The following is a 53880-nucleotide window of genomic DNA, read 5'->3' as shown; positions in this document are numbered from 1 at the left end:
GGGTTTTTTCATGCCCAAACCAAGGGAGCCTGAGATGTTCCATTTTGCAAAACCCCCCCGGGCTGTGCACACCACCTGGCTGCATTGTTCCGCCTCCGACAATCCGAAGCATGACGATGTTTCGGTAATCGATGCCTGGCACAAGGCGCGGGGCTGGTCCGGCGTCGGCTATCATTTCTTCATCAAGAAGGATGGCACGGTGCAGACAGGACGGCCGATTGAGAAAATCGGTGCGCATGTCGCTGGCCACAACACCGGATCCATCGGGATCTGCCTGCATGGCCTGAAAGAGGACCGTTTTACCGAAGCGCAGTTCGATAGCCTTCGCACGCTCTGCGGCCAGATCAACGCGGCCTACGGGCTTCAGATGCGGTTCCGTGGCCATTGTGAGGTGGCTGCCAAAGCGTGCCCGGTCTTTGACTATCGCAAGGTTCTGGGGCTCGATGACAAAGGCTACATCATCGAGCCCGTGGCCACCCGTGAGCCGGTACCGCTGACCGCCATTCCCGACACTGTCAACCATGACACGGCGAACTATCCGGAACTCGACGTCGGAGACCGGGGCGAGGCTGTCGCGCGTCTGCAAGAACTCTTGAATCGTGCCGGAGCCTTCATGGGGATCGATCTCAAGGTTGACGGCATTTTCGGCGGGCAGACGGCGGAAGCCGTGAAAGAGCTGAAGCAGGAATACGACCTCTATCCGTCGCCGGTCGTGGTTGCCCACGTCTGGCGCACGCTGATCGCTGCCGAGGCGGCGCGGGCCGCATAGGCCTTCCAGTTCCGGCCGGCGGCCCGGACGTTTCGAAAGCCGCATCTTCCTTCCCGAAAATTGGAGAAACTGACATGTTCCGCAATGCAATCGCGGCGCTGATGGCGCTCGTTCTTTTTCCGGTCAACGCCATGGCGGCCGATACCACGGTTGATCTTTCCGCAGCTCTTGAGCCAGTCACTCAGATCGTGGTTGCGGTTATTGGTGCAGCCGCGCTCTGGCTTGGCCGAAAGGCCATCGATGCGTTCCAGGAGCGCACGGGCCTTGAGCTTGACGATCAGTTAAAGGACCGCGTTGATGACGCGCTTTTCAACGCCGTTCAGTTCGGCAAATCGAAAGTGCTGACAGCGGCGCAGGGGCATCGGTTCGAAGTCAATGTCCGCAGTGCGGTGCTGAAGCATGCATTTGAGTATGTACAGGCTTCGATCCCCGAAGCCCTGGACTATTTCGACATCAGTGAAGATCGGTTGACCGATCTTCTCGAGGCCCGGCTTGGTGTCGATCTCGATCTTGACGGCGATATTGGCGGTACGCCCGCATGAGTGCGCTGATGGCGGCCCTGAAGGCCGTTCTCGTGGATTGGCTCGTCGGCACTGCCGGCGAGCTGGTTCGCCAATGGCGTCACGAACACCAGGTCAAGCAGAACGTCATTCTGAAAGCTCAACTGAATTCCCGAAAGGCCATCGATCGTGCGCAGAAGACTTCTTCCCAGCGTTCTCTTGACGCTATTCGCGACCGGCTGCATGAGCGCGCCGGATCTCGGTAAACCGGCACCTGAAGTTGGAGACATCTGCGCCGCCCTGGGGCGCATCAAATGGACGGAGGAAGACGCTGACCATGTTTCCGGCACGCTGGCGGTGTCGCTCGATGAAGTGCTGGAAATGGAACGGGAGCACGGGTGCGGATGAAACAGGTGCAGGATTGGTTCTGGCAACTTCCGTTCACGAAAATCGCGGTCATTGGTGCTTTCGCGATTATTGGCGCAGCGCTTCCAAAGGATCTCGCCATTCGGGACAGGTGGATGACATTTTTCATCGGCTTCATTTCGGCGCTGGTTTTCGGGGAGCCAGTTCGCGAAATCCTGTCCCTACCGGAGTCTGCCGCCTATGGCATGGCGGGCGTACTCGCGATGACCGGTCGGAACATAGCAGTCTTCATTATTCGCGCCAGCCGGGACCCAAAGGCATTTGCCAAGGATATAATGGAGGTTTGGAGAGGGACGCGGAGCCGTTAGTGCATTTGAAGGCAAGTGCATGTAGAGTGCCCCACGGAATGGTAGGTGGTATTCCGTGGGGCTTCTGCAAATAAGGGCGGGAACCTTGTATTTGCAACCCGGCGATAAATGCACGGTTGCATTTGGATGTAAAGACTACTTTAAATATTTTTTTGTGCGGTGAAAGGTGGGTATATGGATGGGTCGGACTTTGGGCAAAAGCTAATCATATATTTCGCGCTTGGCGTGTTGGTGGTGGGCGGTTTGATGTTGATATGGTCTGAGCTCCTGGCTCAGGTAAAATGGCAGGGGTAATGGGGCCCGGATCGCGGTAACAGATGCCTCGAAAGAGGTCCCGGCCGCGCTCGCAATTGCTCCGCTCTATATGATCATCTTTTTAGCGGATTGTACCGTGGCGCAGTTGATGCGGGCTTGTCGTGAAAATGGGTCCGGTCACCGGTCAGTTTCTCGACCATGTCGTCGATCGCCTCGCTCAAGTGCATCGCCGTCCGATATTGCGGCGATCCGATCTTTGCCGATCGCATGACCTGGACAGCTCCAGCTCTGCCAAAGCTGAGCTTTTCCAGCACTTCTTGAGTGTTGATGAAACCGCGTCCGCTGCGACGTGACATATCCAAACCTGAAAGTTGTTCTCTATTTGTTCCAATATCGACCGGCTGGTTGTTTTGGCAAGAGCGAGCACCTGCAATCAATGCAGTGCTGCCGAGCAAATTTCGGACCAAAACCCAGCGAAGCAGGCGTTATGACTTATCGGATGGAGGGAACGTTCCGACCCATAGGCGACATCGGTGCTCTGTGCAGCGAAGGTCCGTTTGGAGCCCAGAGAGACGGATGCTGCACGCAACGTAGATGTCTGATTGTGAAAATACTTGTTGCACGGCCGGGCCAGGAATTCCCTGTCACGCGGCTGTAGCAAAACAACGATAGGGGCGGCTGCATGATGTGAAAGGAGGTCGGCTTTGACAACTTGGTTTTCGGATAAGGTCGAAAAACGCGGAAGTGAAATTGAGGGACGCGGCTTATTCTGCGTCGCACCTATACAGGTGGGCGAAACCGTAGTCGTAAAAGGCGGTCACGTCTTTGACCGGAAGAAGAGGGACGAGCTCGCCAAGACGCTTGGTCCTGCTGAAATCCAGATCGACGATCATTTGTTCATCGGGCCTGTGACGCAGGAGGAGCGGGAAGCGTCGATGATGTGTCTCAATCACTCATGCGACCCCAACGTGCAGATCGTCGGGCAAATTACCTTTCGTGCTTTGCGCGATATTGATCCCGGCGAAGAGCTAACCTTTGACTACGCGACTGGCGATGACGATGACTGGGAAATGGAATGCGCCTGCGGCACACCGCGCTGCCGGGGCCAGGTAACCGGAAGGGATTGGAAGATTCCTGAACTCCAGCGACGTTATTCTGGGAAATTTTCCGACTATCTCCAGAGACGGCTGACGAAGCAAAGCGCCTGAAAGCTGACCGTCGGGATAATGAATCGAATGGCAGCTTCGTCCGCATAGCGGTCATTCATTCAGTGCGTAGAAAATTCACACGTCCCACCCTTCGTTCGATTGCCGTACGCTGCGGCTAGGTGTGGACTAGATCTCAAGCGGCCTTATGACGGTGCGCGTGCCGATCCTGGACCTTGGCTGGCGCCAGGTCGAGGCAAGCGGCCCGCAGCTCCTTTGGTATCGAGTGCGGCGAATGAGTGAAACGAACCCAAATTAACCCCGCGCAAACGCTCTGCTAGACACCTGAACTGAGTTTCCCGAAGGGTCTTTGGCATTGGCAAAGACGTAGCCATCGGCCTGATGAATTTTTCCGAACTTCAGCCCGGCCACGCTCGCTGCTTCACAAAAGGCCGTGACGTCGTCGACATCAAACACGAGCTTCACAAGTGCCTGTCCTTCCTTTTGCTTGGCTGACGCTGGATGCAAAAGGATCGAGGCGCCAATAGCTTGAGGCTTCAGTTCGAGAATACGGTCGCCTTCGTCACATGAAACTGAAAAACCAAAATGCCTTGAGTAAAACTCCGACATTTGCTCGATCTTTTTGGTGTAGATCACTATTCGCCCGAGTGGTGAGGTCATCTCTATGGCCTTTGGATAAATTCGTCTGCGAAGGCATAACAGAGAAAACCAATCTACGTCAGGTTTGCCCTACATGATCGGCGCGGTCGCGGTCGCCCAACCGGATTCATGCGCCTGAAGCGAATGACGAATCGGAATACCGAGAACAGGCCATGAACGGATTTCGGTACTATTTCGGGACTGGTTTGTCAGTTCTTGTTCACAAAGGCGCAATTTTCATGGTTTGTTCTAGCTTGACTGGCCTCTGTCAGAGCTATAAACCCAAGCAAATCAACGGATCGGGGTATAGCGCAGCCTGGTAGCGCATCTGGTTTGGGACCAGAGGGTCGCAAGTTCGAATCTTGCTGCCCCGACCACTTACTCTTCCTGAAAATCAATTTTCTTGAACGCATGCGAATGGGTATTCGAAAGCGAGCAGTTTCGCGATTTCGGCCCTGCCATGCCTAAAGGCCGGGATAACTAAGGCCGAACTGCGCTCGTGTCTTGTGCAACTTCTCGCAGCATAACAGACTGTTTGAATAGGTGTTTCCACGCCTTGGGAACTGACTCAGTCTGCGGTGTCGCGCAGGCTGCGCCGGATGGGGTTTATGATACCGGATCCTGACGACCAGGCGACGCTGGATGTATCGGCGGCGATCGCTCTGCTGCAGTCCAGAATTGAAAAAGCCGGGCTTTCCCTTAAAGAAAGCGCGGATTTTTCGCTTTTCGAAAAAACCGTCCGCGGCACCGAAGACAAATACCTGATGGAAGACTTCTCGCCACGGTTTTTCGACCTGCACGGGGCGACTGCATTCTGGGTCGCTGCCGTCAACAGTAATGGCAACGTTGTTTCCGTGCAGGCCGCAAAGGTGGAGGATCTTAAAGACCGAAACCTTGCCGAACACTGGCAGCAGCAGCAGCGCCGGATCTTTGTCGATCCCGATCCTCAGGTGCGGTTCGGTACCGACCATGCACATGACGCTTATTTCATGCGTGGACGGATCGTCTATCACGGTAATCTCTGGCTGAGGCGGGACATCCGGGGGCAGGGCCTTGCCGAACCTTTGACCCAGTTGGGCTTTCTTTTGTCTCTGCTGAAATGGTCGCCGGACTACCTGTATGGACTGATGGCTGCCAAAAGCGCCGAGAAAGGCTTCGGTATCCGGGTGGGTTATCGCAGGTTCGTGCCGCGCGGCACCCATTGGGAAATTGCGCCCGGCCATATCAGGCCGGATGACTGGCTGGTCTATGCGACCCGAAGCGATCTTCACGGTCTGGTGAAACTGATCCTCAGAACGTGCGCTGAAGATCCTGAATAACCCCAAGATAGGCACAGAATCGAAGATCTGACTTCAGCGATGGCCGCACGGCGACGATAAGCCTTTCGAATGCGACCTCGAACAGTTCGCCGTTCACCTGAATTTTCGTGTGGGCATAGCCGTAGTAGGGAGTTCCTTCAAGCGCCTTGCGATATCCATCCGCCGAAGCATGTTCCAGGTCCGGATCTGGGGTGCGCAACCCAAACGTGGGGGTTGCCGGGTTTGCCCAGTCTTCACCGAACAGGTGCCTTTGACCACTTTCCTTGCCCACATAGAAGATTGGAGGCGGCGCGTTGCCGGGCATCTTGTCGGAGCAGAGGCTCAGCCGCGGCAGAAACGGTTTCATGCTTTGCTGGATCTGATCTGCATCAGTGGACATGATACTGTCGTAGAAAGCAGACACAGCAGGATCGGCAAGACCTTTTTCAATGGCCTTGATACCAAGTTCTGAAAAATGAGTATCGGGGCGCGTCAGCACGTTCCTCGCTCGGGTTCTGCTTTGCTGAAGCCGGGATGACTTCCCGCCGCTCAGCGCATTGTTTTATCCGCTTGCCAGCGGTTGAATTCAATCAACCTACCTGTCAAAGGCCTTGAGCAGTAGCGACATGACGTTAAGAAATTCATCGCGCTTTTCCGGCGACAGATCTTCAGCATCTGAAACAGAATAATCCAGCGTCAGGATCATGTCCCACATTTCAGTGAGATTGGCTGCGTCAATCGCTTCTTTCAGATTGGCTGGTGCAGCCGGAACCGGCTGCACATGTTCTGGAACATAGCTATCCAGTCTTTTAAGAAATTCGTAATGCATGTCAAAGCCTTATCGTATTCTTCCGGGGTTCGGACGGTTCAAGCCGTCCAGCCCTTGGATACTTTTGTTACGGAACGTGCGCTGCTTCCGGAAAGTCGGCGACATCAAGACAAGTTCACGTAAGGGTAGTTAATAGCACGAATTGCGCCTCCCTGTCATGTTACGTGATTGTCATTAACTGCTTCTCCGCCGACACCGTTAACGCATGGTTGTAAGGTGAATTGAGACGCTTCCCGCGTGAAGATTACGGGGCACGGCCAATATCGGTGTTGACACCGGCGGCAAAGGCGGGAAAAAGCTGCTGTGAGGAAATGCATCTCACACTTTCAGACTTGAGGGCACTGTCACATGGTTGCGCGCATCTACCGTCCGGCGAAAACCGCCATGCAGTCAGGCAAGGCGAAGACCCAGAGATGGGTTCTGGATTACGAGCCGGAAGTCGCCAAATCCGTCGAACCGCTGATGGGCTACACGTCTTCGTCCGACATGAAGCAGCAAATCCGGCTCTTCTTCGAAACCTCGGAAGAAGCTGTTGCGTATGCGAAGCGTCACGGCATCCCACACAGGGTCGAAAAGGCACGGGAGCGCAAGGTGCGCGGTTCCGCCTATGCGGATAATTTCAAGTTCAACCGGTCAGCACCCTGGACCCACTGAATTTGGTCTTTCCGTTCTCGGAAATCTTTCCTGAGAGGTCGGATTGCCTGTTGAAAGTGGCAAATTCGGATCGACACGGCCCGGAGTTTTGTCGCATTAGGTCGGCTGAGGTAATTGCGGGATCGATTTTGCCTCTGGAATGAACGGTAGATACAGTTTTGCCTGTTGTCATGCGGCGCAGGTTGCTAAGGCAGGCGGTCCGATCTGGAACGATTGCCGATCCTGAAAATGGCTCCGTAGCTCAGCTGGATAGAGCACTCGCCTTCTAAGCGAATGGTCGCAGGTTCGAATCCTGCCGGAGTCGCCATCTTCCTGAAAAACTCGAAAAACCGACAAGACACTTGCAGGGTCTGCGCGCGCTTCGTTGAACGAGGGCGTTCAGGAATGCGGCATCGGCCTTTCGTGGAAGCTCTACAACGTCCCGACAAAAATAAAAAAACCGCCAGCCCCTGCAATATAGGGGCGTGGCGGCATGTCAGAACACGAGTCGCTTGAAGATCAGAGGGTCTCGGACTTGGTCGTTTCCGCCTTCTGTCCAACCATGAGCGGCGTGATCTTTGTTTTGAGGATCATGTCCACATCTTCAGACCCATCTTCGAGGGACTGAAGAGCCATATCCAGGAAATAAGAACAGAACGTCCGGCCGTCCTTGTCCGATTCTTTCTTCGTATAACGGATCATGCGCTTGATGGCCTCGATTGCAGGTTCCTGCTCGAGCCCAGCACGGTCCGGTTTGTTAACGGTCTTAGACATTTTACTACCCACCAGTATTAGATTTGCCGATTGCAGCAACGCTGCTGTGACCATCCGATAAAAGCATGCTGTTGCAGCGTGAAATGAGCGTGATAAGGTGCTGTTGTGTTTCAGGTTGCATGATATTCGCGGTTGCGTAACGGCAACTGATAAAGTTTGCATTTCAATTACGGGGAATTAATGGCAAACGCGTCCTGCTTTGCGTGCCTTGGGCGGCCTTTGCTCCTTGATAGTGACCAGGAGCCTGTTGCGGTTAAGACCCGCAAGGCTCTGGCGATTATGGGGTATCTGAGCCGCATGAGCGGCATGGCGTCACCACGGGAAACCTTGGCGGACCTGCTTTGGAGCGGCACTGACCGCCACAAGGCAATGCAATCCCTGCGTCAGGCGTTGCGTCAGTTAAAGACGGCCGAGGAGACAGCCGGCGTTGATGTTGTGAGGTCTGCGGCTGGCCACATTCAGCTCGAGCCTTCGGCGTTCGCGTCCGACCTCATGCGCATGAACGTGCTTCTTGAGCACGGAACAGCAGCCGACTTTCGCGAGGCGGAGACGCTGTGGCGCGGAGAGTTCCTGACCGGTTACGACGATATTGATTCTGAATTTTCAGAGTGGCTGACGGTCGAGCGCGAGCGGGTACGTTCCGAACTCATCAGTGCTGCGTTCAAGCATCTGAACAGGATCACCACTGAGGATGGCGGCGTACAGACAGAAGCCGGGGCGCGTTTTGTTCTGAAGCTCGACCCCGCGTTTGAAGCGGCCCATCGCGTGCTTATCCGTCTCTATATGAAGCTTGGTCAGCTTGAGCGCGCGGAACAGCAGTTTCGGACCTGTGAACGTGAGATGCGGCTTCATCTGGATGCAGAGCCCGATGAAGAAACGCGGAAACTGCTGACTGATCCCGATGTCGGGGCTCCAGCGCCACGGTCTTCGCCAAATGAGGGAAACGGCAACACCAACAGAGGTTTCCTGCCGAACTACGATGACCAGGTGCCTTTGCCTGAGATCTCCATTGTCTCTTCCTCTTTGTTGAGGAAGGGCTTGAGTGACGCGGTTCATCTGAGAGAGGAAATCGTCTCCGGTCTTTCGTCGTTCCGGTCTTTCGAACTGTTTGAATCGGAATATTTCGGCGACGAAAACATGCCGCGACCAACTTTGATGGAAGGTCATGAACTCGGCAGCTACATGTTGCGGTTCCGCCATGACGAACGTTCAGGCAAAGTCGTTGTTCAATTTGAAGACAGGGGCAACGGTCAGATTGTCTTTAACGAGATCATCGATCTGAAGTTTTGGGATGGGCTGGTGCCTGCGGCAAGCCAGATCGTAAGCCGGATCCACAATCACGCGACCAGCCGGTTGCGAAATCCCGCCAAGACTTCTGTTTTTGCCCGCTGGTGTCAGGCAGAAGCCCTGCTTTGGGATTTCACACCGCAATCCGATGAAAAGGCGATGCGATTGCTGGATGATCTGGAACGCACAAACAGATCATTTTCCATGACCTATGCGGGCAAGGCTTCCATAATCATGAAGCAGGAGCTGCATTTCCCGCTCTTGGACAAGCCGTTTGCAGGCGAAGAAAACAATCTTCTGAACCTGGCGGAAAAATCGATCAGGCTTGATCCGTGGCAGGCGGTCAATCAGCGTGTCTATGGTTGGGCGCTCATCTTGTCCAATATGCCCGAAGAAGCTCGGCGAGCATTCCACAATGCAGGCCGGTTGAGCTCTGCAGATCCGGCCAATCTGATGTCGGTGGCAGAAGGTTTGGCTTTTTCCGGTGATATCAACGAAGCGCGCGTCACAGCAGAAAGAGCATTCTCGCTTTTCGCTTTCGTCCCGCGCGTGTTTTACGAATACCTAGCCAACATCTTTTTCGCATCAGAAGACTACGACAGCGCGATCAAACAGATCGAGCGGGGAGCCGGTGTCGGTATCAGCGGGTTGACGACGCGCGTGGCAGCACTGATTTGCTCCGGCAGAGAGGAAGAGGCCATTCAAACGCTTCAACGATTTGGAGAAAACCGGGCTGCCTTATTAAGAAATTCGCCTGAGCTTGCTCAAGATCCACAGAGCTGGAGAAAGAAGATCAATTTTTTTCAAAACGAAAAAATCCGGAACGATTTCGATAAAGGCGCTGCTTTGGTGCAGCGGTTCCTTTTTGACGGCTCGGGCTCAGTTTAGCGCGAACGTTGTCGATAGGCCCTTCAGATACTCCTTATCGGAGCTTTCCAGTTTTTTGTTGTTGAGGCGAAAAGGCAACGCCACTGCATTTGGGTTGCTTTTCTGATCGACGATCTTGAAGCGCATCAGCGCAACGGTTTCTTTAGGCAGTCCGAGTTCGGACATCACGCCGGCAGGGTCTCTTTCGAGTTCGCTTCGAAACTGTTCGTCGGTTGCAGCTCTGGCGATCAATTTGCCGAGCTCTTTGACGTTGCGCTGATAGTAGGGAAATCTGGCCATCGTAGCGTCCACTCGAAAGAAGGCGGTCTTCCTGCGCGAAACAGGAAGACCGGACAAATGTTGTGACGGTCCTGCGGGTTACTCCGGCACGTCTTCGTAGAAGCAATTGCCAAGAGCAGCTTTGCCGAGTTCTTCGAAATAGCTTTCATCACCAGCAGAAAGACGAGCGGCATCGATTTGTGCCGGAATGACCAGGTGAACCAGATCAGCAGTATCTGCAAAGATTTGGGCATCTGACTTGATGCCGACTTCGGCCAGAACTTCGATCGGGTTGGTAACCAGGCGCTCACGGGCTTCAGAATTCTGAATGATTGCACCAAGTTTCGCGCCAATTTCCAGTTCATTCCGGGAAGTTGTATCAGCGTGCATTATGAGCCTCCGGTAGGTTAAGTTGCAATGAAACTTGCCTGGTGGTGGGATGGTCACCGGGCAGCTTTGAAATTAGGTCAAACTTTAGTAAATGATTATGTATTAGGTGTATTTACTACTGATTGACTGCTTTCTAGAAGAATGTAGAACGAGGGGATCAACTCACTCAATGGCGGTTATGTTAATATACTCAAGCTGCAATTGCAGGGTGAGGCATAGTAAAAGTGGCTGGCAAGACATCGTTCGTTGGAGGCCGGTCCAGCCGATGCCGCACGTGTCGTCGCGATGATAATTGAGAGCGAATTTTCCAATGCTGTTCTTGCTGACCTGTCGCAGCTTGGTCTCGTTTCGCGAAAGGGTGAAACCGGGAAGATTGAGACCTCGGTGCTTGAACCTGACCTGCTACTGTTTTCCAGGCTGCTTTCGGAATACGCGCCGAGGCTTGTTCCCGTGTCGCGCCCGGGATGTCCTGTGTATTTTTGTACCGGTCTCCTGAAATCGCAGGATGCGGCGAATTTGAAGGTCGGGCGCGAACATCCCGCAATTCCTGCAGGCGGGCAGGGCGGCACCTTGGCGGGTGCAGCTTTGGGTTGTCTTGGCGAGCTTTCGGAAAGATTAAGTCTTTACAGTTTTGGAGGGGCAGACAGTCGGGTGGTTGAGGTCGATCAAAAACAACCACAGGTAGATTTCGCTCCTCTGCTCGGCTTGAGTGAAAATCAGGCGAACATTGCCTCTCGGGATCTGGGAATTCGGGTTCAAGGCACAAATAAACGGACCTCTGACTGGAGCAGCCTGTCTGACAGGCGAATTCAGCTTCGAAACCTGCAAACAGGTGAGACGGCGCAGTGCCTGAGTTTGGGAGTTTTGTTCCAGGAAATCGACGGACCTACAGGCAGGCGGTTGCCCTTTGCATCGAGTGTCGGTTGTGCCGTCTGGCATGACCGCGAGGGAGCACGAAGGCGTGCGCTTCTTGAACTTGTAGAGCGTGATGCAGTGGCGCAAGCGTGGTACAACCGCCTGGGGATAACTTTTCTACCGAAAGGTCTTTTGCACGAAATCCTCCCGCCTGAACTGACGCACTATCTGAATGATCAGCCGCGGGCGTGGGGCCTGTATCACGTCGATACAGACCTGGCAGTTCAGGTGGTCATGGCTGTCTCTCATGACGGACATGGCGGAGGCTGTGCATTTGGATCCTCTGCCGGCTGGGACATCGCGCAGGCATCTGTCAGCGCACTTCAGGAGATGCTGCAATCTGAAAACGCACTGACTTTGATGAACAAGGCCTATCCTGTCACGGGCACAGCAGAAGAAGCTCCCAAGCAGCCACCGAGGCAACTGGCATATGCCAGGGAGCGCGTGATTTTTGACGACCTTCCCCTGAAAAAGGCAACTGCCTTAAGCGAAAGTGCTGCGCTGAGAGCATTCTCATTCGAGGCATTGCTGCAAAGCTGCTTCGATCATGGGATCGATCTTTGGGAGTTTGATGCAACACGGCAAGATCTTGGCATTCCCTGTATGAAATTGATGTCTGCCGCGCTTTGCACCTGGGAACCGCGGTTCGGCAAGAGAAGGTTGTTTCACGGGGTCGTCGAACGTGGATTGCGCCAAACGCCTGCGACGGAGCCAGAATTTGCCGCAAGGCCGTTTCCGTTCTGAACGTTTGACAGGGTGCACAGCCGGCACTAATAAAATATGAGCTCTGAATTCATATTTGTTGACGCGGGGCGCCCGGATGGCAACTGGTTCATCCGAACTCTGGAAGAAACCTTTTCGGCGGAGCCTCGCTCCGCCCTTTTTCCGGAAATTGTTTATTGGACTGTCGGCCGTCCATCCGCATAGGGCCGGGACAGAGTCATCACCCAGAAATATCGCCACTTTCCATTGTTGCGATTGGTTCTGGCGATGCCCACGCGCGTCACGTAGGGGTTGAGAAGGTTCTTGTTGTGGCCTTCGGATCCCTGCCAGCCCCGAAACGCTGCTGAAAGATCCGCATAACCGGCCCCAAGGTTCTCCGCACCCGCGTAATTGGCGTATCCTGCCTTGTCGAGCCTTTGAGAAAGCCCGAATGCACTGTGTGCCCAGGTGTCCATGCTGTCGCGTTCGGCAATATGCCTGGCCATTTTTTGGGAAACCGCATCCAGTTCCGGGTCGTGGCGTAGCGCGGGCAAGCCTTTTTGCTGGCGATAGCTGTTTATCATCGACAGCATTTGGGCCTTGTCGACCGGTTGATCCGTCAGCACTGTCTTGTCTTCCAGGTCGCTTTTCCCGGGCAGCGCGCCACAAGCACTGAGGGCTGCTGAGAAAGCGACCAACAGCAAGGTTGAAAAAATGCGATTGCGCAGGGGTGCTCCTGACATCAGGCTTCATCTCCCGGCCAGACGACGCCTTCATCGGCGTAGAAATGAAAAGGACCTGAATACGCTTCGACATAGGCCATGTGAGATACAACACCGGTCTTCGGTGAATGATAATGCAGAAAGTATGCCGCCGGCTCGAAGTTGAACATGGCCGGACCGTCCTCCGTCAGGTCTAGGACAACCTGGTGCCCGGTGCTGGGGGCCAGTGTCATGACCTTACCGGCAAAGCTTGCGATGATGGGGCGATGAAGATGGCCGCACAGGAGACGGGCAACGTGCCTGTGTGGGGAAACGACTTCCGCAAGAGCATCGGCATCCACAAGGCCGATATCATCCATATGACGGATGCCGGAGAGTGCAGGGGGATGATGGAGAGCGATCAGCGTCGTTTTGCTGCTTTCCTTCAATTGACCGTCAAGCCAGTCAAGTTGCGCTTGCCCGAGCCGACCGCGCGGATCGCCGGGAATGTGCGTATCAAGGGCTATCAGGCGGATATCGCCTATCTCTGCCGTGTAGCAGATCTTGTCGTCAAGGCTGCCGGCGAGACCTGGAAAGCCTGCGAGTTCACGGCGCATGACTTGTGTGCCGTCGTGATTCCCCGGCACAAGAAAAACCGGCATGTCGACCCGTGACAGGATTGAGCGCGCCAGCGCGTATTCCCGAGGGTCGTTTCCGTCGGTAACGTCGCCGGTAATGACAAGAGCGTCGGGTTTCGGTGTGAGGCTCTGCAACGACCGGATCGCGCGCTCTGCAAGCATATTGGTGTCGGAGACGCGATAACAGGCAAGCCCCCTTGGACGCAGATGCAGGTCCGTCATATGAGCAATCAATGTCATGGAAAACCTTGTGACTCGTCAGGTGGATGTTCTCCCCGGACGATAACCGGGCGGTCGAAGAGGGCAAGCACTAGTTTCCCTTTTTGAAAAGCTCATGTAGGAGAAGCGTTCAGAAACGGGCGGACTGGGGCGGACTGCCCAAATGCAGGACACCGGACGCAGGAACTGGACAAGAAAGTTGATGTCGGACACGCGCGACGATCACAAGCCTGAGGCAGCAAGCGGGGCTGCCGCAAATACCGATCGCAAGGCTATGGCTGATGGCCCACCGGCTGCACCGCTGCGAAAGCCGGTCTGGCTGCACATTTTCGGGCATGACATCACGGCTCCGTTCCTTTTGCTGCTCCTGTCGCTTGTTTTGTTCGCTCCGGGGCAATGGACAGTACCTCCGCTTGACAGGGATGAACCTCGCTTCACCCAGGCGACCAAGCAGATGCTGGAAACGAACGATTACATCGATATACGTTTTCAGGATCAGGCCAGGCACAAGAAGCCGGTCGGCATCTATTGGCTTCAGGCAGCGGCGGTTAAGCTGACCGGGCAGGGACCGGAAGCACCGCTTTGGGCCTATCGACTGCCCTCGATCATAGCCGCCACGATAAGTGTCCTGGCGACCTTCTGGCTTGCCCGGGCATTCATGGGACCCGCCGGCGCACTGCTTGCTGCCGGTTTCGTGGCGCTGGCAATTATCGTCGGGGTCGAGGCGCGACTTGCGAAGACGGATGCGGCGCTGTTTGCAACCATCATTATCGCCCAAGGCGCGCTTGCGCGGATCTGGCTGAAAGACCCGGACAAAAGGTTATGGGGACTTGGGTTCCTGTTCTGGACCGCCCTCGCAGGCAGTGTGCTCATCAAAGGTCCTGTCGGGCCCATGGTGATCGGCCTTACGGTGGTCGGTCTCATGGTGCTGAAGCGGAAGGCTGCCTGGTTCAGGGGAACAGCTCCTCTCTTCGGAGTGTTATGGTTTATTCTGCTTGTTTCCCCCTGGTTCGTGGCGATCTGGCTTGCGACCGACGGCACGTTCTTCACCGAAGCGATAGGCAAGGATCTTCTCGGAAAGGTCGGGCAGGGGCAGGAGGGCCATGGTGCGCCACCGCTGACCCATCTCGGCGCGATGTTCGGCATCTTCTGGCCGTTGCCTGCGTTCTTCCTGCTTGCCCTGCCACTGATCTGGCAAGAGCGGAAAAGCCCGCTGGTGACGTTTGCCGTGGCCTGGTTCGTTCCAAGCTGGATTGTCTTCGAACTGGTCGCAACGAAGTTGCCGCACTATACGATGCCGCTGTTGCCCGCCCTGGCGTTGCCGGTTGCCGCTGCCTTGATGGAAGGCGCTGGTGCCAACGCTAAAACCTGGCTGCGTTGGTTGGCTGCTGCGCTGTTGGTAATTCCAGCCCTGGGGCTGGCGGCTGCCACCTTTGCCGGTCCGATCGCGCTAGGGGTCTGGCCATCGCCTCCCGGAGCGGTTCTTCTCACTCTGGGCGCTGTTTTTGCCATTGCTGCAGCATCCCGCCTCCTGCGCGGCCCGGCTCTCTACGCTTATCCTGCCATCTGTTTGACGGCTGTCTGTGTCAGCATCGGTTTCTGGGGCTTCGTCGGGCCGGCTCTCACGCCCATTTGGGTCAGTCCGCGGCTTGTCGCAGCCATGGACGAAATCCCCGGCTGCGCGGACAAATCAAACCGTCTGGTCGTGACCACCGGCTTTCACGAACCCAGTTTCATTTTCCTGGAAGGGACGACGACAAAGATCGTTTCTGCGCAGGACGCCGCTGCCTTTCTGTCAGGTGATGAAGCCGGTAATTCCGACACCTGCCGCATTGCAGCTGTCGAAAGCCGGGAAGAACCGGCGTTTTTGGCTGCAGCAAAAGAGATTGGTCTTGTGCCGGAGGCTGTAAAAAGGGTAGACGGCCTCAATATCAACGGCGGGGACGATGTCGATATCGGGCTTTATCTGAAGTCTGTGCCGACGGCGGTTTCAGAAGACGGCAATGAGCAACAGCAGTAAATTTGTCTGGCATGTTCTGGCGCGCATGCGTGGGAATACCCGGCGGGCTGCAATACTGTTTTCCGGTCGCAGGGAACGTGTGCACCACAACAGGGATCCTTTGCCTCCCGGGCAAAGGCCACAGGATATTCTTGCAGTCCTCTTGCTGACGGTCGGTATTGCAGTCGTTGCCTTCGACGTGCCGACCTATCCTTGGCTGCGCTCCTTGCCGGGCGAGTACAGAGCCGCCTTCCGGACCTTCACCGATATCGGAAAGGCCGACTGGATCCTGGTGTCCACCGGTTTCGCCTGTCTGTTTCTACTGGCGCTGGATGCGGGGCGTTACGCGTTTCGCTTGCGCATGGCGATCGGAGCCGTGTTCACCTACGCAGCCTTCATTTTCTATTCCGTCGCCGCGACGGGCCTCTTGGCCATCGTTTTCAAGTGGTCGCTTGGTCGTGCGCGCCCAAAGCTATATGAGGAAGTTGGCCCAGTCCGGTTCGACTTTCTGGCCTTCGACGGAACGTTCACCAGCTTTCCATCCGGCCATTCCACTACCGTTGCGGCGCTCGCGACTGCGCTGGCGTTCATTTTTCCGGCCTATCGCTGGTTGATCATCGTGGCGGGCTTCTGGCTTGCCTTCAGCCGCGTGATGGTTGGTGCGCATTATCCAAGTGACGTCATCGCCGGCACGCTTTTGGGAATGACCTTCACCTTTTTTACGGTTCGTGCCATGGCCCGGCGCCGGATCGGCTTTCACCTGTCTTCCGCAGGAAAGATCGAGCCCAACATGAATGCCCTGTCTGCGAAGGCCTGTGTGCGGGCTGTGTGGCAGGTGTTGCGCGGCCAGCGCGGTGCTGGCCGTGTGGAGGTCAACGCCCACGCTGCAGACACGACAGAACGGACAAGTGCATGACACAAAGCTATCTGGAGTCATTGGCGGCCAGCAAAGGCACGCTCGCTGTCACGGTCGTGGTTCCAGCCAAGGACGAAGCGGAGAATCTGCCAATCTTGCTGGATGAAATCGAGGCCGCCCTCAAGACCAGGCGTTTCGAGGTTATCGTGATCGATGACGGGTCCTCCGACGGCACGGATATCGTGTTGCAGGACTACGCGGCTACCCATGACTGGCTGCGACCCATCAGACACGAAAAATCCTGCGGCCAGAGCTGCGCGGTGCGCACCGGCCTTTTGAACGCGCGGGGAGATGTCGTTGCGACCATTGACGGCGATGGTGAAAACAATCCTGCCTATATCCCGGCACTCCTGGACGCTCTTGAGGCTGCAGGACCTGCGGTCGCCCTGGCTGCCGGACAGAGACTTGGCCGCAAGGCAAGCCTTGCCAAGCGGTACGCGTCTAAATTCGCCAACAAGCTGCGTGGTGCGATCCTGCGGGATAACACCCGCGACAGCGGCTGCGGCCTAAAAGCCTTGCGGCGGGAGGTGTTTCTGCAACTTCCGTATTTCGATAGCTGGCATCGCTTCCTGCCCGCTTTGGTGATCCGCGAAGGCTATGGTGTTACACACATCGACGTTCAAGACCGGCAACGGCGTCACGGAACGTCGAAATACGGGATTTTCGACAGAGCCCTTGTTGGCGTGCTCGATCTCTTCGGAGTTTGGTGGCTGCGCCGACGCCGCAAAAAAGTTCCCGATGTCCGGCCGTTGACCTGATTATTGCCCCAATCCGGGTGGAGAAGCCCGCCGACCTGCCTAACCACTGACTGGACGTGAGACATGAGCGCTCTTTACGATTGGATCCACACGGTTTTCATCGCGCAATTCGATTTCTGGATCATCCTCGGTTTCTTTGCCCAGGGCATGTTCATGATGCGCTTCCTAATTCAATGGATCGCATCCGAGCGGGTCGGCCGCTCGATAGTACCCGTTGCCTTCTGGTTCTTCTCCATTGCCGGCGGATCGCTGCTGTTTATCTACTCCGTTCAACGTCAGGACCCTGTGTTCATTGCGGGGCAGGGACTGGGGTTACTGATCTATTTCCGGAACCTGTGGCTGATCTTCAAGGAGAAGCGGGACGACCCGACGATCTGAGCCGTTCCGCAATTCATATCGTATTTGTTCAGCCGAATGCTTTCGTCAGGGCCTGATCGAGGTCGTCAATCAGGTCTTGCGGGTCTTCCAGGCCGATATGCAGGCGAACGGATCGCAGATCCGGATCCACCGGCGTGGCCGTCCGGGAGCCCTTCAAGCGAACCGGAATTGCAAGACTTTCGAAGCCGCCCCACGAATAACCGAGCCCGAAGAGCGTCAATGCATCCAGAAAGGCATAAGCCTGTTCCTGGGTCGTCCCGTCGCTGAAGTCGAAGGCGCATAGTCCCGAACCTCCGGAAAAATCGCGTTTCCAAAGTTCGTGTCCGGGATCGGTCTCAAGTCCAGGGTACCGGATGCGGCCGATATGCGGCTGGTCCTTCAGCCATCCAAGCACGGCCTGTGTATTGCGCTGGTGCCTTTCAAGGCGCACGGAAAGCGTTCTGAGGCCGCGCAGGCCAAGGTAAATGTCATCCGGTGCAACATGACAACCCATCGCGCCGCAGAGCGTATCCAGCTTTTCCCAGGCGCGTTCGCTGGCAGCAATCGTACCCAGCATGGCGTCGGAATGACCGACAATATATTTGGTGCCGGCCTGGATAGACAGGTCCACGCCGAAGGACAGTGGCTGGCAGTAAAGCGGGCTGGCCCACGTGTTGTCCATCAGGACGGTGGCACCAATGGTGCGCGCTTCAGCGGCAATCGCCGGGATATCCTGCATCTCGAAGGTAAGCGAGCCGGGGGCTTCCGTGAAAACGGCGGTCGTGTTGTCCTGAAACAGGCTTTTTATTCCGCCGCTGACCTTAGGTTCGTAGTAGGTCACTGCAACGCCGAGACCAGGCAGAACGGTGTCGGCGAAATGGCGGGTTGGTCCGTAAGCGGTATCGGCGATCAGGATGTGGTCCCCGGTTTTCACGCAGGACAGAATGGCCAGCGCAATGGCGTTCAGCCCGGAATTTGCGATTTTGACCCCGGCAGCTCCCTCGATCTCCTTCATCGCCCCCTCGAGGGAATCGGTCGTCGGGTTGCCTCTGCGGGCATAGGAGTAAGTCTGACCTCCCGTGACCATGGTTTTGGTATCGGGATAGAGAACAGTCGAAGCGTGCACGACAGGCGGATTGACGAAACCGTGAAATGCAAGCGGGTCGCGCCCAGCATGTGCAAGCTTGGTATCTTGCTTCAGCGGCTGCTTTGAACTGGTGGAAGACATGAATGCTCTTGGGTATGTGCGTGGTAGGACAGCGCGGCCATGAGTGACCGTTCGCCGAGGGCACACTTTAGTCATTCGCGTCATGGTCGCAACCGGCATTTCGAACGTGGTTGCCGGCTTCCATAATCGAAGAAATTTCTATCGACATTATCCCGCTGAAGGTCTCATCCAAATGGATTGAACCCTTTTTAGGCATTCAATGATTTCGAATTAGACATGTTCGCTGTTTGTGCATCCGCGCCGATGGCAAATGGCGGACTGCTGGAGAAATTTGACGAGATATCTGAAGCAAGTACTTGACCCGAACAGCTAAATGCCATCGTATGGAAGTGTTGGGTGGAACGAAAGATGTCTGGAGGAAGCAGCCGTTAAGGCTGGTATCCGTCCGAATTCAAGAGACGGAGAAGATGTCTTTCAAACAAACCCGACATAATAAAACTATGGGTAACAAATAAAGGCTGCATATCCATGTCCAACAAATTCCTTCCGCTCGTAATCGGCGCTGCTATGGGAGTCGCCGCGACGACGGCTGCTGGTGCAACGACGCTGGAAGACGTCAAGGCAAAAGGCTTCATCCAATGTGGTGTGAGCCAGGGCCTGCCGGGCTTCTCTAACCCGGATGCTCAGGGGAACTGGACCGGTATCGACGTTGACTACTGCCGCGCTATGGCTGCAGCGGTGTTCGGCGATGCTTCCGCTGTTAAATACACTCCGCTGTCTGCGAAAGAGCGCTTCACCGCGCTTCAGTCCGGCGAAGTTGACGTTCTGTCCCGTAACACCACCTGGACCATGTCCCGCGACACTCAGCTGGGCCTGAATTTTGCCGGTGTGAACTACTATGACGGTCAGGGCTTCATGGTTCGCAAGGACCTGGGCGTGACCTCCGCACTGGAATTGTCCGGGGCTTCGGTCTGCACCAACACCGGTACCACCACTGAGCTGAACGTTGCCGACTACTTCCGCGCAAACAACATGCCGTACGAAATCGTCGCCTTTGAAAAGGCAGACGAAGTTGTGGCTGCATATGACGCCGGTCGCTGCGACGTTTACACCACTGACGCCTCCGGCCTGTACGCACAGCGTCTGAAGCTGACCAACCCGGGCGACCACATGGTGCTTCCGGAAATCATCTCCAAGGAGCCGCTTGGCCCGGTTGTCCGTCAGGGCGACGATGAATGGTTCAACATTGCCAAGTGGACGCTGAACGCGATGCTCAACGCTGAAGAGCTCGGCGTGACCTCTGAAAACGTTGACGAGATGAAGTCTTCCGACAACCCGTCCATCAAGCGCCTTCTGGGCGTTGAAGGCGCATTTGGTGAAGCAATCGGCCTGCCGAACGACTGGGCCTACGCCATCATCAAGAATGTCGGTAACTACGAAGAGTCCTTCAACGCTAACGTTGGTCCGGACACTCCGCTCGGCATCTCCCGCGGCGTAAACGCTCTGTGGAACGACGGCGGCTTCATGTACGCTCCGCCGGTCCGCTAATCCTCTACCTTTTTGAGGATTGAAGGGGTTCCGGCGGCGTATTCTGCCGGAACCCTCAATAAATTCCACGCAATAAAAACCGGACTACATACCCGGCAACCGCGTGGGGGAACAGACCGCTTCCGTCGATAGGGGAGTGCCGCCAATGTGCGGCCAGGAAGCAGGTCGGACGCGATTGAGGAGAGGCTTCGGGCCGGGCTCTTTCGTGAAAACTTGGGCGAGGTTTTATGTCAGTAATGGAGCAGGACTCGGCGGGGGCGCCGGCGCGTGCTTCGCTGTTGAACGATCCCAAAGCGCGCGGCATTTTTTACCAGCTTGTTCTGGTCGTCGCGCTGGTGACTTTGGGATATGTCATCGTTACGAACACGATTGCCAACCTGGAAAGGCAGAATATCGCCTCCGGTTGGGGCTTTCTTGGAAATACAGCCGGATTTGGAACCAACCAGTCGCTGGTTGAGTACTCGGAGACATCGAGTTACGGACGGGCGCTATTCGTTGGCTTCCTGAACACGCTTCTTGTGGCGGGCGTCGGCATCTTATTCGCCACGGTGATCGGTTTCATCATCGGTATCGCCCGCTTGTCGAACAACTGGGTCATCAACCGTCTGGCGTATTGTTACGTCGAACTGGTGCGCAACATCCCTCTGCTGCTGCAGATCTTCTTCTGGTACTTCGCGGTGCTGCGGTCGATCCCGAGCAAGCGTGAAAAATGGTCGCTTTTCGACACGTTTCATCTGAACATCGGCGGGCTTAGACTTCCCAAACCTATCATGGGAACCGGGTCTGAATGGGTTGGTTACGCGTTGCTAATCGGGATCGCCGCTGCGTTCCTCGTGGCACGTTGGGCACGCAAGCGCCAGGAAGCCACCGGTCAGCCGTTTCCGTCTTTCCTGACCGGTCTCGGACTGATTTTCATGCTGCCCATTCTGACCTACTTTGTCATGGGCATGCCGATCAGCCTGGAACATCCGAATTTCGTAGAAACCGGACCGATCCTGCGTCAGGGCTTCGAGTTGAATGTCGGCTTGAACGTCATTCCCGAGTTTCTGGCTCTCACTGCGGCCTTGTCGATCTACACTGCGTCGTTCATTGCAGAGATTGTGCGTGCAGGGATCCAAGCAGTCAGTCACGGGCAGACGGAAGCCGCGCATGCTCTTGGCTTGCGCAATGGACCGACCTTGAGACTGGTTGTCATTCCGCAGGCTATGCGGGTGATCATTCCGCCACTGACGAGCCAGTATCTCAACCTGACCAAAAACTCGTCTCTGGCTGTCGCCATCGCCTATCCGGACCTTGTCTCGATGGGGGGAACGGTGCTCAACCAGACTGGCCAGGCGATTGAAATCATCGGCATCTGGATGGTTGTCTATCTGTCGCTCAGCCTCATCACATCGGCCTTCATGAACTGGTACAACCAGCGCATGGCGCTCGTGGAACGGTAAGGAGCGCGCACAATGGCTAATACTGATCTGTTTCATATCAGAACCGAGGAAGCGCCGCGTTTGCCGGCGCCGATCTCGACCACCGGTATCATCGGCTGGATGCGCCAGAACCTGTTTTCTTCAATAGGAAACACGGTTCTGACGGTAATCGGCATCCTGATTGCCTATTCGCTCATCGCACCCTTGATCCAGTTTGCGTTCATCGATGCTGTCTGGACCGGTGAGAACCGCGAAGCCTGCCTTCCTCAGGACGGCGGCCATAGCGGTGCCTGCTGGGCTTACGTGGAAGCCTACTTCCCGCAGTTCATTTATGGCCGGTATCCCACCGAGGAAATCTGGCGTGTGAACATCGTTTATTTCCTGTTCGCGGCGTTGCTTATACCGTTGGCGATCCCCAACGCGCCGTTCAAGAAAATGAACGCGATCCTTTTCCTGGTCGTCTTCCCGATCGTTGCTTATTACCTGCTAACCGGTCTGGTCTTCGGAGATGTGGTTATCCTCCCGATTGTGGAAACAGCCGTCTGGGGGGGCTTGCTCGTCACGCTTGTCATTGCGGTAACCGGCATCGTTGCCTCGCTGCCACTTGGCATCGCCCTGGCCCTTGGGCGGCGATCGAAAATGCCGATTATCAAGCTGGTCTCGATCATCTTTATCGAGTTCTGGCGTGGAGTTCCGCTGATCACCGTTCTGTTCATGTCTTCGGTGGTGCTGCCATTGTTCCTGCCGGATGGTGTGACATTCGACAAACTGCTGCGCGTGCTGATTGGCGTGACCCTTTTCTCCGCGGCCTACATGGCCGAGGTAGTTCGCGGGGGCTTGCAGGCAATTCCGAAAGGGCAATACGAAGGCGCTATGGCGCTCGGGCTCAGGTTCTGGCCGATGATGTATCTCATCGTTCTGCCGCAGGCTCTGAAGCTCGTGATCCCCGGCATCGTCAACACCTTCATCGGCCTGTTCAAGGATACGACCCTGGTTCTGATCGTTGGCATGTTCGACCTTCTTGGCCAGATCCAGTCGTCCTTCACGGACCCGACCTGGTCCACCCCCAGCACCGGTCACACGGGCTACCTGTTCGCTGCAGTGGTGTTTTGGACCTTCTGCTTCGGCATGTCGCGCTACTCCATATTCATGGAGAACAAGCTGCATACAGGGCACAAACGTTAGCAAACCGCATCCGGGGCGCGCGATAAACCGCGGCGCCCCGGCCAGAGGACCTTCTTGGAGTTTAAAAATATGTCTGAACACGCTGTACGCGACGAGGAACTCGCAGCCGATCGCACCAGAATGACCATTTCCGACACGGATGTGGCTGTCGAAATCAAGAACATGAACAAGTGGTACGGGGATTTCCACGTGCTGCGCGACATCAACCTGAAGGTCATGCGCGGCGAACGTATCGTTATCTGCGGACCGTCAGGGTCCGGCAAATCCACCATGATCCGTTGCATCAACCGCCTGGAAGAACATCAGGCCGGGCAGATCCTTGTCGACGGCATCGAACTGACGGACGATCTCAAGAAGATCGACGAAATTCGCCGGGAAGTCGGCATGTGCTTCCAGCACTTCAATCTGTTCCCGCATCTGACGATTCTGGAAAACTGCACGCTGGCGCCAATCTGGGTTCGGAAGATGCCCAAGAGGGAAGCCGAAGAAATCGCGATGCACTATCTGGAGCGCGTCAAGATCCCCGAGCAGGCCAACAAGTATCCTGGGCAGTTGTCTGGCGGCCAGCAGCAGCGCGTCGCCATTGCACGCTCCCTCTGCATGAGCCCGAAGATCATGCTGTTCGATGAGCCGACGTCGGCACTCGATCCGGAAATGATCAAGGAAGTTCTGGACGTCATGGTCGGCCTTGCCGAAGAAGGCATGACAATGTTGTGCGTGACCCACGAAATGGGTTTTGCGCGCAAGGTTGCCAACCGCGTCATCTTCATGGATGCAGGACAGATCGTGGAACAGAACGAACCGGAAGAGTTCTTCACCAATCCGCAGCATGAGCGCACAAAGCTCTTCCTGAGTCAGATCCTGCACCACTGATCTGCAATCGGCAAAAGATGCTGAAACTGCTGCGCAGAACCCTGACTGGAATATGTCTTGCCGTTTGCGCCATCATCCTGGCTTTGGGCCTCGGAACACTTGTTCCGAGGCCTTTATTCGATATTGAGCCAGGTGAAGATGCCTCATTCGTGCCGTCAGATGGTCGGCGCATTCTTGTCCTGAGCAACCCCATTCATACCGATATCGCTCTTCCTGCCGATCCTGATGTTCTGGAGGCGTTCGGCTTCATTTCCGATGCGGGTCTGGACCTCGATTATCCGGGTGTCTTTTGGGTCGCATTCGGTTGGGGAGGGCGGTCGTTCTATATCGAAACGCCTACCTGGGGAGATCTGAAGCCAGGGCCGGTGATCGACGCATTGACCTGGGATGCCTCAGTCATGCACGTCCGTCGCACCGGGGATATTCCCCTTGATCTGGACAGCGTCAGGGAACTTTACCTCAGCGAGCGACAATTCAACGAACTGGTCGCCGATATCAAGGCCAGTTTCCAGGCGAATGACACCGGGGCGCCGCGGGCCATTCCTGACGGTGCTTACGACGCCCACGATATCTTCTTTCCCGCGGTGGGTGGTTTTAATGCGTTGATGGGCTGCAACACCTGGACGGCCAACATGTTGAGGCGAGCAGGGTTGAAGACAGGCCTCTGGACTCCGCTTCCCGTAATGCTCGACTTGTCGCTGGATTTACACAACGGATTCTGACGCTGGTTTCGGTGCAAGCCGGTCCACAGCAAGTTCCGCCAAGGCCTGAAGTGTCGATGGCGGTTCGCCCGCACGGGCGCGCACTGAAAGACCATGCAGGATCAGGGACAAATGCTGGGCGGCAAAGCGCACACCTGCCTCCGGAACGGTTCCCCTTGTCTCTTCGCGTATCAGATCGGCAAACCCCTGATCCATCCGCTGAACCACCTTTTCCAGCATGGTCTTGAAATCGGGATCGTCAGCCACTTCTGTCGTCAGCGTGGAAATCGCCAGGCATCCATAGGCAGCGTTGCAGAGTGAAGACTTGCCGCAATAAAGGTCGACCGCCGCCGCCATGACGGCTTTCAGTCTGGGTTGAAGTCCGCTCGCTGACTGTCCCGCCTCCTGCAAATGTGCGTGCATCTGGTTAGCGAAGCGCGAAATCACCTTGAGATACATGTCCTTCTTGCTGCCAAAAGCAGCGTAAAGGCTCGGCCTGTTGAGGCCGGTAGCCTCGGCGATCTGATCCAGACTGGTCGCGGCATAACCGTGCTGCCAGAACACCAGCATGATGCGGTCCAGTGTCACGTCTTCATCGAATTTACGCGGACGTCCGCGTTTGTTTTCAGTCTTCATTTTTTACCAATTCGCACATAATTGTCGTCGCGTCTATTTTTATGCGATACGGTACATAAAATGAGTTTGTAATGGAGACGTGCTTGAAAATGCAAGGAAACAAAGCAGACATGGGGACATTGGCCTGGGGAAGACGGCAGGGTGAATTTAGCAAGGGCCGGCTGACCAAGGCCGAAAAACTGAAAGTTCTCTCCAACCTGGGCCGGATGGGCATGCTGGAAGCGTTGGATGTTCTGAAAGGAAGGCTCGGGCTTATCAACGCCTACGGCACAGACCTGGAGGGATTACAGCCACCAGAAACGGCATTGGTCCGGGATGCCATTGATTTTGCGGATGAAGTGCAAAACCTGGACCTCATGCGACATAGTTGGCGGACGTATTACTTCGGTATGTTGCTCGGTGGTTTTCAGAAGCTCACCGTCGACCGGGAAATTCTCTTTTGTGCCGCAATACTGCATGACGTTGGCTTGGCCTTCGGCCGAAGCAGTGAACCGAGGGACTGTTGCTTCGTGGTTCATGGCGCCGAGCGATGCCAGCACCATCTGATTGGCAAGGGACATGACCGGGCCAAGGTGCACCGGATTGCCGATGCCATCGGACTTCACCTCAATGGATACGTGTCCGAAAGGACTTACGGTGCTGAAGCCCATCTTCTTTCTCGCGGGGCAATGTGTGACGTGTTCGGAATGGGGCGGAGACGGGTTGCGCCGGAGGTTCGCAAGGACATCACCACACGACATCCGAAAGGAAATCTTGCCGACGCTCTGGAGATCTGGCCCCGCCATCACCTACCTGGAACACGCGCGGACTTTCTGATTAGGTTCGAGGCCTCTCGCAAGTAGCCGGCAAGGGTATCAAGACAGCGTCTACCAGGGGCGCGATTTTTGATAGATGCAACCCGGGAACAGCAAATGGCGAGTATTTTTCTTTGACAGGTTGTACTGCCTTTCCGCCTCGGGGAAGATTCGTGGATTGCTATTTACTGCCCTAAAAACAGCTGAAAGTGGGGAATTAGGTAATTATTCCGATCCACTTTTTCAGTGTCGCCCGATGTGACATTGTCACTATATCGTACGTAAACCTACAATTTATGGTTTATTTAGAATTATCGGGTGACCCTTGGTCAGTTTCTGTCAAGGTGATGTGTGATGAGCGACCAGGAATACGATTTCGATACCCGTTTAAAATTTGCCCAGATTGACCAGGCGACAATCGAAACTCTCGGAAAGCTCTGGCCCGTGATCGAACCGGTGCTGGATGATGTGCTGGCAGGGTTCTATGAACACATCAAGAAACAGCCGAACCTTGCAGCTCTGGTCGGATCGCATCAGCCTCGGCTGGTTTCGGCGCAAAAGGGTCACTGGAAGAAACTGTTCACATCGGGCTTCGATCAGGGCTATCAGCAGAGCATCAATCAGATCGGACATGTGCATTGCCGCATCGGCCTTGAGCCGCGCTGGTACATCGCGGGATACCTGTATGTCCTGCGTCATCTCCACGCGCATTTGATACGCAAGTACAGACGGTCCTTTCAGAACCTCACTGTCTTGTTGAACGACGTTACAGCCGCTGTCTTTCTTGACATGGATCTCGCGATTTCGACCTATGAAGAGGAGCTCCTTCTCGAACGTGCGGCACAAACGGAACGTTTGAACAAGGCCATCGAAAAATTCCAGAAAAGTGTCCAGAGGCCACTCGCTGATGTTGAAGACGGCGCACGCAGTGTCGCAGGTGAGGCAGAACATCTGACGAGCGTGTCGCAGACCGCCAGAAGCCAGGTTGAAAATGCCGGCCATGTCTCGAAAGATTCCAGCGTGAGCGTGCAAACCGTGGCTTCGGCCACCGAGGAACTCTCCAGCTCCATTCAGGAAATTTCCAAACAGATTTCCGGCGCGTCCCGCATCGCAAGCCAGGCAGCTGGCGGGACCGAACAGTCGAGCCTTCAGGTCGCGAGCCTGGCAGGTGCCGCACAGAAGATTGGCGATGTGATCGGACTTATCCAGGCGATTGCCGAGCAGACCAATCTGCTGGCCCTCAACGCCACGATTGAGGCAGCCCGCGCCGGGGATGCCGGCAAGGGCTTTGCAGTGGTTGCGAGCGAAGTGAAAACCCTGGCGGAGCAGACCGCGAAGGCAACCGAAGAGATCAGCCAGCAGGTCACCGAGATTCAAAGCTCGACCGACAACGCCGTTGCGTCCATCCAGTCAATTTCCGAGGTGGTGAAACAGCTTGACGAAATGACCTCTTCCATTGCTGCAGCCATTGAAGAGCAGGGAGCCGCGACACAGGAAATTTCGCACAGTATCCAGACAGTAGCGTCTGGCACACAAACTCTGGATGAGAACATCAGCGGGGTTGAACAAGCCATCAATGCGACAGATCAGGCCGCCGACAGTCTGCTGACGGCGTCCAGCAGAATGTCGTCGAGCACCAATTCGATTTCAGATGAGATCCGCGACTTCTTCGAAACTTTGAAGACCGGAACCTGAACCGGTTTTCCCCGGCTGTTACTCTGTGCCGGTGACGACATCCGTGTCGTCCCGGCTTCCCCATTCCGCCCAGGAGCCGTCGTACAGCGCGAGATCGCGGACACCCAGAACGGTCAGCGCAAGTGTCAGGATCGCTGCGGTGACACCCGAACCGCAAGACGTTGTAACAGGCTTTTCAAGATCCACCCCAGCTTCCTGAAATGCTTTTGCCAGGTCTTCTTTCGGCAAGAAGGTTCCGTCTTCCGCGATGAGCTTGGTGAACGGCAGATTGAGGGCCGTTGGCATATGTCCCGACTTAAGCCCCGGGCGGGGCTCGGGAGCCTCTCCGGCAAAGCGCTCCGCGGATCTGGCATCCAGGATCTGGCGGGTTCCGTTTGCGATTGTTGAGCAGATATGATCGAGGTCCGCCACCGCACCGTGGTTCAGCCGGGATGAAAAATGGCTTTGAACACGGCGGGGTGTGTCATCGTTGAACGCCCGGCCTTCCGCGCGCCACTTCGGAAATCCACCGTCAAGAACATATACACGCTCGGCGCCCATGCTGCGCAGGGTCCACCAGACACGTGGTGCGGAATAGAAACCGAAATCGTCATAGACGACCAACGTCTGACCATCGCCGATACCCATTTTTCGCATGGTTGACGAAAACACGTGTGGAGCAGGCAGCATGTGCGGCAGGTCCGACGACTTGTCACAAACTTCATTGACGTCGAAAAAGACCGCGCCGGGAATATGGGCGTTCGGATAGACGGGCGGAGCGTCCGGATGTGTAACAGGCGGCATCCAGGCATTGATCACGATCAGATCGGGCGAGGAGAGATGATCGTCCAGCCATTGGGTCGATACGAGAGGATGGTCGGTCATTTGGGCTCCTTAGGTCTCCAGCAAGCCTTTGGACTTGTGCCAGTCCTCGATGGAAAGGTCCGGATAGTGTTGAAAATGAACATGTCCGGGACCGTTCGGCACTTCTATCCAGTCAGGCTTGAACGCCAGCATGATATGGACAATCTCAGGCGGTGTTGGCAAGGGGCTATCGATGGCGCCGGCGTGCGGATGCACTAGCTCCGGCCAACGGGGATCCCAGGCCCAAAGATGAGATCCGCATGCCTTGCAGAAATGACGTTCCCCCGGGCTGATTTCGCCGTCTATCTCGGCGTTGTAGACCGCCTTCGATTCCGCGCCCATCACCTTCAGACTGTCCGCATCTCCCATAAGGTTGATGGCATAGCCGCCGCTGCCCGCCGTCTTCCGGCAAATCGAGCAGTAACAACGCATGTAAGGGTAGGGTGTCCTGCTTTCCACTTCGAAGGAAACGGCACCGCATCTGCAACTACCGGTCAATTTCATTGTTACCTCCTCGATCCGTCCCTCGGTCAATCTGTCAGGCGAATTCGAACACGCCTGTTCTGTTTGCCCTTTTTTTCGATCTTTCCGAGGTCAAGCGCTCCGATTTCGGATGTTCTGGTTACATGGGTGCCGCCGCAAGGCTGCAAGTCAACATCACGACCGACTCTGACCAGTCTGACCTTGCCTGATCCGCGCGGTGGTTTGACCGACATGGTTTTGACCAGACCCGGATTGGCGTCGAGTTCTGCGTCGGTAATCCATTGGGTAGTGACCTCATGGTCTCCGGACGCGAGCGCGTTGAGTTTCTCGGCAAGAGCTTCCCGGTCGATCGTCTCGTCACCCATGTCGAAATCGAGACGGCCTTCCGGATCTCCAATCTGACCTCCGGTAACGGGATAGGGCAGGGCCACGGACAGAAGATGCAAGGCGGTGTGCATACGCATCAACCGGTAGCGCCTTGTCCAGTCGATATGGGCCGTCACACGGGAACCAACGTCGGGCAGGCTCTGTCCTTGAGAGGGAACATGGACAATGGTCTTCTTGTCCTCGTCATAGACAGCCGTAGCAATCTCGAGTTTCGTTCCGTCATCAAGTTCCAGAGCGCCGCTGTCGCCAGGTTGCCCCCCGCCAGTGGCATAAAACACCGTTCTGTCCAGCACGATACCGCCTCGCTCGTTCACACCGATGACCTCAGCTTCACACGTTCTGAGGTAGGCGTCGTCGCGAAACAATGGCGTGGTCATCTTGAACTCCTTGAACTGAAGAGCGTTGAATTGAACAACGATCAGCCTTCCGCGCAAGGTCTATTTGATGGTTCCCAGGGCTTGAAAAATCAACGCCCGCAATCTGTCCGGATTGCGGGCGTCATTCTCGATCGAAAGAAAAGTCAGTCTGCAAAATTCAGGTCGACAAAACCCTCGGACCAGTTCTGGCTGTTTGCTTTTCCCTTTGCATTTGTGAACACCGGCTTGGCCGGGTCCTCACGCGTTACGGTGAAGCAGAGCTTGCCCCAGCCATCGCCGCTCCAGTCTTCGCAATAGTGTGCTGTCCCTTCTATCTCTACAGCTTCCCACGGAATATTCCGGATCTTGTCTCCCTTGACGACAACAACGGCAATTCCGTCGGCGTGGTTGTTCTGCCTGTACTCCGTCACGCCGTCTGGAAAGAACCCGTGGATGGAGTTGCCGGACATCATTTCGTTGATTTCGGCCACAGTAAGGTTGGCAGGATCTGCAAGTGCGGACGTGCTCACGGATAGTGAGGTCAACAAGGACAAGGATAACCACTGCAGGCCTGTTCTCAATTTGAGCATGTTCCCCTCGATTTCGGTGCTTGCTTTTGCGCTAAACCCTTGGTTTCGTTTAAGGGCACCTCGCATCCTGCAACACGGTCGAAAGAAGGCCTGTGAATATCGACGCCAAAATTTCGCCTGAGCCACCTCCTGAGCCTCGGAGAACTGCGGGAGACCCGCGTGTCAACGAGCCGCTCGGCGAAGCTTATTCGGCGTATTGGAACTGGTGGCTGAAACATTTTGTGCATCAGGCAGAGGCGCGGTTTCCGGATGTTTATGCAAGGTGCACTGAGCAGGAACCTGATGCCAAGGACGCACTGTCCCGCATCGGCATGCTCTACGAGGCGCGCGGATGTGCGGCGGTCTTCGGTCTGGCGCGTTCGCTCGGGCGACCTGCCGGGTTCGATGTGATCAGTCATCTTCTGACCAGTGCACAGAGTGTCGCAGGCCTGGTCCACAGATGGTCGGGTGTTCTGGCGTTGCAGTCGTCCATACGCTTTGAAGAAAGATTTGCCAGACAGGAATTCATTGTTGCCGATCAGCGCAAGTCGCTGGTCCTGTCTCCCTACAAGGTGCGCCCGGCGAACGAAAAACCCTTTGGACCGGCAATGCTGGCCGGGGTCGCCGCAGGAACGCTGGAAAGCGCCGGTGTGCGTATTCAGGGTATCTGGTCCGTAACCCGTGGAGGCGCTTCATATCCGATTTACCGGTTCGGCACCTTTCTTGGAGAGGGAATAGACTTCGACAGCGATATCCTGATCGTTCTGTCGGAAGATACACCCGGGCTAAATAGAGACGTCGGTTTGATGCCACCTGCTCGGAGCCTTTCCTTCTGCCATCTGCTGAACAGGCAATCGAGCGCTGGTGGGCACCGGCTTCTGGAAAGGGTTGTCGGCAGTCTTGAAAGGTCCGAGGGCGAGCACCCCGGCTTGACGTCCACAGCCGCCGAAATCGGATTATCTCCAAGAAGCCTTTCCCGCCGACTGACGGAAGCGGGTTTGGGATATGCCAGGCTGGTACGTTTCGTCCGCTTGCGCAAGGCAACGCGCCTCTTGGCGTCCGGCAACTGCTGCCTGGATGACGTAGCTTACCAGGCTTCCTATTCGGATCGGCATCACATGAGCCGGGACTTCCGCAAGATGGCGCAACTCACCCCGGCAGGCCTCAGAGAGTTGCTTGCACGCTAGAAAATGCTGCCAGAGCCTGACAGATCAAAGTTCGACGAAATACATAAAGGATCATTCGTTTGCCTTGGCCACAAGAAGCTTCAGGGCGAAGGTCCCCATGATGCCGGCAAAGGCCCAGTCGAAGGCACGCATGAATTTGGGTGAAGTCTTCAAAAAACGAGCAAAGGCGCTGGCGCCAAGAACCATCGCAGTGCAGATCGGCATGCCGAGCGCGACGAAGTAGAAGCCGAGGAACATAAGTTTACCCCTCGCGTGCGGATCGCTCGCGCTCACGAATTGAGGCAGAAAGGTCACGAAAAAGAGGACAATCTTGGGGTTGAGAATGTTGATCCCAAGTGCCTGTAACCAGACCCTGTGAAAGGGCTGCCTCTTTGTGGAAGCTGCCTGGAGTGACAGGCTTGACCCATTTCTGACAGCCTGGACGGCCAGCCAGATCAGATAGGCCGCGCCGACGATTTTTAATGCGGCAAATGCAATCGTTGAAGCCGAGAGCAGAGCCGAAACGCCGATGGCTGCGAGAACGGTGTGCACGACCAATCCGCAAGTGGCTCCCAACACGGCAGCAAGCCCGGCGCGGCGCCCTTGTGTCAGGGTCTTGCTCATGAACAGCGTCATGTCTGGTCCAGGTGTTAGCGCCAGAACCAGCGCGGCTGCTGTGAACGCAAGCAGGGTCGTGTCGTCCGGTATGTAAGCCATGGGTTGCAGATGCCGGTAAAGTTGTTCTGACAGATATTTAAATCATTCACCTCAGGGTCACCAGCAGGGACCGCTTCCGTTCGGCGCATTTACTGAGGACACTCGGAATGGGGATGTGCCTGGTCACCTGGCAGCAGTTCGCTTCTACCTGTTTTAAAGGATCGGAGACAAAAGCCGCGCGCCCTGGGCCAACACGCGGAAAACATAGCTGCGGGACTGAAACGCGTCGGGCCAGGTCAGGCGTGAGTTCTGGAAGTCGGCCTCCAGCATGCGTTCGACATTGCCGATCGTACGTGGATGGGTGAACCAGAGAGTCAGCTCAAAATTGATCTGGAAAGACCTGTTGTCGAAATTCACCGTGCCGATGGAAACGAGTTCATCGTCCATGAGAGTGACTTTTTGGTGCAGGAAGCCGTCAATATAACGGTAGACCTTAACCCCCCGCTGCACCAGCGTGTCTTCATAGGCATGACTCGCCAGCCAGACGGTCCAGTGGTCGCGCTTTTCCGGCATTAGAACGCGCACGTCCACACCGCGCATGGCGGCAGAACAGAGCGCCGTCTGGATATCGAGTGAGGGAACCAGATACGGCGTCGTGATCCAGAGCCGTTTGCGTGCCCGGGCCGCCGTTTCGACGAAAGCCAGTGCGCATTCTTCAAGCTTGTCTGCGGGCCCGGTTGGCATGACCAGCACGGCTTCGTCGCCGGGCATCGGAATCTCGCCGACCTGGGGAAGGTCGATGCGTTCGCCGCTCGCCCAGAGCCAGTCTTCCACGAAGGAAAGGGCGCAGGCGACCGCGGCTGGTCCCTCGACACGCACGTGCGTATCGCGCCAGTGCCCAAACCAGTTGTCCCGGCCGACATACTGGTCCGCAACGTTATGACCGCCGACAAATGTTACCCGGTAGTCAACGACAACGAGCTTGCGGTGATTGCGATAGTTCAGGCGCATCGGCCCGAGCAGGCGCAGAAACTTGTGGTTTTCGTTGAACCCGCAAACCTTGACGCCGGCAGCCTTCAGGCGGGACAGATAATCCTTCGAGAGAGAATGGCTGCCAACATCATCATAGAGGAAATAGACCGTGATCCCGTCCTTGGCACGGGCAATCAACGCGTCTGCCATTTCACGCCCAAGTTCGTCGTCATGAATGGCGAAGAACTGAAAGAAGATGACGTTTCTGGCCTTCGCAATCTCATCCTTTATGGCGCTAAAGGTGGCATCGCCATCTATCAGAAGATCTGTCTTGTTGCCGGCCATGAAGGGCACGCCGGCGACGCGTGACAGAACCGGCCAGTCTCTTGTTTCCACGTGATCGGTCAGGCCAAGCTCATCAGCACGCCTGGCGCGCTCCGCACGACCAAGGGTCGCCTGGATTTTTTCATAGTCGGAAAAGGACCGCCACCCAAACACGAAATAGAGCGGCACTGTGAGATACGGCATGAAAAACAGGGACAACAACCAGGCGACAGATCCCTGGGATGTCCTTGAATTCATGACCTCGCGAACCGCACAGATACCTGCGGTCACATACATGATCGCGACAAATGCCGCGACCAGTCCGAGATTGTTTGCCATGACGTCCAGAACACCGGCATCGGTAACGGCATCGCGAATGACCGCTTCGGCAGCATCTCCGCCTTGTGCCAGTGCTTGTTCTCCCGAACTCATGAAATGTCACCCCCCGGTGTTGATGCGTCAGGCGAACGGAGGCTCGATCGTGACCCTGCGTTCCAGCCATTCGGGAACGGGCAGATTTTTCGACCTGAGAAAGTCCGGATTGTAGAGCTTCGACTGGTAGCGGGTTCCGTGGTCGCACAGGATGGTCACGATCGTCTTGCCTGGACCGAGTTCGCGCGCAAGACGTCGTGCGCCTGCAAGGTTGATCGCTGAAGATCCTCCCAGCAGGAGACCTTCCTTCTCGGCAAGGTCGAAGACCAGCGGCAGGGCCTCTTCGTCCGGAATGGTGTAGGCGTGATCTATCTTCAGGTCGCCCACGATCGGTGTGCTGCGGCCAAGCCCGATGCCTTCGGACACGGACCCGCCTTCAGACGCAACGGCCTTGCCTGTCGTGAAGAGCGATTGCATTGCAGCACCGCGCGGGTCGGCACAGCCGATGACAACACCGGGCTTGTTTTCCTGAAGATAGGTAGAAACACCGGCCAGCGTACCGCCGGAGCCGACGGCGCAGATGAAGCCATCAACACGGCCGCCCGTTTGCGCCATGATTTCAGGACCGGTCGTCACGAAATGGGCTTTGCGGTTGTCCAGATTGTTCCACTGGTCCGCAAAGATGACGCCGTTGGCTTCCGTTTTTGCCATTTTTTCGGCAAGGCGGCGGGCTACGTGCTGGTAGTTGTTGGGATCGGAAAAAGGTTTTGCTGGAACTTCGACAAGTTCGGCACCGCAAAGGCGCAACATGTCCTTCTTTTCCTGGCTTTGTGTTTCCGGAATGACGATCACGGTCCGGTAGCCACGCGCACTGGCGACAAGCGCAAGGCCAATGCCTGTGTTGCCTGCCGTGCCTTCAACAATCACACCGCCAGGTTTCAGCTCCCCGCGGGCCTCGGCTTCAAGAATCATCTGCCGGGCAGGGCGGTCCTTGACCGATTGCCCCGGGTTCATGAATTCGGCCTTGCCGAGGATTTCGCAGCCCGTTTCCTCGGACAGCGCTTTCAGGCGGATGAGGGGCGTGTTTCCGATTGCATCGACAACAGAAGCGGACACAGACATTTATTCTTTCCCGGCTGATCTGGTCCGGTGGTACTGACCGGACAGAAGAAATCTGATGAGCCCCGGACGCTAAAGGTCTGAAGGGCCTTGATCAAGGTCGCAATGTAAGGGTTCAAAGGGCGATTGCCAGCACCAGAAGACAATCAGGTTTACTTTTCCCTCTGACGTCAAAAACGCGCCATCAGTTGTTCCGGCCAACCTGCTTACTAAAATTCTATTTCCAACAATTCTGTTGTATTTATTGATCCGAATTTTGTTGCCTGTCGTAAGGCCGATAGGGCAATTTAGGATGCTGAAGCAAAATGAGAGCGGTAATGGAAAAAAACGTGACCGGTATGGACGAGTTACTGGCAGGCTATGCCGCCGGAACCTTGACCTATCCGGCGCAGGCACTTGTCGGCGCTCATCTCGAGATGAGCGACTGTAACAGGTCCTATGTCAGTTCACTCGAAACACTTGCCGGGTTCGAACTTGAAGAAGCCGAGCCGGTTTCAATTTCCAACCGGGATGCAGTTCTGGAATCTATCCTGGATGGCCCGATCGGTGATCTGAACGACAATCAACCTTCCGCCAAGGTGGGCGGTGGCGCTGCCGCTGTTCCCGAATCGCTTCGGTCGATTATCGGCTCCTCCATGGAGCAGCTACCCTGGAAAACGCTTCTGCCAGGTGTGAAGGAATGCAAACTCGGCGAGATAGACGGCTGTGCCAGCAGCCTTCTGTGGGTGCGGGCAGGTCGTGCGATGCCGTCTCATACACACCATGGCACCGAGTTGACGCTGGTCCTCAAAGGCGGCTTCAAGGATGAGGACGGCCACTACGTGGCGGGAGACGTGGCCTTTGCCGATGGAGACATCGACCACAAACCGGTGGCCGATGAAGGCGAGGATTGTATCTGTTTCGCGGTTACCGCGGGCCGCTTGCAGTTGACCGGACCCGTCGGCCGTTGGTTCGCTCCATTCATCCGCTGAAAAACAATCCAACTTCCGGTCTGCTTGCGTAGAAGGGCAAACAGACCCGGAGACTGAATTGCCCAAGACAAATTATGTCGCCAAACCCGACCACGGATGCGCCTGGGTAACCGGCGCCAGTTCCGGCATTGGCCGGCAACTTGCGCTTGACCTCGCCCGTTCTGGATGGACCGTTGTTGCGACAGCGCGTTCGGAAGAGGAATTGGCCGAACTGGAAACCCAGTCAGAAGCGTTGCCAGGCACCATTCATGCATTGCCTGGTGATGTGACGAAGACAGACCTGATGGCCGGTCATGTAGAAAAGATCGTTCAGAACTACGGCGGGCTGGCCCTTCTGGTGGCCAATGCAGGAGTTTACCTGCCGCAGGATGGTCTTGATGCAGACGTTGAAGCATTTCGCAAGAGCTTTGACGTCAATCTCATGGGCACCGTCAACGTGCTTCTGCCGGCTATTGCGGCCATGAAGGCTGCAGGAAGAGGGCAGATCGCAGTGGTCGCATCAGTGGCGGGATACGGCGGTTTGCCGACTTCGGCCGCGTATGGCGCAACCAAGGCAGGTCTGACCAATCTGGTTGAATCGCTGAAATTCGATCTCGACCTGGCCGGTATTCGAATTCAGGTGATCAATCCCGGCTTTGTGGATACGCCCGCGACAGAGTCGAATCCGTTCCCGATGCCTTATCTGATGTCGCCTGAGGAAGCCGTGAAGGAAATCAGGAAAGGCCTGTCGCACCCTAGCCGGTTCGAAATTGCCTTTCCGCGCAAATTTGTCCTGCAGCTCAAGCTCTTGCAGTGCTTGCCTTACAGCGCCTATTTCGCGCTCGTCGCCCGCTCAACAGGCTGGAACAAAAAACAGGCCGGATAGTTCCGGCCTGTTGGCATGTGAGGTTTTGAGATGAAGGCCAGCCAGATCAGCTGGACTTCACGTAAACCATCTGGCGAACGTCAATATTGCCTGACCGGAAACCGGCTTCGCAATAATGGAGATAGAACTCCCAGAGGCGCTTGAAACGTTCGTCAAAGCCCAGTGGGCTGATCCTCGGCCAGGCCTGCCGGAACCTCTGTCGCCATTCGGCAAGCGTGCGCGCGTAGTCCTGCCCAAAGATTGTCTGGTCCATAAGGTCAAGACCAAGCGACTTGCCGATTTCCGCCAGACGGCCGGGAGGCGGCAGCATGCCGCCGGGAAAGATGTAGCGCTGAATGAAATCCGTGCCTCTGCGGTAATCGTCGAACATCTTGTCCTGGATCGTGATGATCTGAAGACCCGCCTTGCCACCTGGCTTCAGGCATCTCGACAATTGACGGAAATAGGTCGGCCAGTATTTCTCGCCGACGGCCTCGAACATTTCGATGGAGGCTATCCTGTCGAAGACGCCGTTTTCGTCCCGATAATCCTGAAAGACCACTTCGACCTTGTCGTTGAGACCGGCCTTGTAGATCCGTTCACGCGCATAGTCGAACTGTTCCTGAGAGATGGTCAAAGCGCGCACATTTGCGCCGACCGATTTTGCGACATATTCGGCAAAACCGCCCCAGCCACAGCCGATTTCAAGAACCCTGTGATCCGCCTGGATGCCGGTTTGCCGAACCAGAGAGGCGTATTTTTCAGTTTGTGCCTGCTCCAGGTCATTGGTCTCGTTGCTGTAGATCGCCGAAGAATAGGTCATCGAGGGATCGAGCCATTCCCGGTAGAAAGCATTGCCGAGATCGTAGTGGGCGGAAATATTGCGCTTCGATCCGCGTTTTGTATTTGAATTCAGCCAATGTCGGACAGACATGAGAAAGCGCGTGAACGGCTTTCCCTGGAGAGCCTCCAGAGTCGATTCCTGGTTGATACAGAAAACTTCGAGAAATGTTGTTACATCCGGCGATGACCAGTACCCGGCCATGAACGCTTCGCCGACGCCGACGTCGCCAGCCTGAACGACCATCCGAAAGAACGCCCAATTGTGGATTTTTAGAACACCATGCGGGCCGGCTTCCTGCCCCTTGATGTGAAACCTTCGACCGTCCGGAAATTGGACTTCGAGCGATCCGTAGCGGATCTTGAGCGCAAGGCCAGCCGCCATTTTGGCGAGGCGGGGTGTTCCCTTCAACTCCGCACGGAAGTTGTCCTTGGTCAGAACAATCGGCTCACTCATAGCAGAACCTCTTGAAATGTCAGTTGTTTGTAACCGGCAGAACATTGCCTGCCTGCCTTTTCGACCCGTCGTTCCCTGCGTCCATTGTGGGTCTAGCGTGAAATGGTACACGCTTGCGCCAGATTTTAAAGGCTTCCCAATGGATAGCGCCAATGACCTTGTAAGTCAGGAGAGGCACCCGCAGACACGCCCGAAGGATGGCCTTGCTGGTCAGGGGGGAATGTGTTCCGGAAAAGGTCGCGGACAGCAGTGGGCCTTCCGTATCCTTTTCCAGGATACGCACCCGGACTGTATTTCCCGGGGGCAACATGCGGAAGAAATAGTGTTGTTCCATGCTGATGAAGGGAGACACGTAAAACAGCTTCTTCTGGTCCTGTCGAATGCCGGCGTCACTGGACTGACTGCTGAGAACCGGGGCGACATAAGTGTGCAAACCGCCAAACGTGTTTCGCACCTCGTAAACGAGGGCAATCAACCGGTTCGACCGGTCATAGGCGTAATAAACACTGAGGGGGTTGAAGCCGTAGCCCAGCATCCGCGGATAGGCGAGCAGCATAATGCGCGCCGGTGCTTCAAGGCCTTCCTTGGCAAGAAGTTCGTTGACGTAAGGCCGAAGATCCGCCCCGTCTCTCGGCCCGTGGTCCTTCTGGTGAAACGACAGAAGATTGAACCGGTTGACCGAAAAAAACAGGCTGGATCGTGCGGCTTCGTCCAGACGATCCAGATCAAGCAGAACCGAGAAGACCTTGTAGGAAAACCTGTGCTCACGCGGCTTCATGCGGTGATGCATGACCGTGCCCGTGAACAGGGACGCTGCGGAGTTGGGCGGCGGTCCATTGTCGTTCAGGCGATTGCTCGGCCTTGCCTTCATTCGGCAGCCTCCAGATAGGTGCCAGCATCGGTTTCCCTGTCCCAGGGGAGGCGCGCACCAAGCGCTCTGGCAACATCCAGGCCGGACGACAATCCGTCTTCATGGAAACCATGTCCGCGCCAAGCGCCGCAAAACCAGGTGTTGTTGACACCCTGAATTTCCCCGAGGCGGGTCTTGGCCTGCTGGGCTGCCGCATCAAACTGGGGGTGATCATAAACATATTTCGCAAATGTGCAGTCTTCACGCGGCGGGGCGTAAGGGTTCAAAGTCACGAAGACCGGCTTCGAATGATCGAAATTCTGCAGCCGGTTCATCCAGTAGCTGACGGTTACGTCCCGGGTTTCACCTGCTTCGCGGTCGGACATGTAGTTCCAGGAAGCCCAGACCTTCTTGCGCTTGGGCATGAGGGCCTCATCCCGGTGCAAATAAACCTCGTTTGGACGATACCGGATAGACCCCAGAATCTCGCGTTCCTGCGGGGAGGGATCGCCCAGCATGGAGAGGCTCTGGTCCGTATGGCTTGCAAGGATCACGTGGTCGAAAACGTCCTGATGACCGGATTCGTCGCGCACAAGAACCTGGCCGTTTTGCCGTAGGATTTCGGCGACCGGTTTGCCAAGTCTGATTTTGCCGTGAAGGGGCGCCAGCAGCTTTTCGACGTAGTTGCGGCTGCCGCCGGAAATGGTCCGCCACAGTGGGCGGTCGAAGGACAGGAGACGGTGGTTTTCGAAAAAAGCGACGAAGCTTTCAGCCGGGTAGTCGCGCATCTCATTGATCGGCGTCGACCAGATCGCAGCTCCCATCGCAAGCAGATAATCGTTTATGAAACCGGCAGAGTACCGCTCGCGTTCCAGATAGCTTCCAAGTGTTTCCGTGCTCAGGCGGCCGGCCTTCAGGTCTTCGACAGCCTTATTGTTGAACCGGAAAATATCGCGCAACATGCGCAGGAACCTCGGAGACACGAGGTTGCGCCTCTGCGCGAAGACCGAGTTCAGAGAATGTCCCGACCATTCGAGTTTGCCGTTGTCCGCGGACAAGGCAAAGCTCATGTCGCTTATTTCATTTGCTACACCAAGATGGTCGAGCAGGGCGGTGAAGTTCGGATAATTGAGTTCGTTGTAGACGATGAAACCTGTGTCCACCGATACCTGGACACCATCATAGTCGATATCGGCCGTGGCGCTGTGGCCGCCGGGGCGCTCGCGCTTTTCGTAAAGAACAACGTCATGAAGATCGTTGAGGGCCCAGGCTGCACTGTTTCCGGAAATTCCGGAGCCGATTACGGCAATCCGCATGTCTTATCCTTCGGCGCGTCGCTGTTAGCGTGGAAAACCTGTTCTCTTGTCTGGTTTTCCAGTTGATATGCAGCGGTTACGCCTCGGCGAAATAGGCGGATCACATAGAACGATGAATTTTCTGGATTATTTTTGACGACACACTCAAAACAGGGCTTCTGCAGACGGCCTCAGGTTCATCGGTACCTAAAACTGGCGGCGAAAATCTACGTTCAAGCTAAGCTTGCCCGACGAAAGCCGGGCAAGCAGCCAAACAAGTTGCATGTCAGCAATATATTCCGGCCACTTTGCAAATCAGGCCTGAATAGTATCGACGATCCAGTTCCAGGCGATCTGAACGCGTGTTCTGGCAGCGTCAAAAAAGGCAACAACCTTCTGCCACACAAAGTCGCCGAAATCTGCAACCTGCAGCATGGTGCCACGTTTTTGCGTCGGTTCCTGACCGGTTTCGATCAGTTCGATCGTGGTCGCATCTGCACCTTCATTGACCACACGACGTGTGACTGTAAGAGTGCCTTCGTTGACCAGTCTGGACTCATCCTTGCCTGCGACGACTGTATCCTGATCCATGGAGCGAACGACAACGGCCCGACCATCTGGCAGCAGATGGGTTTCGTTGGTATTCACTTCACTGTCGTAGATCACTTCGCCAAAGGAATCGATCAGTTCTACCCAGATCGTTTTCCGGCCTTCTAGTTCAATTTCGCCCACCCAAATAGTGAGCTCACTTTCCAGCGGATCGGCCTGATCCTGTGACGCTGACGCGACTGTGACCGCAAGGCGATCCTCAGGCAACGTGATCGTTTCCTGAGGCAATGGGGCCGCAGCAGCGCTTCCCGCCAAGGCTAAGATAAGGCCAAGCGCAAGAGTTCCTGCTCTGGTATTCCGTTGCATGTACGCCTCCCAAGGCTAATACAACTTTTCCTACCGCGCGTGGGGTCTTTGAACGGTGGTCCTTGATAGGACTTTTTGGTCTTCCGCGCTTTTGCGCCCCATTCGTGCGGTCACGATTTTGCCATTATCGCACCACAATCTCCCGAATGCGTGTAACAAAGATCACAAATTCGGGCATTTTCAGTTACATTTCGGTAATAAGTGTGGTCTGACCACTGAAGTTCAAGGCCTATCACTGGTTTGTGAACACTTAGGCATCGTAAAAACTGACAATATACGCAGAGGAAGTTTGTTGACTGTTGTATCTTTGTCGTAGGTTTTCGACGATTTCGAACACTTGCCCGCATTTGTATTGAGCCGGCTTGGACGGCTTTTCAGATGTCTGCGACTGGTAAAGCAGCCCATCGATTTATCAATCCGCCAAACCCGCATCTCAAACAAAAACTCCACCGGGTGTGACCAGGTGGAGTTTTTCGGGATCTGCACAGTCGATGGGGCACGTGCTTTTGTCCCTTGGGACCAATTCTGTATAATTTCAGGCTGTTTTTGTTTGCCCGTTGAGCAGCCTGCCGAACTTGGTCCGGAGGCTTGAAATTGGTCATGTCGTAAATTGATACTGACCGGCAATTCACATTCAACCTTGGCAAAAGTAACTATGAGGGTGCATACAGCGGCGCCTTCAGGCTTAAGATCCTACCTAAGGCTATGATAGATTTGAGAAATGTATCCATATGCGAATGTTATGAATTAAATTCGATGTTGAAATTAATGCGCATAAAAATTTGCGAATGCTTTATTTTTAAATAATAGAGGTCCATCTCCCTGCGCACCTATAGAGTTTGAGGGGCAGTGCTCTCCTTTTTACCTTACGTATACGATACCTGGTCAATCGTGGTTTGTGATCGTGTCGGAGCCGGGCTCTGCCCGGGATGACAACCAGGCAAGTGGGCGCCATTCGACGGAGTGTTGAAAAGGATAGCATGGAACCTGCCGGTACCTGTTTTCGAGCCTTTCTATATCCTGGTTGACGGCGCCATCGGTAAGAGCCATTCGGGCAGGATTGGCAATCGGGGCCAGCTCCGGCGACAGATATCCGGACTTGACGATCAGGTATCTGACCGTCGACGGCTCGATACCAAACCGTCGAAAGTCGTCAAGATAATGGAAAGGGCGTCTGTGTTCCGTCAGGATCACCTTGTTGCCAGCAACTTCAACCAGAACCTCACGGGTATGATCTGAGCGACTGCCGGTCCTTGCCAGCAGGACCACGTCGCAGGTAACTGCCGGGCATGTGCTGCCAAGTGCACCACCGATTTTCAGGTAGGCTTGAGAACCATCGGTCAGTTCCCATAGTTTTTCCACCGAGGCCGGGTCTGCAATGCCGGCAAATACACCACCAGTCAAACCCTGATCCAGCCAAGCGGCCAGGACATCTGACCTGTCTCCCACACCACCACCAGTCGGATTGTCGCCGCTGTCTGCAAGGATGAAGGGGCGCGAAGTCGTGGATTTTGCATCTTCCAGACATCGATCCAGGGGCTTGGTGGCGACGCCAAAGACGAAATCCTGGCGCGCGGACCAGTAATCCGTTGCAATTTCAATCGCTGCCTTTTGAATGGCCGACCGATCTGTGCCCGTTACCACGGCGGCAGCCGTTGCTCTGGCGGTATCTGCCCATACGTAGCCCACCATGAGATTGGCATCGGTAATGCCATGTCTTTCATCGTACTTCGGCAGCGTCGCATAAAGCGATCTGGCAGGCTCGTCTTCCGTGCTGGTGCGTTCTCCAGGCAGAAGCGCGGGAATCGGCGCCCAGGCAACATATCTGCGTTGTCCACCACGCAATTGATCAACCAGGTTTGCAGCAGCGCGGCGGTGGGTTTGCGGAACGTCGATATGAGGGGCTGTGCGGTAGGCACTAAAGATGTCGATCTGGTCGACTATGGTTTGCGTTACGTTGCCATGAAGATCGTAACTGACCGCTATTGGAATGCGAGGTCCGACAAGTTGGCGAACAGCCGAGATCCAGTCGCCTTCAGCGTCTTCGAGCCCGACAACGTGCATTGCGCCATGCATGATCAAGAGCAAGCCGTCGAGCGGAAGGCTGACCTCAAGCTCGGCAAGAAAAGCAGATTTGAACGCAGAGTAGCAATCGGCCGTGACCGGGCCACCCGGAATGGATCTTGCGTGGAACAATGGACAAAAAGTGACGTCTGCAAACGGCTCACCATCGACGCCGGCTTGTCTTAGCAAATCCATACCCCGGGCTACCTTGAAGTCAGCCATGGACTGGAGAACCGGCGAATAGGTGCTGCATTCGGTATGAATGCCGCCAACAGCGATTTTCATCTTTTTGCCTCGTAACGCACTCAAAGCTCGGGGAAGAAAGGCACCTGTGCCGCAAATCGTTGCCAGGCCTTGCTGGAAGGCTCCGTCCAGCCCGCTTCGGCGACCGCATAGAGCCGCGGAAAGACCAAGTGGTTGAAGATCACGTTGTCGGTCATGTGCTCACACCAGATGCAGGCCTGAACACCCTTGAGACGTTTTTCGCTTCCCGCACTGAGGCCTGTGGATGCCTCATACGTGTAGCAGTCCTGCGGTGTGGATACGCCGGCCCAGCCCGCGCCCGGTTCCTGCCAGCCGGAAGCCTGAGCCATGTCCATGTAATAATGCTGCCCCGGCGTGCAAATGACGTCATAGCCCTGGTCGATCAGATCCTTGGTGACCTCCTGTTTTTGCCAGGCCATCAGCAGGACACCGTCCGGATCAATGCCTCCGCCGTGTGACACCTCATCCCAACCGGCCAGCTTCCGGTCGAGTTTTTTCAAGATGCCCCGAACGCGACCCATAAAGTAGGCTTGTACCTCCATCGTATCCGCCAGACCCTTGTCCTCCATGAGGCGTTGGATCTTTGGGGATTCAAGCCAGGATCTGACGTCAACTTCATCGCCGCCGATATGAATGAACTCGAAGGGGAACAGACTTGCCACTTCCGCAAAGACCTTTTCCAGAAACTCGTAGGTTTCATCCATTGCGGGGTTGAGTGCGTTGTTCGGGTATCCTTGAACGGAGTGATAGCTCTCAGGTGCCTCCGCCTGATCGGCAAATCGTGGGTAGGTTTTCAAAACGGCTGTGGAATGTCCGGGAACATCGATTTCGGGAAGAATGTCGATGTTGAGGCTGGTCGCATGAGCAACGATTTCGCGCACTTCATCTTGTGAGTAGGCGCCCTCATAGACTTCGGAAGCAAAGCCAAGCTGTGGAACCTGCTGGCAGCCGGGGCCCCGCCGCGCGCCACCGACGGTCAACTCCGGATAGGCCTTGATTTCAAGCCGCCAGCCTTCGTCGTCGGTCAGATGCCATTGGAAGACGTTCATCCGGCCCCAGGCCAAGATGTCGAGCAACCGCAATATGTCTTTCGGGCCCCTGAAGTGACGCGAAACGTCCAGATGTGTGCCACGCCAGGAAAACCGGGGAACGTCCTCAATCGAGCCCTTGGCCGGAAACCTGAACCTGTCCGGCGCCTGATAAGCACCGTAGGCGATCTGGGCAAGAACCGTCAGACCGTAATCACGCCCAGCAGGGCCACTGTAGGTCAACGTTGCTTTTGACTGGGCAAACGCGAGCCGGTAGCCGTCGACTGCAAGGCTTTTGTCCTGCTCGAAATCGATCTCGATCTGCTGATGGGAGGGCGTGAATCGGAATGGGCGCGGCGCTCCCGGAAAAAGGCGCGCAGAGAGTGCGTTGATCTTGGCAGCGGCTGCCTTTTCCAGGGCGGACCCGCAGGCCACAAGGAAGCTCGCCTTGTCGTCAGCATAGTCTGAAACGGCAACCCTCTGGGGCCATGGCACAATATGGAGCGGTTCGGAGAGCTCTCCTACCGGTATGTTGCGCCGTTCGCCACTATCCAGTTCTTGCGGCGCTTCCAGATCATTGCACAACACCTCAATGATACGGCCTTCGGTGCTGACAAAGGCAGACTTCGGACCATCCAGACGGTGCCGAGCTACGTTTGCGAGACCGGTAATAGAGAATGTCCAGGTTTCGCCGGGAGCTATCGTCTCGCCGGCCTTCGGCGTGATTTCATGAAAGTTCGCGATCCGGCAGAAGCTTTCGGCGTTTTCAAGTTTTGCATCTGCCGAAGCCCGATTGAGTGCCGTGTAGGCAAGCGTAAAGGCCCTCAGCGGCTTTGAGCTTGTGTTGGTCAGTGCAAACTCCTGGCGTGAAGCTGCAAGATCCTTTGCCGGGCGGTAGAAACAATCGAGCACAAACTTTGTCATGAGCTAAAATCCGTCGAAGTCGGAAGATTGAGTGAAGGATCGGGGGAGGGAAGGCGACCCGGCGGTCAGTCCGCTGTCGACAGGCAGGCAGATACCGGTGATGCAACGGGCTGCGGGACCGACCAGAAAAGAAACCGCTGCTGCAATGTCATCCGGCTCGGGAAGTGATTTGAACGGATACCAGGCGAGCACTTCAGCAAAGACACCCGGATTGGCTGCCTGCCGTGCATTCCAGGCCTGCGTCTTAACGGTTCCCGGTGCGATGGCATTAGAGCGAATGCCATATTTTCCATACTCAACAGCTATGGACCTGGTTGCGTGGATCAAGCCCGCCTTGGCTGCGCTGTAGGCAGGGTGCCCGAAGACGGACAGTCCGTTTACGGAGGCAATATTGATCACGGTGCCGGCACCGCAGGCAATCAGAGACCGTTCAAAGGCCTTGAAGCAATTGAGTGCGGCTTCCAGGTTCAGTGCGAGGTCCTTCGACAAGGTTTCAGCTGTCATCTGGTGAAATGTCAGAGCCGCTGCCGCCCCGGCGTTGTTGACCAGCGTTGTGACTTCACCGAGCCTTGCAGCTTCCTTTGAGAGCCGTTCCAAGTCCGCCTGTTTGGTCAGATCGCATTGGAATGCGGCAATGTGCGCACCATGGTTCTCAAGGTCTGCCGCCGCGCCTTCAAGGGCCGTTATATCGATGTCGACGGCGGCAATAGTGTGCGTTTCTGACAACTTGGCAGCAATGGCCATGCCGATGTCTCCAGCTGCACCTGTCACCACCGCAACTGGTTTGGTCGTTTGATCAGTCACCGAGTGCTTCCTTGTCATCCAGATCGCGTGTGTTGCTGAGCTGGTATTTGACGCGCCTGAGGTTCTCCCGGGCTTCATCCCCCCGTCGCATTGCGACAAGCGTGGCCAGAAGATCCGTCACAAACAGAAAGGCATAGCGGCTGGTGCTGGGCCGCAGGATATTCTCACCTTCCGGCAGATCAATCGCGATCGTGATGTCCGCCAGCTCCGCGACCGGGCGTCCCGGCCGGGTGAGGGCGATCACGACGGCACCATAGGTTTTGGCGGCTTCCAGAGCGCGAACCATCTGGAGGTTCCGGCCGGAGACAGACGAAGCGATGATGACGTCGCCCATGCGCATTGTGGCGGCCTGCATCAACTGCATGGCATGATCTGTAACGCTGACGGTTCGCAGGCCTAGACGGAAGAATCGGTTCTGGAGTTCATCTGAAATCATGGAAGACGTGCCCCCCGCACCGAAGGCCGCAAGCAGCTTGGCCGTCGATATGGCATCTGCTGCAGCGAGTACGGTCTCCATGTCGAGCGCGTCGCGCGTGCTGGCCGCAGCCTCCTGGAACTGTGCCAGAAGGCTGTCGGCGATGTCCGCCGGTGCGTCGGAAGCTGCATTCGCCGTCAGATACCGTGTGCCGGCGAAGGTGACCTGTGCGACCTGAACCTTGAAAGCCGTAAAGCTTTCGCAACCCAGACGGCGGCAAAAGCGGGTCACCGTCGGCGGTGAAACTCCTGCGCGTTCGGCGACATCCGTGATGCCTGCGTTCACGATGAACTCGGCATCGCTACGGAGCAATGCCGCCAGGATCCGTTCCGATTTGGAAAGGTCCGGCTCAATCTGCTGTAGAACGGACAGGATATCCCGCATGGGATCAGGCCGGTTTCTTATAGGCGACACAATCGATTTCAACCTTGCAGTCAACCATCATGGTTGACTGCACGCAGGCGCGCGCTGGCGGATGCTCGCCGAAATAGGTTTTGTAGACACCATTGAACGACCAGAAATCACGTGGATCATCGAGCCAGACACCAACGCGGACGACATGCTCGAGGCCATACCCGGCTTCTTCCAGGATCGCGATCACGTTCTTGATGGTCAGATGTGTTTGTTCGACAATCCCGGTGCCGACAATCTCACCATCCTTCATCGGAACCTGACCGGAAACATACAACCAGCCGTCAGCTTCAACGGCCCGGGCGAAGGGCAGGTTCTGGCCACCGGCACCTGATTTTTCAGCACCATAGCGTTTGATTGACATATTTTGCTCCAAAATGAAAACGATTTACATAGTGGTTTGACATTGGTTTTATTTCATCCGTATATTTTTCAAAAATCAACCGTCAAATGAAAATGGTTTCCGATATGCAGGCTCCTTCCAACAGTCAGACAAATCCCTTCAAGGGAAAAGATGAGGATCGCGCGGCGATCTGGGACATGCTTGTCATGCGGGACATCAATGCGTTCGTTGAAGCAGACTGGTCGCAGGTCGCCGAAGACTTTGACGAACACGCCTTTTTCGGAGTCGACGGCGGCAAGGTGGCCAATCCGGACGACTGGAAACTCGGTTTTCCGGACCTCGGTTCCTACAGGGAGCGTTGGTTGAGCCAGGCGAAAATTTTCAGGGCGACGGAATTCGCCGAAGACGCACGCGCAGCCATTTTTGAAGCAACCCGCCTGACCGAAATCGATATCAACGGAGACCGGGCGATCGCGCACAAGAAATTCGACGGCCGTATCCGGAAAGCCGATGGCAGCGAAGATCGTATGCTGTGGCAGACGCTGTATTTCTGTGTTCGCAAGGAAGGGCGCTGGAAGATCTGCGGCTTTGCCGGGTATCTGCCAAATCCTCTCGGAGCCGCGTCCTGATCATGACGAGGCCCCGCGCTTTCACCGCTGTCCTGGCGACGGAAACCAACACGTTTTCGCCGATACGGATCGATATTAACGCGTTCAGGGCGTCGTTGTTGGCAAAGCCCGGTGAACACCCGGAAACTCCGACCTTGTGTTCGGCGGTCATGACAGTCGGCCGGCGGTTTGCCGCGGAAAACGGCTGGGAAATGGTTGAAGGTACTGCCGCCTGGGCTGATCCCGCGGGGCTTGTTTCCAGACACACCTTTGAAGGGTTGCGTGACGAGATCCTCGATCAGCTGGCTGCCGGTGGACCGTTCGACGTCGTTGTGATCGGTCTGCACGGTGCGATGGTGGCGGATGGCTATGACGATCCGGAAGGCGATTTTCTCAGCCGAATTCGATTGATCGTGGGCCCCGACGTTCCGGTGATCGCAACATTCGATCCCCACAGTCATCTGACAGCCAAGCGCGTTGCCGCAGCAGATGCGCTCATTGCGTTCAAGGAGTTTCCGCACATCGATTTTGTTGAGAGGGCTGAGGATGCGTGGCGGCTTGCCGGACAGGCGGTTGCTGGCGAGATCACGCCAGTGATGAGCGTCTTTGATCCCAAGATGATCGATGTTTTTCCGACAACATCCGAGCCGATGCGTCGCTTCGTGGATGACATGATCCGGCTGGAAAAGGAAACGCCGGACCTTTTGTCTCTTTCGGTCGTCCATGGTTTCATGGCAGGTGACGTTCCCGAAATGGGAACCAAATTGCTGGCAGTGACAAATAATGCGCCGGAGCTTGGACAAAAGATCACGCGCGACCTGGGCGAGGCTCTTTTCGAGCTTCGCGGCAAGGTTCGCAGCGCAGAGGTTTCACCGTCCGACGCCTATGCCAGAGCATTGGACTTTGACGGTGGCCCGGTGACCATCGCAGACATGTGGGACAATCCCGGCGGAGGAACGGCGGGCGATGCTACAGTGCTTCTGGCGGAAGCCATGGCCAGAAAGCTGGAGAGCATTGCCTTCGGGTCAATCTGGGATCCGGTTGCTGTCCAGCTTTGCCACGCGTCGGGTGAGGGCGCCCGGATGATGCTTCGCTTTGGCGCCAAATCCGCACCGGAAACTGGTGACCCCATCGATGCCGAAGTCGAAATTGTTCGTAATATCCGGAACGCCGTACAAGCCTTCGGCCAGAGTATTGTTCCAATCGGCGATGCAAGTCTGATCCGGATCGGCGGGATCGAAGTGATCCTGAATTCGACCCGTGCCCAATGCTTCGACACCAGCCTGTTTTCCAATTTTGGCATCGATCCGACCCAACGGAAAATCCTGGTCGTCAAATCGACGAACCATTTCCACCAGTCCTTCGCTCGTATCAGTCCGTTGATACTTTATTGCGCGGCCGGACGTCCCTATCCAAATGACCCAAGGGTTACACCTTACAAGAAGGCTCCGCGGGACATCTGGCCTATCAACGAAAAAGGGCCGGTGAATGGGCATGACACCGATACCAGTTCCGGCAGCGCCGGACGCAGAGGAGGCTGAGAGATGAGTGTGGGGCTATCCATCCAGGACCTTCTTACCCCGGTAGCCGTAATCGATGAAACGGTTATGGAAACCAATATCAAGGTCGCACAGGAGTATTTCGACCGGATTGGCCGCAAATTCAGGCCTCACGTCAAGACCCACAAGATCCCGGCCCTGGCGGCGTTGCAGCTCGCCTATGGCGCATGCGGTATCAATTGTCAGAAGATCAGCGAAGCGGAAGTGTTCGCTGATGCCGGGTTCACCGACATCCTGATCACATTCAACATGCTCGGCAAATCGCGGCTCGACAGGCTGAAGCTACTGAACACCAAAGTGGACTTGCAGGTTGTTGCGGACAACGAGGTTGTCGTTGACGGCCTCGCTGGTGCGTTTTCGGGAAGCCAACCCTTGAAGGTTCTGGTCGAATGCGATACGGGTGGCGGACGAAACGGCGTCCAGAGCCCGGCTGCCGCAGTCGAACTGGCAAAGCGGATCAATGAACTCCCCGGGCTGGTGTTTCACGGTCTACTGACCTATCCGAAACCCTCGTCGGAGGCTGCGGTAGAGGCTTTTTTTTCGGAAACGCTGGCACTCCTGAAACAGGATGGACTTGAGTGTCTGGTCGTCTCGCATGGCGGGTCGCCGAGCCTCTTCGACAGCGATCTGGTGCCCAGCGCCACGGAACACAGAGCCGGTACCTATATTTTCAATGACCGCGCCATGGTGCGCGCCGGCATGTGTGACGTTGACGATTGCGCCATGCATGTTCTGGCCACCGTTGTCTCGAGGCCGACGGAATATCGTGCGGTCCTGGATGCCGGTTCCAAGGCGCTGACGTCGGATCTGCTGGGCTTTTCCGATTACGGCCTGCTGATTGACTATCCGGAAGCATCTATTGCGACGCTCAGCGAAGAACATGCGGTCGTCGATCTGACGAACTCCGCCGACAAACCACAGATCGGCGAACGGGTCCGGATCATCCCGAACCATACGTGTGTCGTTTCCAATCTGTTCGACCGCTTGGTATTTCACAGAGACGGTGTGGTGACCCGCATTGAGACGGTCGCCGCGCGTGGGCGAGTTGTCTAGAGTGTGGAGCCACAAATGAAGATGAAATGGTTTGAGGCGGATTGGTCTGCCTGAAGGCGCGGAAACGCAGGAAATATGGCTTATTTTCAAGCTTGCGCAACGCCGACGAGGACCAACCCGGTCACATCCGAAGGGCATGAAAATAACTCTACCGCGTGTCGTCAGCCTGCTTGACAGGTCAAAAAGCCCGCTCCGCGCACCCGTTCCTAACGCGGTTTCGCCATTTCTCATCCTATTTCGTCTTCATTTATGGGCCACAGCCTTGTCTTCCAGACGGCTTGCCTGCCTATTGACGCTATAGAAAACGGCCACCTCAAAAGGTGGCCGTTGTGTCTTCAAGTCTCAGACAGCAATCGTCAGATGTGCATGTCCGCCGCTTCCAGCTCTTCCAGCGACAGCAGGCGCTCATAAGCGTTGCCTTTGTCATCGAAGAGATGGCAATCGACGCCCTTCAAGCCCATGGAAACCGAGACACCGACCTTGGCCGGAGCAGATCCCGGCAGCACACTGCAGAAGGTGGATTTCGCACCAGCAACCGTGCTGTAGGTGACGGTGTGAATGCCTAGATGTTCGACGACAGTCGGGACAACATCAATGGATGCATCGGCAGCTTCCAGGGTCAGATGTTCAGGTCGAACGCCCAGGGTCAGGCTTTTGCCGGCAACGTTGTCCTCGGCTTTGACCTTCACGGTCAGATCCTGGCCTGATGGCAGCGTGACCACAACGCCGTCCGGGCCGGAGGTTTTGCCGGTTACCTCCATGAAGTTCATTTTCGGGTTACCGATGAAGCCGGCAACAAAGGTGTTTCGAGGTTTGTGATAAAGTTCCAGCGGCGATCCGACCTGCGAGATCACACCTTGATCCAGCACCACGATCCGGTCTGCCATGGTCATGGCTTCCACCTGATCGTGGGTGACATAGATCATGGTTGCGTCAAGTTCATTGTGCAGTTTGGCCAGTTCGACACGCATTTCCGCACGGAGCGCTGCATCGAGATTCGACAGAGGTTCATCAAACAGGAAGACAGAAGGTTCACGCACGATCGCACGGCCGATGGCGACACGCTGGCGCTGACCTCCGGAAAGTTCACCCGGTTTGTGCTGCAACCTTTCTTTCAACTGCAGAATTCCGGCGGCGGCCTGGACCTTTTCTTCCACCTTGTCTTTGGACAGGCGTTCGACACGCAGGGGAAAGGCGATGTTTTCGTAGACTGTCATATGCGGATAAAGCGCGTAGGACTGAAACACCATGGCAATGCCGCGTTTGACAGGCGGCAGATCGTTGACAACCTTGCTCTCGATTGTGATATCGCCGCCCGTAATTTCCTCAAGCCCCGCAATCATGCGCAGCAAAGTCGATTTCCCGCATCCGGACGGGCCGACAAAAACAATGAATTCGCCGTGGTCGACTTCAAGATTGACGCCCTTGATGACTTCCATCTGGCCATAGCTTTTGCGTACGTCGCGTAGCTGCAACTCGCCCATGGTCACTCCTTCTTTGAAGACGTGTCCGGGCCGCCCGAATATGTGGGAGAGGGGCCCGGACAATGCTCAAGGTGTTACTTGAATTCCTCAAGCTGTTCTGCGGCGATCTCAACGGCCTCGGCCGGGTCAACTTCACCCAGAACAACACCCTGCACGGCTTCGTTGATAGTATCTTGCAAGCCGACGTAGTCAGTAACGAAGGGTTCTGGTCCACCGGTTGCAATCGCATCCAGGAAAGCTTGCCAGGTCGGGTCCTTTTCGACGATTTCCTTCACCTCTGGCATGTCACGCAGCGGCGTGTAGCCTTCGGCGATTTCGAACGCCATCTGGTTTTCCGGGTTGGTCAGGAGCTTTGCAAGTGACAGAGCCTGTTCTTCGACGCCGGAGCCCTTGAAGACCGCAAGCGAGTCGGTGATCAGCAGTGTGCCGGGACCACCGCTCGGTCCATGCGGGATCGGTGCGACGCCCCAGTTGACGCCCTCAACACGGACGCGTTCCCATGGACCGGAAATGAACATCCCGATCTTGCCTTCGGAAAACAGCGGGCGCAGTTTGGCGCGGTCGTAGGCGATCGGGCCCGGCTGGGAGACTTCCGCCATCTTGCCGTAAAATGCCAGCGCTTCGACATTGTTCGGTGAGTTGAAGACAATCTCCCCGTCCTCGTTAATTACCTGGCCGCCGTTGGTATACACGTAGTTCATGAACTGGTGCATGGTGTTGTCGAATGAAGCCGCGGCGAGGCCGAAGCCGTCGGCATCGGTCTTTTCCTTGATTGACTTGGCGGCGTCATACATCTCGTCCCAGGTCTTCGGCGGTGTTTCCGGGTCGAGACCGGCTTCCTTGAACAGATCCTTGTTCCAGTAGAGCGCCTTGGTTGAGAAGGCGCGCGGAAGGCCCCACTGCTGACCGTTGGCGGTGATCGTCGCCAGGATCGGAGCTGCATAGCTGGCTTTTTCTTCCTCGGTCATATTGACGGGAATGATCAGGTCGTTGGCTGCGAGCTGTTTCAGCGTGCGAGAGCCCATATAGGCGATGGCCGGCGGGTTTCCCGCGGAAGCAAGGGTCGTGGACTTTTCCTGGCACTGGCCCCAGGGAACAAACTCAAGCTGAACCTTGTATCCGGTATTTTCAGCTTCCCATTCCTTGATCAGTTCATCCTGGATCGGAATGCCGGCGCCTGTGTTGTCACCACAATTGATCATGTGGATGATCTTGTCTTCTGCGTGGGAAGCCCCGGCGAGCGTGAGCAGGAGAGCTCCTCCCAATAGCACTGATTTTAGTGTCATCTGTTTTCCCTTTCTGGTTGGTTTCTTTTTGTTTTTATTCTTTGACGGCACCTGCCGTGAGGCCGGCGACGATGAACCGTTGCAGGAACACATAGACGAACAGCACCGGGAGAATACCCACGAGGCTGGCGGCCATGAGTTCGTTCCAGACCACTGTCTGGCGTCCGAAGAACTGGAACAGCCCGACAGGAAGCGGGTTCAGTTCGTTCACGGAGTTGAAGGTCAAGGCGTAGATGAACTGCTGTGCATAGGCGGTGATGAAAGCGGTAATCGTGACGACTACGATGCCCGGCAAAGCCACGGGAATGATCACGCGCCAGAGCGTGTATATCCTGCCTGCACCGTCGACCCAGGCTGCCTCCTCAAGCTCCTTGGGTATCCGCACCAGATAGGAGCGCAGCAGCCAGATGCCGGTAGGAATGACGAAGGCCGTTCCGGGAGCGATCATGGCAAAATAGGTGTTCAGCAGTCCGTATTGCTGCATCAGTTTGAACAGCGGAATGATCAGCAC

57 protein-coding genes and 2 tRNA genes (1 of these 59 cut by a window edge) are annotated in these 53880 nt (G+C 55.9%); 29 read left to right on the top strand and 30 right to left on the bottom strand.

What is annotated here, in order from left to right:
* The first annotated feature begins 34 nt into the window (after positions 1 to 34).
* The 5 genes from V1T76_RS17750 (at position 35) to V1T76_RS17730 (ending at position 2003) form a co-directional block, all read left to right on the top strand.
* Complete coding sequence (locus tag V1T76_RS17750; protein ID WP_330561971.1) at positions 35 to 769, top strand: peptidoglycan recognition protein family protein; 735 nt, start codon at positions 35 to 37, stop codon at positions 767 to 769.
* 74 nt (positions 770 to 843) lie between these two features.
* Complete coding sequence (locus V1T76_RS17745; protein WP_330561970.1) at positions 844 to 1311, top strand: inadl protein; 468 nt, start codon at positions 844 to 846, stop codon at positions 1309 to 1311.
* Positions 1308 to 1535 carry a hypothetical protein gene (locus V1T76_RS17740; RefSeq protein WP_330561969.1) on the top strand — a complete coding sequence of 76 codons (228 nt, stop codon included), beginning with the start codon at positions 1308 to 1310 and terminating at the stop codon, positions 1533 to 1535. Before V1T76_RS17745 ends, V1T76_RS17740 begins: the two co-directional genes overlap by 4 nt.
* Positions 1513 to 1677: a hypothetical protein gene (locus V1T76_RS17735; RefSeq protein ID WP_330561968.1), complete on the top strand. Its 165-nt coding sequence runs from the start codon at positions 1513 to 1515 to the stop codon at positions 1675 to 1677. The genes V1T76_RS17740 and V1T76_RS17735 overlap by 23 nt, the downstream gene beginning before the upstream one ends.
* A complete protein-coding gene (locus tag V1T76_RS17730) occupies positions 1674 to 2003 on the top strand; it encodes a hypothetical protein (protein ID WP_330561967.1) in 330 nt (109 codons plus the stop codon). The genes V1T76_RS17735 and V1T76_RS17730 overlap by 4 nt, the downstream gene beginning before the upstream one ends.
* Before the next feature lie 368 nt (positions 2004 to 2371).
* On the opposite strand, the gene V1T76_RS17725 is transcribed toward V1T76_RS17730, so the two are convergent.
* Positions 2372 to 2713, bottom strand: a complete 342-nt coding sequence (locus tag V1T76_RS17725) for a hypothetical protein (RefSeq protein WP_330561966.1) — start codon at positions 2711 to 2713, stop codon at positions 2372 to 2374.
* Between the two features lie 249 nt (positions 2714 to 2962).
* On the opposite strand from V1T76_RS17725, the gene V1T76_RS17720 reads away from it, so the two are divergent.
* On the top strand, positions 2963 to 3466 hold the full coding sequence (locus tag V1T76_RS17720; RefSeq protein ID WP_330561965.1) for an SET domain-containing protein: 504 nt from the start codon (positions 2963 to 2965) through the stop codon (positions 3464 to 3466).
* Between the two features lie 252 nt (positions 3467 to 3718).
* Here V1T76_RS17720 and V1T76_RS17715 read toward each other — a convergent pair whose 3' ends face one another.
* On the bottom strand, positions 3719 to 4084 hold the full coding sequence (locus tag V1T76_RS17715) for a VOC family protein (RefSeq protein ID WP_330561964.1): 366 nt from the start codon (positions 4082 to 4084) through the stop codon (positions 3719 to 3721).
* Positions 4085 to 4363: 279 nt separating this feature from the next.
* On the opposite strand from V1T76_RS17715, the gene V1T76_RS17710 reads away from it, so the two are divergent.
* Together V1T76_RS17710 and V1T76_RS17705 are read left to right on the top strand one after the other, a co-directional pair.
* A tRNA-Pro gene (locus V1T76_RS17710) sits at positions 4364 to 4440 on the top strand.
* A 231-nt stretch (positions 4441 to 4671) separates the two neighbouring features.
* Positions 4672 to 5382 (top strand): hypothetical protein, encoded by a 711-nt coding sequence (locus V1T76_RS17705; protein WP_330561963.1) that lies wholly within the window; start codon positions 4672 to 4674, stop codon positions 5380 to 5382.
* Here V1T76_RS17705 and V1T76_RS17700 read toward each other — a convergent pair.
* Positions 5354 to 5860 carry a hypothetical protein gene (locus V1T76_RS17700; RefSeq protein WP_330561962.1) on the bottom strand — a complete coding sequence of 169 codons (507 nt, stop codon included), beginning with the start codon at positions 5858 to 5860 and terminating at the stop codon, positions 5354 to 5356. The genes V1T76_RS17705 and V1T76_RS17700 overlap by 29 nt on opposite strands.
* 96 nt (positions 5861 to 5956) lie before the next feature.
* A complete protein-coding gene (locus V1T76_RS17695) occupies positions 5957 to 6190 on the bottom strand; it encodes a hypothetical protein (protein WP_330561961.1) in 234 nt (77 codons plus the stop codon).
* Between the two features lie 348 nt (positions 6191 to 6538).
* On the opposite strand from V1T76_RS17695, the gene V1T76_RS17690 reads away from it, so the two are divergent.
* Complete coding sequence (locus V1T76_RS17690) at positions 6539 to 6844, top strand: ETC complex I subunit (protein WP_006933128.1); 306 nt, start codon at positions 6539 to 6541, stop codon at positions 6842 to 6844.
* A 230-nt stretch (positions 6845 to 7074) separates the two neighbouring features.
* Positions 7075 to 7151: transfer RNA gene (locus V1T76_RS17685), tRNA-Arg, on the top strand.
* Between the two features lie 191 nt (positions 7152 to 7342).
* Here the strand turns inward: V1T76_RS17685 and V1T76_RS17680 are convergent.
* A complete protein-coding gene (locus V1T76_RS17680; RefSeq protein ID WP_330561960.1) occupies positions 7343 to 7597 on the bottom strand; it encodes a hypothetical protein in 255 nt (84 codons plus the stop codon).
* A gap of 180 nt (positions 7598 to 7777) precedes the next feature.
* On the opposite strand from V1T76_RS17680, the gene V1T76_RS17675 reads away from it, so the two are divergent.
* Entirely contained in the window at positions 7778 to 9772 is a 1995-nt protein-coding gene (locus V1T76_RS17675; RefSeq protein WP_330561959.1) for a BTAD domain-containing putative transcriptional regulator, read from the top strand.
* On the opposite strand, the gene V1T76_RS17670 is transcribed toward V1T76_RS17675, so the two are convergent.
* Positions 9764 to 10051, bottom strand: a complete 288-nt coding sequence (locus tag V1T76_RS17670) for a hypothetical protein (protein ID WP_330561958.1) — start codon at positions 10049 to 10051, stop codon at positions 9764 to 9766. The two genes, V1T76_RS17675 and V1T76_RS17670, sit on opposite strands and share 9 nt — an antisense overlap.
* 78 nt (positions 10052 to 10129) lie before the next feature.
* Positions 10130 to 10420, bottom strand: coding sequence for a hypothetical protein (locus tag V1T76_RS17665; RefSeq protein ID WP_330561957.1), 291 nt, complete (start codon positions 10418 to 10420; stop codon positions 10130 to 10132).
* Between the two features lie 246 nt (positions 10421 to 10666).
* On the opposite strand from V1T76_RS17665, the gene V1T76_RS17660 reads away from it, so the two are divergent.
* A complete protein-coding gene (locus V1T76_RS17660; RefSeq protein ID WP_330561956.1) occupies positions 10667 to 12079 on the top strand; it encodes a YcaO-like family protein in 1413 nt (470 codons plus the stop codon).
* 152 nt (positions 12080 to 12231) lie between these two features.
* On the opposite strand, the gene V1T76_RS17655 is transcribed toward V1T76_RS17660, so the two are convergent.
* Both V1T76_RS17655 and V1T76_RS17650 read right to left on the bottom strand, forming a co-directional pair.
* Entirely contained in the window at positions 12232 to 12780 is a 549-nt protein-coding gene (locus V1T76_RS17655) for a CAP domain-containing protein (RefSeq protein ID WP_330561955.1), read from the bottom strand.
* Entirely contained in the window at positions 12780 to 13616 is an 837-nt protein-coding gene (locus V1T76_RS17650) for a phosphodiesterase (protein ID WP_330561954.1), read from the bottom strand. Before V1T76_RS17650 ends, V1T76_RS17655 begins: the two co-directional genes overlap by 1 nt.
* A 181-nt stretch (positions 13617 to 13797) precedes the next feature.
* On the opposite strand from V1T76_RS17650, the gene V1T76_RS17645 reads away from it, so the two are divergent.
* The 4 genes from V1T76_RS17645 (at position 13798) to V1T76_RS17630 (ending at position 17646) form a co-directional block, all read left to right on the top strand.
* Positions 13798 to 15615: an ArnT family glycosyltransferase gene (locus V1T76_RS17645; RefSeq protein WP_330561953.1), complete on the top strand. Its 1818-nt coding sequence runs from the start codon at positions 13798 to 13800 to the stop codon at positions 15613 to 15615.
* Positions 15599 to 16510, top strand: a complete 912-nt coding sequence (locus V1T76_RS17640; protein ID WP_330561952.1) for a phosphatase PAP2 family protein — start codon at positions 15599 to 15601, stop codon at positions 16508 to 16510. The genes V1T76_RS17645 and V1T76_RS17640 overlap by 17 nt, the downstream gene beginning before the upstream one ends.
* Positions 16507 to 17268, top strand: a complete 762-nt coding sequence (locus V1T76_RS17635) for a glycosyltransferase family 2 protein (protein ID WP_330561951.1) — start codon at positions 16507 to 16509, stop codon at positions 17266 to 17268. Before V1T76_RS17640 ends, V1T76_RS17635 begins: the two co-directional genes overlap by 4 nt.
* Positions 17269 to 17331: 63 nt before the next feature.
* A complete protein-coding gene (locus V1T76_RS17630) occupies positions 17332 to 17646 on the top strand; it encodes a lipid-A-disaccharide synthase N-terminal domain-containing protein (protein WP_330561950.1) in 315 nt (104 codons plus the stop codon).
* Between the two features lie 28 nt (positions 17647 to 17674).
* On the opposite strand, the gene metC is transcribed toward V1T76_RS17630, so the two are convergent.
* On the bottom strand, positions 17675 to 18853 hold the full coding sequence (gene metC / locus V1T76_RS17625) for a cystathionine beta-lyase (protein WP_330561949.1): 1179 nt from the start codon (positions 18851 to 18853) through the stop codon (positions 17675 to 17677).
* A gap of 468 nt (positions 18854 to 19321) precedes the next feature.
* Between metC and V1T76_RS17620 the strand changes: the two genes are divergently transcribed.
* The 5 genes from V1T76_RS17620 (at position 19322) to V1T76_RS17600 (ending at position 24542) form a co-directional block, all read left to right on the top strand.
* Entirely contained in the window at positions 19322 to 20341 is a 1020-nt protein-coding gene (locus V1T76_RS17620; RefSeq protein ID WP_031268586.1) for an amino acid ABC transporter substrate-binding protein, read from the top strand.
* A gap of 227 nt (positions 20342 to 20568) precedes the next feature.
* The gene (locus V1T76_RS17615; protein ID WP_330561948.1) at positions 20569 to 21783 is read left to right on the top strand and encodes an amino acid ABC transporter permease; all 1215 of its coding nucleotides are present in this window, start codon (positions 20569 to 20571) and stop codon (positions 21781 to 21783) included.
* Positions 21784 to 21795: 12 nt separating this feature from the next.
* Positions 21796 to 22947 carry an amino acid ABC transporter permease gene (locus tag V1T76_RS17610; RefSeq protein ID WP_330561947.1) on the top strand — a complete coding sequence of 384 codons (1152 nt, stop codon included), beginning with the start codon at positions 21796 to 21798 and terminating at the stop codon, positions 22945 to 22947.
* A gap of 69 nt (positions 22948 to 23016) precedes the next feature.
* Positions 23017 to 23820 (top strand): amino acid ABC transporter ATP-binding protein, encoded by an 804-nt coding sequence (locus tag V1T76_RS17605; RefSeq protein ID WP_330561946.1) that lies wholly within the window; start codon positions 23017 to 23019, stop codon positions 23818 to 23820.
* Between the two features lie 17 nt (positions 23821 to 23837).
* A complete protein-coding gene (locus V1T76_RS17600; protein ID WP_330561945.1) occupies positions 23838 to 24542 on the top strand; it encodes a TIGR02117 family protein in 705 nt (234 codons plus the stop codon).
* Here V1T76_RS17600 and V1T76_RS17595 read toward each other — a convergent pair.
* Complete coding sequence (locus tag V1T76_RS17595; protein WP_330561944.1) at positions 24525 to 25157, bottom strand: TetR/AcrR family transcriptional regulator; 633 nt, start codon at positions 25155 to 25157, stop codon at positions 24525 to 24527. The genes V1T76_RS17600 and V1T76_RS17595 overlap by 18 nt on opposite strands.
* Before the next feature lie 71 nt (positions 25158 to 25228).
* On the opposite strand from V1T76_RS17595, the gene V1T76_RS17590 reads away from it, so the two are divergent.
* Positions 25229 to 25999, top strand: a complete 771-nt coding sequence (locus V1T76_RS17590; RefSeq protein WP_330561943.1) for an HD domain-containing protein — start codon at positions 25229 to 25231, stop codon at positions 25997 to 25999.
* A gap of 306 nt (positions 26000 to 26305) precedes the next feature.
* A complete protein-coding gene (locus V1T76_RS17585; RefSeq protein ID WP_330561942.1) occupies positions 26306 to 27646 on the top strand; it encodes a globin-coupled sensor protein in 1341 nt (446 codons plus the stop codon).
* 18 nt (positions 27647 to 27664) lie between these two features.
* Here V1T76_RS17585 and sseA read toward each other — a convergent pair whose 3' ends face one another.
* The 4 genes from sseA to V1T76_RS17565 form a co-directional block, all read right to left on the bottom strand.
* Positions 27665 to 28510, bottom strand: coding sequence for a 3-mercaptopyruvate sulfurtransferase (sseA, locus tag V1T76_RS17580; RefSeq protein WP_330561941.1), 846 nt, complete (start codon positions 28508 to 28510; stop codon positions 27665 to 27667).
* 9 nt (positions 28511 to 28519) lie between these two features.
* The gene (locus tag V1T76_RS17575; RefSeq protein WP_330561940.1) at positions 28520 to 28993 is read right to left on the bottom strand and encodes a GFA family protein; all 474 of its coding nucleotides are present in this window, start codon (positions 28991 to 28993) and stop codon (positions 28520 to 28522) included.
* Positions 28994 to 29019: 26 nt separating this feature from the next.
* Positions 29020 to 29736: an alanyl-tRNA editing protein gene (locus tag V1T76_RS17570; protein WP_330561939.1), complete on the bottom strand. Its 717-nt coding sequence runs from the start codon at positions 29734 to 29736 to the stop codon at positions 29020 to 29022.
* A 143-nt stretch (positions 29737 to 29879) separates the two neighbouring features.
* Positions 29880 to 30245, bottom strand: coding sequence for a hypothetical protein (locus V1T76_RS17565; RefSeq protein WP_330561938.1), 366 nt, complete (start codon positions 30243 to 30245; stop codon positions 29880 to 29882).
* A 281-nt stretch (positions 30246 to 30526) separates the two neighbouring features.
* Here V1T76_RS17565 and V1T76_RS17560 point away from each other — a divergent pair, with 281 nt between their 5' ends.
* Positions 30527 to 31471 carry an AraC family transcriptional regulator gene (locus tag V1T76_RS17560; protein WP_330561937.1) on the top strand — a complete coding sequence of 315 codons (945 nt, stop codon included), beginning with the start codon at positions 30527 to 30529 and terminating at the stop codon, positions 31469 to 31471.
* A 51-nt stretch (positions 31472 to 31522) separates the two neighbouring features.
* On the opposite strand, the gene V1T76_RS17555 is transcribed toward V1T76_RS17560, so the two are convergent.
* The 3 genes from V1T76_RS17555 to V1T76_RS17545 form a co-directional block, all read right to left on the bottom strand.
* The gene (locus V1T76_RS17555; protein ID WP_330561936.1) at positions 31523 to 32167 is read right to left on the bottom strand and encodes a LysE family translocator; all 645 of its coding nucleotides are present in this window, start codon (positions 32165 to 32167) and stop codon (positions 31523 to 31525) included.
* A gap of 153 nt (positions 32168 to 32320) precedes the next feature.
* Positions 32321 to 33835, bottom strand: coding sequence for a cardiolipin synthase (gene cls / locus V1T76_RS17550; protein WP_330561935.1), 1515 nt, complete (start codon positions 33833 to 33835; stop codon positions 32321 to 32323).
* A gap of 27 nt (positions 33836 to 33862) precedes the next feature.
* Positions 33863 to 34897: a cysteine synthase A gene (locus V1T76_RS17545; protein WP_330561934.1), complete on the bottom strand. Its 1035-nt coding sequence runs from the start codon at positions 34895 to 34897 to the stop codon at positions 33863 to 33865.
* Positions 34898 to 35211: 314 nt separating this feature from the next.
* Here V1T76_RS17545 and V1T76_RS17540 point away from each other — a divergent pair, with 314 nt between their 5' ends.
* The gene (locus V1T76_RS17540; RefSeq protein WP_330561933.1) at positions 35212 to 35865 is read left to right on the top strand and encodes a ChrR family anti-sigma-E factor; all 654 of its coding nucleotides are present in this window, start codon (positions 35212 to 35214) and stop codon (positions 35863 to 35865) included.
* 58 nt (positions 35866 to 35923) lie between these two features.
* Entirely contained in the window at positions 35924 to 36730 is an 807-nt protein-coding gene (locus V1T76_RS17535; protein ID WP_330561932.1) for an SDR family NAD(P)-dependent oxidoreductase, read from the top strand.
* 46 nt (positions 36731 to 36776) lie between these two features.
* Here the strand turns inward: V1T76_RS17535 and V1T76_RS17530 are convergent, their stop codons facing one another.
* The 9 genes from V1T76_RS17530 to V1T76_RS17490 form a co-directional block, all read right to left on the bottom strand.
* Positions 36777 to 38006 (bottom strand): cyclopropane-fatty-acyl-phospholipid synthase family protein, encoded by a 1230-nt coding sequence (locus V1T76_RS17530; RefSeq protein ID WP_330561931.1) that lies wholly within the window; start codon positions 38004 to 38006, stop codon positions 36777 to 36779.
* Positions 38007 to 38025: 19 nt separating this feature from the next.
* A complete protein-coding gene (locus V1T76_RS17525) occupies positions 38026 to 38877 on the bottom strand; it encodes a DUF1365 domain-containing protein (RefSeq protein WP_330561930.1) in 852 nt (283 codons plus the stop codon).
* A complete protein-coding gene (locus V1T76_RS17520) occupies positions 38874 to 40172 on the bottom strand; it encodes an NAD(P)/FAD-dependent oxidoreductase (protein ID WP_330561929.1) in 1299 nt (432 codons plus the stop codon). The genes V1T76_RS17525 and V1T76_RS17520 overlap by 4 nt, the downstream gene beginning before the upstream one ends.
* Positions 40173 to 40466: 294 nt before the next feature.
* Complete coding sequence (locus V1T76_RS17515; protein WP_330561928.1) at positions 40467 to 41066, bottom strand: hypothetical protein; 600 nt, start codon at positions 41064 to 41066, stop codon at positions 40467 to 40469.
* 885 nt (positions 41067 to 41951) lie between these two features.
* Positions 41952 to 43415: a M81 family metallopeptidase gene (locus V1T76_RS17510; RefSeq protein WP_330561927.1), complete on the bottom strand. Its 1464-nt coding sequence runs from the start codon at positions 43413 to 43415 to the stop codon at positions 41952 to 41954.
* Positions 43416 to 43435: 20 nt separating this feature from the next.
* Positions 43436 to 45346 (bottom strand): beta-N-acetylhexosaminidase, encoded by a 1911-nt coding sequence (locus V1T76_RS17505; RefSeq protein WP_330561926.1) that lies wholly within the window; start codon positions 45344 to 45346, stop codon positions 43436 to 43438.
* 3 nt (positions 45347 to 45349) lie between these two features.
* Positions 45350 to 46150 (bottom strand): SDR family oxidoreductase, encoded by an 801-nt coding sequence (locus V1T76_RS17500; RefSeq protein WP_330561925.1) that lies wholly within the window; start codon positions 46148 to 46150, stop codon positions 45350 to 45352.
* A complete protein-coding gene (locus V1T76_RS17495; RefSeq protein ID WP_330561924.1) occupies positions 46143 to 47009 on the bottom strand; it encodes a MurR/RpiR family transcriptional regulator in 867 nt (288 codons plus the stop codon). Before V1T76_RS17495 ends, V1T76_RS17500 begins: the two co-directional genes overlap by 8 nt.
* A 4-nt stretch (positions 47010 to 47013) precedes the next feature.
* A complete protein-coding gene (locus V1T76_RS17490) occupies positions 47014 to 47400 on the bottom strand; it encodes a RidA family protein (RefSeq protein WP_006933174.1) in 387 nt (128 codons plus the stop codon).
* An 86-nt stretch (positions 47401 to 47486) separates the two neighbouring features.
* Between V1T76_RS17490 and V1T76_RS17485 the strand changes: the two genes are divergently transcribed.
* Genes V1T76_RS17485 through V1T76_RS17475 form a run of 3 tightly spaced genes read left to right on the top strand, consistent with a single transcriptional unit; the run spans position 47487 to position 50599 of the window.
* Complete coding sequence (locus tag V1T76_RS17485) at positions 47487 to 48008, top strand: hypothetical protein (protein ID WP_330561923.1); 522 nt, start codon at positions 47487 to 47489, stop codon at positions 48006 to 48008.
* A gap of 2 nt (positions 48009 to 48010) precedes the next feature.
* On the top strand, positions 48011 to 49528 hold the full coding sequence (locus V1T76_RS17480) for a M81 family metallopeptidase (protein WP_330561922.1): 1518 nt from the start codon (positions 48011 to 48013) through the stop codon (positions 49526 to 49528).
* 3 nt (positions 49529 to 49531) lie between these two features.
* A complete protein-coding gene (locus tag V1T76_RS17475) occupies positions 49532 to 50599 on the top strand; it encodes a D-TA family PLP-dependent enzyme (protein ID WP_330561921.1) in 1068 nt (355 codons plus the stop codon).
* Between the two features lie 356 nt (positions 50600 to 50955).
* On the opposite strand, the gene V1T76_RS17470 is transcribed toward V1T76_RS17475, so the two are convergent.
* The 3 genes from V1T76_RS17470 to V1T76_RS17460 form a co-directional block, all read right to left on the bottom strand.
* Entirely contained in the window at positions 50956 to 52083 is a 1128-nt protein-coding gene (locus V1T76_RS17470) for an ABC transporter ATP-binding protein (RefSeq protein ID WP_330561920.1), read from the bottom strand.
* Between the two features lie 74 nt (positions 52084 to 52157).
* Positions 52158 to 53369, bottom strand: coding sequence for an ABC transporter substrate-binding protein (locus V1T76_RS17465; protein ID WP_330561919.1), 1212 nt, complete (start codon positions 53367 to 53369; stop codon positions 52158 to 52160).
* A gap of 34 nt (positions 53370 to 53403) precedes the next feature.
* Positions 53404 to 53880: the 3' portion of a carbohydrate ABC transporter permease gene (locus V1T76_RS17460; RefSeq protein WP_330561918.1), read on the bottom strand. 366 nt of this gene lie beyond the right edge of the window; the window shows 477 of its 843 coding nt (coding positions 367-843); its start codon lies off the right edge, out of view; the stop codon is at positions 53404 to 53406.

This window comes from Roseibium sp. FZY0029, from assembly GCF_036350355.1.
Classification (GTDB): Bacteria; Pseudomonadota; Alphaproteobacteria; order Rhizobiales; family Stappiaceae; genus Roseibium.
The sequence above is the reverse complement of the archived record's forward strand: the minus strand, read 5'-3'. Positions and strand labels throughout refer to the sequence as shown.

What these genes read in the sequence shown, in the direction of transcription:
- V1T76_RS17750 (WP_330561971.1), top strand. Translation starts at nt 35, where the DNA reads ATGTTCCATTTTGCAAAACCCCCCCGGGCTGTGCACACCACCTGGCTG.
- V1T76_RS17745 (WP_330561970.1), top strand. Translation starts at nt 844, where the DNA reads ATGTTCCGCAATGCAATCGCGGCGCTGATGGCGCTCGTTCTTTTTCCG.
- V1T76_RS17740 (WP_330561969.1), top strand. Translation starts at nt 1,308, where the DNA reads ATGAGTGCGCTGATGGCGGCCCTGAAGGCCGTTCTCGTGGATTGGCTC.
- V1T76_RS17735 (WP_330561968.1), top strand. Translation starts at nt 1,513, where the DNA reads ATGAGCGCGCCGGATCTCGGTAAACCGGCACCTGAAGTTGGAGACATC.
- V1T76_RS17730 (WP_330561967.1), top strand. Translation starts at nt 1,674, where the DNA reads ATGAAACAGGTGCAGGATTGGTTCTGGCAACTTCCGTTCACGAAAATC.
- V1T76_RS17715 (WP_330561964.1), bottom strand. Translation starts at nt 4,084, where the DNA reads ATGACCTCACCACTCGGGCGAATAGTGATCTACACCAAAAAGATCGAG.
- V1T76_RS17705 (WP_330561963.1), top strand. Translation starts at nt 4,672, where the DNA reads ATGATACCGGATCCTGACGACCAGGCGACGCTGGATGTATCGGCGGCG.
- V1T76_RS17695 (WP_330561961.1), bottom strand. Translation starts at nt 6,190, where the DNA reads ATGCATTACGAATTTCTTAAAAGACTGGATAGCTATGTTCCAGAACAT.
- V1T76_RS17690 (WP_006933128.1), top strand. Translation starts at nt 6,539, where the DNA reads ATGGTTGCGCGCATCTACCGTCCGGCGAAAACCGCCATGCAGTCAGGC.
- V1T76_RS17680 (WP_330561960.1), bottom strand. Translation starts at nt 7,597, where the DNA reads ATGTCTAAGACCGTTAACAAACCGGACCGTGCTGGGCTCGAGCAGGAA.
- V1T76_RS17675 (WP_330561959.1), top strand. Translation starts at nt 7,778, where the DNA reads ATGGCAAACGCGTCCTGCTTTGCGTGCCTTGGGCGGCCTTTGCTCCTT.
- V1T76_RS17670 (WP_330561958.1), bottom strand. Translation starts at nt 10,051, where the DNA reads ATGGCCAGATTTCCCTACTATCAGCGCAACGTCAAAGAGCTCGGCAAA.
- V1T76_RS17665 (WP_330561957.1), bottom strand. Translation starts at nt 10,420, where the DNA reads ATGCACGCTGATACAACTTCCCGGAATGAACTGGAAATTGGCGCGAAA.
- V1T76_RS17655 (WP_330561955.1), bottom strand. Translation starts at nt 12,780, where the DNA reads ATGTCAGGAGCACCCCTGCGCAATCGCATTTTTTCAACCTTGCTGTTG.
- V1T76_RS17650 (WP_330561954.1), bottom strand. Translation starts at nt 13,616, where the DNA reads ATGACATTGATTGCTCATATGACGGACCTGCATCTGCGTCCAAGGGGG.
- V1T76_RS17645 (WP_330561953.1), top strand. Translation starts at nt 13,798, where the DNA reads ATGTCGGACACGCGCGACGATCACAAGCCTGAGGCAGCAAGCGGGGCT.
- V1T76_RS17640 (WP_330561952.1), top strand. Translation starts at nt 15,599, where the DNA reads ATGAGCAACAGCAGTAAATTTGTCTGGCATGTTCTGGCGCGCATGCGT.
- V1T76_RS17635 (WP_330561951.1), top strand. Translation starts at nt 16,507, where the DNA reads ATGACACAAAGCTATCTGGAGTCATTGGCGGCCAGCAAAGGCACGCTC.
- V1T76_RS17630 (WP_330561950.1), top strand. Translation starts at nt 17,332, where the DNA reads ATGAGCGCTCTTTACGATTGGATCCACACGGTTTTCATCGCGCAATTC.
- metC (WP_330561949.1), bottom strand. Translation starts at nt 18,853, where the DNA reads ATGTCTTCCACCAGTTCAAAGCAGCCGCTGAAGCAAGATACCAAGCTT.
- V1T76_RS17620 (WP_031268586.1), top strand. Translation starts at nt 19,322, where the DNA reads ATGTCCAACAAATTCCTTCCGCTCGTAATCGGCGCTGCTATGGGAGTC.
- V1T76_RS17615 (WP_330561948.1), top strand. Translation starts at nt 20,569, where the DNA reads ATGTCAGTAATGGAGCAGGACTCGGCGGGGGCGCCGGCGCGTGCTTCG.
- V1T76_RS17610 (WP_330561947.1), top strand. Translation starts at nt 21,796, where the DNA reads ATGGCTAATACTGATCTGTTTCATATCAGAACCGAGGAAGCGCCGCGT.
- V1T76_RS17605 (WP_330561946.1), top strand. Translation starts at nt 23,017, where the DNA reads ATGTCTGAACACGCTGTACGCGACGAGGAACTCGCAGCCGATCGCACC.
- V1T76_RS17600 (WP_330561945.1), top strand. Translation starts at nt 23,838, where the DNA reads ATGCTGAAACTGCTGCGCAGAACCCTGACTGGAATATGTCTTGCCGTT.
- V1T76_RS17595 (WP_330561944.1), bottom strand. Translation starts at nt 25,157, where the DNA reads ATGAAGACTGAAAACAAACGCGGACGTCCGCGTAAATTCGATGAAGAC.
- V1T76_RS17590 (WP_330561943.1), top strand. Translation starts at nt 25,229, where the DNA reads ATGGAGACGTGCTTGAAAATGCAAGGAAACAAAGCAGACATGGGGACA.
- V1T76_RS17585 (WP_330561942.1), top strand. Translation starts at nt 26,306, where the DNA reads ATGAGCGACCAGGAATACGATTTCGATACCCGTTTAAAATTTGCCCAG.
- sseA (WP_330561941.1), bottom strand. Translation starts at nt 28,510, where the DNA reads ATGACCGACCATCCTCTCGTATCGACCCAATGGCTGGACGATCATCTC.
- V1T76_RS17575 (WP_330561940.1), bottom strand. Translation starts at nt 28,993, where the DNA reads ATGAAATTGACCGGTAGTTGCAGATGCGGTGCCGTTTCCTTCGAAGTG.
- V1T76_RS17570 (WP_330561939.1), bottom strand. Translation starts at nt 29,736, where the DNA reads ATGACCACGCCATTGTTTCGCGACGACGCCTACCTCAGAACGTGTGAA.
- V1T76_RS17555 (WP_330561936.1), bottom strand. Translation starts at nt 32,167, where the DNA reads ATGGCTTACATACCGGACGACACGACCCTGCTTGCGTTCACAGCAGCC.
- cls (WP_330561935.1), bottom strand. Translation starts at nt 33,835, where the DNA reads ATGAGTTCGGGAGAACAAGCACTGGCACAAGGCGGAGATGCTGCCGAA.
- V1T76_RS17545 (WP_330561934.1), bottom strand. Translation starts at nt 34,897, where the DNA reads ATGTCTGTGTCCGCTTCTGTTGTCGATGCAATCGGAAACACGCCCCTC.
- V1T76_RS17540 (WP_330561933.1), top strand. Translation starts at nt 35,212, where the DNA reads ATGGAAAAAAACGTGACCGGTATGGACGAGTTACTGGCAGGCTATGCC.
- V1T76_RS17530 (WP_330561931.1), bottom strand. Translation starts at nt 38,006, where the DNA reads ATGAGTGAGCCGATTGTTCTGACCAAGGACAACTTCCGTGCGGAGTTG.
- V1T76_RS17525 (WP_330561930.1), bottom strand. Translation starts at nt 38,877, where the DNA reads ATGAAGGCAAGGCCGAGCAATCGCCTGAACGACAATGGACCGCCGCCC.
- V1T76_RS17520 (WP_330561929.1), bottom strand. Translation starts at nt 40,172, where the DNA reads ATGCGGATTGCCGTAATCGGCTCCGGAATTTCCGGAAACAGTGCAGCC.
- V1T76_RS17515 (WP_330561928.1), bottom strand. Translation starts at nt 41,066, where the DNA reads ATGCAACGGAATACCAGAGCAGGAACTCTTGCGCTTGGCCTTATCTTA.
- V1T76_RS17510 (WP_330561927.1), bottom strand. Translation starts at nt 43,415, where the DNA reads ATGAAAATCGCTGTTGGCGGCATTCATACCGAATGCAGCACCTATTCG.
- V1T76_RS17505 (WP_330561926.1), bottom strand. Translation starts at nt 45,346, where the DNA reads ATGACAAAGTTTGTGCTCGATTGTTTCTACCGCCCGGCAAAGGATCTT.
- V1T76_RS17495 (WP_330561924.1), bottom strand. Translation starts at nt 47,009, where the DNA reads ATGCGGGATATCCTGTCCGTTCTACAGCAGATTGAGCCGGACCTTTCC.
- V1T76_RS17490 (WP_006933174.1), bottom strand. Translation starts at nt 47,400, where the DNA reads ATGTCAATCAAACGCTATGGTGCTGAAAAATCAGGTGCCGGTGGCCAG.
- V1T76_RS17485 (WP_330561923.1), top strand. Translation starts at nt 47,487, where the DNA reads ATGAAAATGGTTTCCGATATGCAGGCTCCTTCCAACAGTCAGACAAAT.
- V1T76_RS17480 (WP_330561922.1), top strand. Translation starts at nt 48,011, where the DNA reads ATGACGAGGCCCCGCGCTTTCACCGCTGTCCTGGCGACGGAAACCAAC.
- V1T76_RS17475 (WP_330561921.1), top strand. Translation starts at nt 49,532, where the DNA reads ATGAGTGTGGGGCTATCCATCCAGGACCTTCTTACCCCGGTAGCCGTA.
- V1T76_RS17470 (WP_330561920.1), bottom strand. Translation starts at nt 52,083, where the DNA reads ATGGGCGAGTTGCAGCTACGCGACGTACGCAAAAGCTATGGCCAGATG.
- V1T76_RS17465 (WP_330561919.1), bottom strand. Translation starts at nt 53,369, where the DNA reads ATGACACTAAAATCAGTGCTATTGGGAGGAGCTCTCCTGCTCACGCTC.